Here is a 54,850-nt window from a genome sequence, read left to right as displayed (position 1 = left end):
CCGAGCCCCACGACGATGATGTCGTCTTCCGCGCCGGGGCGGGCCGCGTTGAGCACGGCGCCTCCTCCGGTCAGCACCGCGCAGCCTAGTACCGCTGCGATGTCAGCTGGGACGTCGGCATCGACGGGAACCACCGACCGCCGATCCACGACGGCACCGGTGGCGAATCCGGAAACCCCCAAATGGTGGTGGACCGGCTCGCCGTCTGCGGCCGTCCCGCGGCTCAGGCGGCGTCCGCCGCCGAGCAGCTCGCCGGCGTTGTTCGAGGCGGACCCGGCAGAACACGGCAGGCGGCCGTCGGTGGAGCATTCCCTGCATTCGCCGCACCGTGGCAGGAAGACCATGACCACCCGCTGGCCGATCGCGAGGTCATCGACGCCCTCACCGAGTTCCTCCACGATTCCTGCCGCCTCGTGCCCCAGGAGCATGGGCACCGGGCGGACCCGGTTGCCGTCGACCACCGAGAGGTCGGAGTGGCAGACTCCCGCCGCCTCGATCCTGATCCGCACTTCGCCGGGGCCGGGTGCCGAGAGGCGGAGTTCCTGGATACGGAGGGGAGCGGAAGCGGCAAAGGGCTGGTCCGCGCCGATCGTTTCCAGGACCGCGCCGCGAATGGTGGTGGATTCCTGTGCTGTGATGCCGGTCATGCCACTACCTTATGGTGTGTTTCAGAACAGTGTTGGCTGCGGTTCAAGTCCCTGTGCCGCGAGGGCGGGCGCTCCGGGGGCGGGCTGGCGGCTTCCTCCGGTGAGGCGCCGGCCAGCCGGCTCGTCCGGATCCGGGGTGGCATCGAGGCCATGGCGAGCCAGCACGCCGGCGACCCTCCGGGCCAACCAGGCCCGGTAGTCGGCCGGCGCATAGGAGGACCGTGCGTACATCGAGCGGTAGGCGCTACCCAGGTGCGGGTATTCGCGGTCGATCCAGGCCAGGAACCATTCGCGGGCGCCGGGGCGCAGATGCAGCGCCCCGTAGATGACACGGGTGGCCCCGGCGTCCTTCAGGGCGGCGACCGCCGTCTCCAGATGGTCGATGGAATCCGTGAGGTACGGCAGGATCGGCATGAGGAAGGCAGTGACCTTGAACCCACGGTCCGCCGCCGCGCGGACGGTGGCCAATCTGGCAGCTGTGGTGGGGGTGCCGGGTTCGACCCGCTGCTGCAGGTCATCGTCGAAGATCGCGATCGACATCGAGATGTCCACCGGAACTGCGGTGGCTGCGTCTTCGAGCAGGGGCAGGTCGCGGCGCAGGAGCGTGCCCTTGGTCAGGATCGACATGGGTGTGCCGTGCTCGGCCAGCGCGGAGATGATGCCGGGCATCAGCGAGTAGCGGCCTTCGGCACGCTGGTAGGGGTCGGTGTTGGTGCCCAAGGCGACGAGGTCGTGGCCCCAGCGGGGCTTGGCGACCTCGGCGCGCAGGACGTCGGCGATGTTGACCTTGACGATGACCTGGGAATCGAAATCGGCTCCGGTGTCCAGATCCAGGTAGCGGTGCGTGCTGCGGGCAAAGCAGTAGACGCAGGCGTGCGAGCAGCCACGGAACGGGTTGACGGTCCAGTTGAAGGGCATGTTGCTCGCGGCGGGGACCTTGTTCAAGGCCGACTTGGCCAGCACTTCATGGAAGGCCATGCCGGCGAATTCGGGGGTGCGCACGGTCCGGACCAGTCCGCGCACACCAAACAACTCCGGCGCCGACGCGTCGGTGGGCTGTGCCGTATCCACGGTCTGGGTGCTCCACCTCATGCATTTGATTAGAACATATGTTCTAATTCACGGCAAGCGGGAGGTGCCGCCGTCGTGCTGGTGTTACTTGACCAGCTCCGGATAGTGGAGCTGGGCGGTCTCCGGGTGGGCGCGCAGCCAGCCCTTCAGGACGTTCGCGCCGTAGGAGGAGAGCATCGGGTTGGACGGGTCGTCGGAGACCCCGCGGGCCTGGGCAGCCAGGTCGGCCGGCAGCGGGACCGTGTTGATGACCGAATCCAGCCGCGGGGACCAGAAGAAGGGCACCGAGTAGCGGTCGACGCCGGGAGCCGGGGCCGTGACGCGGTGGATGGTCGCCATGAGGTAGCCGTTGGTGGCGACCTCGAGCATCTCGCCCAGATTGACCACCAGGGCGCCGGAGATCGGGTCGACGGTGATCCATTCGTCCTGGCCGTAGGGCTTGACCTCCAGGCCGCCGACCAGGTCCTGCAGCAGCAGGGTCACGAAGCCGTAGTCCGCGTGCAGGCCCACTCCCTGGTTGCCCGCCTCGGGGACCTGGCCGCCGACATAGTGCACCAGCTTCCCCATCCAGGCCGGGGCCGCGTCGAAGGGCTCGTTGAAGTAGTCCTCGGGCAGGCCCAGCGAGACGGAGATGGCCGCCAGCAGTTCGGCGCCCACGCTGGACATCAGGTCGGCCCAGGCCATGGCGACGCGCTCGAGTTCGGGGAACGAAGCCGGCCACTGGTTGGGGCCCTGCAGGTTCAGGTAGGGGCGGTCCGCCGGGTAGGAGTCCAGCGCCTGCCGCTCGGGGCCGTAGTCGATCTGCTCGCGCGAATCCGCGCGGCCCTGCGTCATTTCCTTGCCCAGGCGGGTGTAGCCGCGGAACTGGGCCGAGGTGCGGTTGTCCAGCTTCAGACGCTCCTCCAGCGGCAGCTTGAAGAAGGCGTCCATCGTGTCCAGCAGTTCCTGGGCCTGCCCGGGGGCGGCGCCGAAATCGGTGAGCTGGAAGAAGCCGACGTTGTGCGTCGCGTCGCGCAGGACGTCGATGAAGTCGGGGTTGAAGCTGCCGTCTGCACTGCGTGCCGTGGAGAAGTCCAGGACCGGAACGGAGGTTCGCACAATAGTCATGGACGTAACGTTAGGACCGTTTCGCCCTGCTTGAACAGCGATCGTTACGCTTCGTTCCGTCATATTGCCCCACATTTCGGGTCCCTTGACTTATCTGCACACTGAGGGATCGGCAGGTCGCCGCTGCAACTGGCCCCGGTGTTCCCTAAGCTGGGGCGGTGATCTTCAAAGCAGTCGGCGAGTCCCGCCCCTACCCCGACCACAGCCTCGTGACGCCCCGCGACTGGGCCGACGTCGCCCCGCGCCAGGTGCGTCTCGATGAACTGGTGACGACCAAGACCACCCTGGACCTCGCCGCCCTGTTGGCGGAGGACTCCACGTTCTTCGGGGACCTCTTTCCCCATGTGGTGCAGTGGCGGGGCGCGCTGTACCTCGAGGACGGGTTGCACCGCGCGGTGCGGACGGCGTTGCACCAGCGTTCGGTGATGCACGCACGCGTCCTGGTGTTGGAGGGCTGAGACGTGGAACAGGACAAGGACCCCGAGGACTGGCACGGGCACCGCATCGTCACCGAGGACGACCTCTCCGAGGGGTTCGCCACCGATGACCCCGAGCGGGTGGACAACCCGCGCTATTACCGGCGGCGCCTGATGCACGGCATCGTGCTGGGCCTGCTGGCTGCGCTGCTCATCGTCGCACTGGTTTTCGCCTATCTGGTCAAGACGCACCAGGTGGTCATCCCGGCACTGGAACCCCAGCCCACCGAGGCCGCCGCGGCCCCGAGCCATGACCCGGTCGCCGCCGCCTGCCCGCAGGACGTGTTGAAGTACGCCCAGCCGAAGGACGTCACGCTGAATGTGCTCAATGGGACGAAGACCCCCGGGCTGGCCGGTGCCACCGCCCAGGTCCTCAAGCAGCGTGGCTTCCGGATCGGGGAGGTCGGGAACGCGAAGCTGAACAACTCCAAGATCGTCGCCGCCGTGGTCTCCGGGACGTCGGGGCGCTCCAAGGCGCTGACGGTGCAGCGCCAGGTGCCCGGCACCGAGTACGTGAAGGACGCCAAGCGCAGCGCCGACACGGTCGACTTCATCATCGGGGAGAAGTACCAGATCAAGAAGGTGCTGCCGCAGGGCAAGGCCAAGACCCAGGACGGCAAGCTCAGCTGCCCGCTCGCCGTGAAGGCGGCCCAGAAGAAGGCCCAGAAGGCCGCGGCCTCCTCGAAGGCCGCGGCGTCGGAGGCGGCCAAGCCCTAGCCGGAGGCCTAGTTGCAGCCCTGGGGGCCGCAGGCCGGGCCATCGGCACCCGCGGGGGCACCGGCGTCGTTCCCTGCATTGACCATGGTCAGCGGCGCCTTTTCCTGCCAGGCGGTGGTCAACGCCTCCGCGAAGAGCTCGGCGGGTTGGGCGCCGGAAATGCCGTACTTCATGTCCAGCACGAAGAACGGGACGCCGGTGATGCCCAGGGCGCGGGCCTGGTCGAAGTCGGCCTCGACCTCAGCACGGTATTGATCCGACTCCAGGACCTGCACGACGGCGTCCTCGGGTAGTCCGGCTTCCGCGCCGAGGGTGCGCAGCACCTCTGCCGAGCCGGTGTCCAGCCCCTTCTCGAAGTGCGCGGAGAGCAGCAGTTCCTTCAGTTCGCCGGCCCGGCCGTGTTCGGCGGCCAGGTGCAGCAGGCGGTGTGCGGTGAACGAGTTCGCCGGGCGCAGCGCATCGAAATCATAGGCCAGTCCCTCGCCGGCGGCCTCGCTGGTGACGTGGGAGAGCATCTGGGAGACCTGGGCCGGGTCCATGCCCTTCATCTGGGCCAGGTACTCGGCCTCGGTGCCGTCGTAGTGCCCGGGCAGCGAGGGGTCCAGCTGGTAGCTGTGCCAGGTGACATCGATCTGGTCGCGGAACCCGAGGGTGCCCAGGGCGGATTCGAAACGGCGTTTGCCGATGAAGCACCACGGGCAGGCGATGTCGGACCAGATGTCAACGGAAAGGCGGGGAGAAGTCATGTACGTTTCAACCTCTCCCCGCCGGTCGCTATTCCCGGATCAGTTCTGCCAGAACGGGTAGTCGATGTAGCCGACCGGGCCCTCGGTGTAGAAGGTGGAGGCGTCCGGATCGTTCAACGGCAGGCCCTCGCGCCAGCGGCGCACCAGGTCCGGGTTGGCAATGGCCGGGCGGCCGACAACCACGGCGTCGCCCCAACCATTCGCGGCTACCGCTGCGGCGTCGTCATAGGTGGTGACCGTCTGGAATCCGGTGTTGAGCAGGACCGGCCCGCCGAAGCGTGAGCGCAGGTCCTGCACCAGGGTGCCCGAAGGGTCGTCATGCAGGATGCTCAGGGCGGCCAGGCCCAGCGGGGCGATCCCGTCCACGAGGGCGCCATAGGTGGCGGCGACGTCGGCAGGATCGGTTTCCAGCGCGCCCTGGACGTTGTGCTCGGGGGAGATGCGCACTCCGGTGCGTCCGGCACCGATCGCCTCGGCGACTGCGGTGACGACCTCGATGACGAAGCGGGCACGGTTCTCGGGGGACCCGCCGTACCCGTCGGTGCGCACATTGGCGCTGGGCGCGAGGAATTCGTGCAGCAGGTAGCCGTTGGCTCCGTGCAGCTCCACGCCGTCGAATCCTGCCTCGATGGCGTTGCGGGAGCCCTGGACGAATTCCTCGACGATGCCCGGCAGCTCGTCGGCGGTCAGGGCGTGGGGGACCGGGTAGGCGTGCTTGCCGGTGTAGGTGCGGGAGACGCCGTCCACCGCGATGGCGCTGGGAGCCACGACGTGCTCCTGGCCGGTGGTCTCCTGATGGGTGACCCGGCCGGCGTGCATCACCTGGGCGACGATCAGCCCACCCTCGGCGTGGACGGCGTCGGTGACGCGCTTCCAGCCGGCAATCTGCTCCGCCGTCGCGAGCCCGGGCTGGCGGACGAAGCCCTGGCCGGTGGTGCTGGGGTAGACGCCCTCGCTGACGATCAGGCCCATGGAGGCGCGCTGGCGGTAGTACTCGACGACATCGTCCGTCGGCACCCCGTCCAGTGCAGAACGTGAACGGGTCAACGGTGCCATGACCAGCCGGTTGGCCAGCTCGAGGTCACCAAGGGTGAGGGGGTGGAACATGTCCATGGGTGTGGGCTCCTGTACGTCTAGGGGGTTGCCTGATGCAACAACCAGTGTTGTGCGGCGTATTCCCCCGGGGCCCAGAGGTGGGCGGCATCACGGGCCGCCAGGGAGATCAGTCCCGGCTGTGGACGCCACCGCGGATCCAGGGGCCCACCAGATCCAGGCCGACCTGGTGGCGGACGGGTCCGTAGACGCTGAATTCCCCATAGACGGGGTGGTTGACGTCGAGGCGTTCGAGTCCGTCCTGTGGCGCGGATTCCCCGCCGCCGGCCAACCCCAGGGCGCGCACCGCCTTGTCTGGCGCCTTCGAGGAACCGGCGACGGCCACGCCGCCGACCATCCAGGCCTCGCCCAGGGCGGAGAAGTGGGCCGGGCCGCGGACGACGAAGGTGCCGGCCTCGGGCGTTTTGACCAGGGCCTGGACAGCGAGGTCTTCGCGTAGTGCCGAGCAGGCCAGCTTCACGGCCGGCAGATCGCGCTTGGCGTTGCCCGGCAGATCCTCCAGGGAGGTGGGGGCGGTCAGCTCGGGGGCCTCGGCGGCGGTGGGAGCTGGCAGTGAGCCGTCGAGGAACGTGTCGACGAAATCGCGCTCGCCGATGACGGGAATGCCATAATCGCGGGCCTTGCGGGCCTTCGACGATTCCACGCTCGGGTCACCGGCCACCAGCAGGCTGGTCTTCTTGGACACCCCCGGACCGACGACAAAGCCGGCAGCGGTGACGGCCTGGGCCAAATCGTTCTTGTCGATCGTCTCCAGCGAGGTGAAGACGACCTGGTCGCCGGGTTCGAGGGTGATGTTCTCCATGGGTTCCAGCGTACTGTGCCTCCGGCGGTGGCCGTCAGCTGGCGGCCTGCACCTGCTGCAGCGCCCACGTATTGCCGTCAGGATCGGCGAAGTACACGAAGCGGCCCCACGGCTGGTCGTCCACCTCACTGGCTTCGACGCCCCGCGCACGCAACTCATCCCGGGCCGCGTCGGCATCGTCGATGACCAGCTGCAGGCCCCGCTGGGATCCGGGGGCCATGTCGGTGATGCCCGTGCCGATGACCACCGAGCAGGCGGATCCGGGTGGGGTGAGCTGGACGAAGCGCAGCTGCTCGGTGACCTGGAAGTCATGGTCGGCAACGAAACCGACCTGCCTGACGTAGAAGTCCTTGGCGCGGTCGACGTCGCTGACCGGCACGGGAACGAGTTCGAGTTTCATGTCCATGGGCTTCAGGGTAGGGCGGGGGAGGCCTGCTGGACAGGTTTGCCGGTGAGACCCCGGTTCACACCACGCGATGCAGGGGATCCTGCCCCGTGGCCAGACGCCGCACCTGCTCCACCGCGGTGGCGGTGGCGAGGCGGATGAACTCGCGAGTGTTTCCTGCCATGTGCGGGGTGACCAGGCACCCCGGGGCCGTCCACAACGGGTGGCCGGCGGGAAGCGGTTCCGGATCGGTGACATCCAGGGCTGCACGCAGCCGTCCGGCAGCCACCTCGGCGAGGAGGGCGTCGGTGTCGACCACCGCGCCGCGGCCGATGTTGACCAGGAGCGCGCCGTCGGGCAGGGCGGAGAGGAATTTCCCGTCCACGAGCCGCTCGGTCTCCGGCGTATGTGGGAGCGTCACGACGACGACGTCGGCACGCGGCAGCACTGCGGGGAGCTCCTCCAGTGCGTGGACGCGGAGTCCGGCGTCGGTGGTCCGTGCCCGGGACGCCACCGGAAGGATCGCGGCCGGCCGGAAGGGTTCCAACCGGGACACCACTTCGCGTCCGACGCCGCCATGTCCCAGGACCACGACGGTCGATCCGTGCAACGACGACGTCCACACAGGAGCCCACTCGCCCCGACGCTGCTGGTCCACGGCGGTCGGCAGGGCGCGCAGCGACGCCAGGATCAGGGCGAGTCCGTGTTCGGCCGTCGCGTCCTCGACGGCACCGCGCGAATTGCTCACCACAACCCCGGCGGGCAGATGGTCCAGTACCCACTCGTAGCCGAGGGAGAGCAGGTGCACCTGGCGCAGGCCGGTGATCTGGCCGATCCGGGGACGATGCTCGTGCCGACGGGGACGTTCGGTGATGAGGAGGTCGGCGTCGGGCGCCGGGAGTCCGTCATCATCGATGTGCCAGATGACGGCTTCCACTCCGGGTCCTCCCACGGCCTGCGCCAGGTCGGCCGACGGGACCAGGACACGCAATGCCACGGGGTTTCCTCTCATCCTGTTGTCCCGGTGGCGCCGAGTCCGGCGTCACCGATGTGGGACCAGCCTACAAACGAAGTGCTTCAGGACCACCACAGGCCGCCCAAGAACAGGGCGCTTCCGACGACTGCCCCGGCCAGCACCTGCGTCGGGGTGTGGTGGCGGACCTCGACGCGGGACCAGCCCACCAGCATCGTCAGGAGGAGTGCGGCCGCTGACCCCCAGGCGAACGGTGCACAGACGCTGAGCCCGATGAACGCAGCCACTGCCGTATGCACTGAGAGCTTCCACCACAGGTTGACGAGGGCACAGACCAGCAGGCCGGCCAGGATCAGCGCCATCGCCCGGAAAACCTCGGCCGGTGCGTGCAGCAGCACCTCGGCCCCACACCCGATGAGCAGCGAGGCCGCGGCACAGACGAAGACCGGCCAGCGTTGGGCCCGCTCCCTGACATGGAGGTCGGTGACCTGTCCGGCTCGCTTCATCCACAGCAGGAACAGCCAGGGGAGCCCGGTGGTGAACACGGCGGCGACGAGTCCCTGCAGCCAGCTGGCTTCCGGGGCGCGCAGCGGCAGCAGCAGGAGGTAGGCGCTGACCAGCACCGCAGGGGACAAGGCGTGGGTGACGGCCCAGGCGAACCGGGACCCAACGGCGCGGGATTGGAGGACGGGTTCCATCTGCCACACCCCCCTGGAATCCGCGCCCAGACGGTCCGGACGGCCCTTCCATCCTAGGGTGCGGGCCATCCATTGGACTCCCGGTGGAACTCTGGGACGATCGGATCATGACGAATCATCAGATGGTCCTGACCTCCGATCTGGCCCGTGCGGCCCGCGCGCTGACCCAGGTCTCGCCCCGGACCATCGCCCGGGAGGCCGGACTGGAGAAGAAACAGCTCCGGCAGTTCGAAAAGGGCAACCAGCCGATGGCCGCCGAACCGGCCGCCCGTCTGATCCGGGCCCTGGAGCACTACGGAGCCGTCTTCATTCCCGATGACGAACAGGGCGGATACGGGGTCCGCCGGAAATACAACGCCGCGAAGGTCCGCCGCCTCGAAGCCTGGGAGGACGAGGGCGGGCCGGCAGCGGACGACGACATCTAGCCAGGAACCACCACCGTTAACGAAACGACGGACCCCGGAAAGCAAGCTCTGCCGTGTGGGGTCCGTCGTTGGTTGGCCACCCACCCCGCCGGCCGAAGCCGGGTCCAATGGAGGGGACGCCGCGGGGTGGGTGGTGGCTGGTTAGGCGTCGATGGTGGCCTTCGCCTTTGACTGGCACAGGAACCGGGTGTAGGCCGGAACCGTGAGGAACGCGGGGTAGGCCTCGCGCAGGGCGCATTCGTCGAAGATCTCGCGGGCGTCGACGAACCGGTCGCCCTCGAAGCGCTCCATCTTGGCGAATTCGTCCTCCATGATGTCCTCGACGAACTCGGCGGTGATGAGCTCGCCCTCGTCGGTGACGGCACCCTGGTGGATCCACTGCCAGATCTGCGAGCGGGAGATCTCGGCGGTCGCCGCATCCTCCATCAGGTTCTGCAGCGCCACGGCGCCGTTGCCGCGCAGCCAGGACTCGATGTAGCGGATCCCGATCTCCACGTTCATGCGCACGCCGTTCTCGGTGATCAGGCCCTGGGTGCCGGCAATGTCCAGCAGGCCCTTGTCATCGGGGATGACGTCCTCGCGCTGGCGGTCCAGCTGGTTGGGCTTGCCGCCGAGGGTCTCGTCGAAGACCTCGCGGGCCACCGGCACCAGGTCCGGGTGCGCCACCCAGGAACCGTCGAATCCGTCGGCCGCCTCGCGGGTCTTGTCGGCGCGGACCTTCTCGAAGGCCACGGCGTTGACTGCCTCGTCGCGACGGTTCGGGATGAAGGCGCTCATGCCGCCGATCGCCATCGCCCCGCGGCGGTGGCAGGCCCGCACCAGCTGCTCGGTGTAGGAGCGCATGAAGGGTGCAGTCATGGTCACCATCGCCCGGTCCGGCAGCACGAACCGCGGCCCGCGGGTGCGGAAGTTCTTGATGACCGAGAAGATGTAGTCCCAGCGTCCGGCGTTCAGCCCGGCCGAGTGCTCGCGCAGTTCGTAGAGGATCTCCTCCAGCTCGAACGCCGCGGTGATGGTCTCGATGAGCACGGTGGCACGGATCGTGCCCTGCTCGATGCCCACGGCGTCCTGGGCGAAGACGAACACGTCATTCCAGAAGCGCGCCTCTTGGTGGTTCTCGATCTTCGGCAGGTAGAAGTACGGGCCGCGGCCGGCGGCGATGAGCCGCTGCGCATTGTGGAAGAAGTACAGCCCGAAGTCCACCAGCGAGCCGGAGGTCGACTTGCCGTTGATCGTCAGGTGCTTCTCCGGCAGGTGCAGCCCGCGGGGGCGGACCACAATGGTCGGCAGGTCGGTCAGCTTCTTGCCGGTGACCGTGTATTCCTTGCCCTCGGGCGAGGTGAAGTCGAGCTCGCCGTCGAGCACGGCGCGCAGGTTCAGCTGCCCGCCGATGACGTTCTGCCAGGTCGGGGTCGAGGCGTCCTCGAGGTCGGCCAGCCACACCTTGGCGCCGGAGTTCAGCGCGTTGACTGCCATCTTGCGGTCGGTCGGCCCGGTGATCTCCACCCGGCGGTCCTCCAGCCCGGGGGCCACCGGGGCCACGCGCCAGGAGTCGTCCTCGCGGATGTGGCGGGTCTCCTCCAGGAAGCGGGGGTCCTCGCCGGCGGCGATCTGGCGGCGGCGGGTTTCGCGTGCTGCCAGCAGTTCCTGGCGGCGCGGCTCGAACTCCGCGTGGAGCTTCGCCAGGAAGTCCATGGCCTGGGGGGTGAGGATCTGCTCCTGCCGGCGGACCGGGGAAGCGTTCAGCGTGATGCCGTTCAGGGTGATGGGGTCATTCATGGCGGTTCTCCTTCAAAAAAAGTGTGGGGTACGACGCCGGTGCCTCCCAGGGGGAGAGGAGGCACCGGCGTCGGGCTCTGGTTAGTGGAACTGGCCGGCTTCGGTGGAGCCTGCCAGGGCCAGGGTGGACGCGTTGGGGTTCAGCGTCGTGGCGATCTGGTCGAAGTAGCCGGTGCCGACCTCGCGCTGGTGCTTGGTGGCGGTGTAGCCGGCGGCCTCGGAAGCGAACTCGCGCTCCTGCAGCTCGACGTAGGCGCTCATGCCCTTCTCGGCGTAGCCGGAAGCCAGATCGAACATTGAGTGGTTCAGGGCGTGGAAGCCGGCGAGGGTGATGAACTGGAAGGTGAAGCCCATGGCGCCGAGTTCGCGCTGGAACTTGGCGATCGTGGCGTCGTCGAGGTGCTTCTTCCAGTTGAACGACGGCGAGCAGTTGTAGGCGAGCATCTGGTCCGGGTGCTCGGCCTTGACCGCTTCGGCGAACTTCTTGGCCAGCTCCAGGTCGGGGGTGCCGGTCTCCATCCAGATGAGGTCGGAGTACGGGGCGTAGGCCTTGGCGCGGGCAATGCAGGGCTCGATGCCGTTGCGGACCTTGTAGAAGCCCTCGGCGGTGCGCTCGCCGGTGATGAATTCGGCGTCGCGCTCGTCGACGTCCGAGGTGATCAGGGTGGCGGCCTCGGCGTCGGTGCGGGCGATGATGACGCTCGGGGTGTTCATGACGTCGGCTGCCAGGCGGGCGGCGTTCAGGGTGCGGATGTGCTGGCCGGTCGGGATGAGGACCTTGCCGCCGAGGTGGCCGCACTTCTTCTCCGAAGCGAGCTGATCTTCCCAGTGCACGCCCGAGGCGCCGGCGGTGATCATGGACTTCATCAGCTCGTAGGCGTTCAGCGGGCCACCGAAGCCGGCCTCGGCGTCGGCGACGATCGGGACCAGCCAGTCCTCGACCGACTGGACGCCCTCGGCGAACTCGATCTGGTCGGCACGCTGCAGCGCGTTGTTGATGCGGCGGACCACCTGCGGCACCGAGTTGGCCGGGTAGAGCGACTGGTCCGGGTAGGTCTGGCCGGAGAGGTTGGCGTCGGCGGCGACCTGCCAGCCGGAAAGGTAGATGGCGCGCAGCCCGGCCTTGACCTGCTGCACCGCCTGGTTGCCGGTGAGGGCACCGAGCGAGTTGGTGTACGCGCCGGTCTTCGCTTCCTCGGTCAGCTGGTTCCAGAGCTTCTCGGAACCGCGGCGGGCCAGCGTGTTCTCCTCGACGACGCGGCCCTGCAGGCGGACGACCTCGGCGGCCGTGTACTCACGGGTGAGGCCTTCCCAGCGGGGGTTGGCGCTCCACTCCAGCTCCAGGGCCTGCTCGCGTTCTGCGGCGGTCTGCTGGTTCTGCGTCATGTCGTTCTCCTCTGGTTCGCCCCGGGGTGACCCGGGTGGTCGACCGTCTCGGCACTGCTGCCGATCCGGCCGTTGTTTCGCTGTTCTTGTGCGTAGTGATCACTTTTCTCGATCCGCAAGGGGTTTTCTAGGGGTATTTGGTGGAAAGATTTGCGTTTCTTCCGCTATCCTCAAAAAGTGACTACTCCCACATGGAATCGACCGGCCGGCGGATCATCCCCGGACGGCCACGCGGCCGAACACGACGCAGAACTCGACTCGATAGCCCTGGGTCGGCGGGTGCGCCACCTGCGCAAGGCGAAGTCCCTCACCCTGGACGGGTTGGGGGAGCTTGTCGGTGTGGCTCCGTCGCAGTTGAGCCTGATCGAGAACGGCAAGCGCGAGCCCAAGGTCTCCCTGCTCAGGCTGCTGGCCGGGGCCCTGGATACGCGGGTCGATGACCTGCTCGGGGCGGAGCCGCCCAATCGCCGGGCCGCCCTGGAGATCGAGTTGGAGAAGGCGCAGCGCGGACCCCTGTATGGATCGCTGGGACTGCCGAAAGTCCGCGTCTCCTCGCGGTTGCCGATGGATGTCCTCGAGTCCCTCGTCGGTCTCCAGCACGAGCTGGAGCGTCGCCTCGAGCAGCAGTCGGCCACCCCGGAGGAGGCCCGCCGGGCGAACACCGAAATCCGTACCGAAATGCGCGAGCGCAACAACCACTACCCGGAGCTGGAGAAGCAGGCTCAGGGCCTGCTCGACGCCGTCGGACACACCTCGGGCCCGCTGTCCCACCACGTGGCAGCCGATCTGGCCGAACACCTCGGATTCGGCCTGCGGTTCGTGGGCAATCTGCCGCATTCGACCCGGTCGGTGACGGATCTGAAGAACCGCCAAATTTATCTGGTGCAGGGCTCACGCAGCGAGCATGACGCCCGCTCGGTGCTCCTGCAGGCCCTGGGGCACTATGTGCTGGGGCATGAAGCGCCGCGTGACTACAGCGAGTTCCTGCGCCAACGCGTCTACACCAACTACTTTGCGGCAGCTCTGCTGATGCCGGAGAAGACCACGGTGCGGTTCCTCGACGAGGCGAAGAAGAACAAGTCGCTGGCGATCGAGGACCTGCGCGATGCGTACGCGGTTTCCTACGAATCCGCGGCCCACCGGTTCACCAACCTGGCCACCGAGCACCTGGGCATCACCTGCCACTTCCAGAAGGTGCACGAGTCGGGGATCCTGCACAAGGCCTATGAGAACGACGGCGTCAACTTCCCCGCCGACCACACCGGGGCCATCGAGGGCCAGACCATCTGCCGCTACTGGACCAGCCGTGAGGTCTTCGAGGTCCCGGACAAGTTCCGCGCCTACGAGCAGTACACCGACACCGTGGTCGGCACCTACTGGTGCACGGCCCGCACGGAGCGGCACTCCTCGGGCACGTATTCGCTGAGCATCGGGGTGCCTTTCGAACACGTCAAGTGGTTCCGCGGCCGTGACACGACCGAACGCTCGAAGTCGCGATGCCCGGATGAGACCTGCTGCAAGCGTCCGCCCGAGGGACTGTCCCAGCTGTGGGCCGGACAGGCGTGGCCGGCCGCCCGCGCCAATTCACATCTGCTGGCGGCCATGCCCTCCGGGGCGTTCCCGGGCGTGGACGAGACGGAGGTCTACGAGTTCCTGCAGGCCCACGGCGGCTGAGTACGGGCGTGTCCGTTGGGTCAGCCGCGATCCAGCCAGGCCAGCACGGCCAACACCCGGCGGTGGTCGTCCGGTCCCGGTGACAGGTCGAGCTTGGTGAAGATGGCCGAGATGTTCTTCTCCACGGCCCCCGCGCTGAGGAACAACGTGGAGGCGATGGCGGCGTTGGTGCGCCCCTCGGACATCAGGCCCATGACCTCGCGTTCGCGGGGGGTCAGCGCGGCCAGCGGGGCGGCGGACCGTTGGCTGAACGCTGCGGAAACGACTTCGGGGTCCAGCACGACCCCGCCGGCGGCGATGCGCTCCAGGGCGCTGGTCATCTCCTCCAGCCGGGCGATCCGGTCCTTGAGCAGGTAACCGAGCCCGCCGGTCCCGGAGGTCGAGGCGCCGGCCAGCAGCTCGGTCGCGTACGTCAGCTCCACATACTGGGAGAGCACCAGGATCCCGATGCCGGGATGGTCGGCCCGGATGCGGGACGCCGCGGCCAGGCCCTCATGGCTGAACCCCGGGGGCATGCGGACGTCGGTGACGACGATGTCCGGCAGGTGCTCGGCCACCGCGGCCAGCAACGATTCCCCGTCGTCGACGGCGGCGACCACCTCGGCGCCGCCCTCGCGCAGCAACCGCACGAGGCCTTCACGGAGCAGGACCGAATCCTCGGCAAGCACGATGCGCATGCAGCCAGCGTACCGGCGCATTCGGGCGCATCGTGCCCGGCGGGCGGAGTGCTCAGGCTCCGAGCGGGATCACCGCGGTGATGGTGGTGCCGCCGTTGTCGGGGGAGTCGACCTCCAGGGTGCCGTCGACCCCGGCCAGGCGGTCGCGCAACCCGGCCAGCCCCGAACCCTTGCCCGGGTGCGCGCCTCCGACACCGTCGTCGTGCACTTGCAGGGTCAGGAAGCTGTCATGGGTGGAGAGGGTCAGCGTGCACTGGCCCGCGGAGGAGTGCTTGGCGGCATTCGTCAGCGCCTCGACGCCGGTGAAGTAGGCCGCCTGTTCGACGGATGCCGGGAATCGGCGCCCTGCACCGGGCCGGATGGCCAGTCCCACGGGCAGTGGCGAGGTGGCCGCGGCGGCCTCGAAGGCGGCGACGAGCCCACGGTCGGTGAGGATCGGCGGGGCGATGCCCCGCGAGAGGGCGCGCAGTTCGGACAGCGCGTCCTTCGAGTGGGACAGGGCGGCGTCGATGAGCTCGCGGGTGGACTGGTCGGCCGGATCGATCCGGCGTTTGGCGGCTTCCAGATCCATGGCCATGCGCACCAGCCGCTGCTGGGGCCCGTCGTGGATGTCGCGTTCGATCCGGCGCAACGTGCCTGCCTCGGCGGCGATGACCTGGCTGCGCGAACTGCTCAGCCGGGTGGCCTCCTCGCGCAGGGCCCGTCGCTCGTTGGTGAGCAGCCCGACGGCGAGTGCGCGCTGCAGCTGGGCCAGGTGCCGGGTGAGTGGGAACAGGGTCAGCAGGAAGAAGATGCCGAGCCCGATCTGGATCCACGGGTGCCAGACGGGGTCGATGCCGAGCAGGTCCCACACATCTTCCTTCGGTTCGGGGATGAAGCCGTACCAGAACCACTGGGTCAACCCACCCAGGGCCCCGGCGGCCCAGCTGACCGTCACGGAAAAGGCGAGGATCCGCACGGGGAACGCGACCACCGCATGGACCAGGTCCTTCCACCGTTGGGTGTCGCCCAGCGGGCTGAGCATGCGGCGCAAACCGGAGCCAGACGCCGGCTGCCGGTAGTACGTCGGCGGCAGCGGCCCGGAGTTCCAGCTCGCCAGGGCCCGCTCCCCGGAGGCGAAGAAGCTGGCAGTCAGGAGTGCGCCGACGAGTACGAAGACGCCGACGTAGACGATCGCGGTACTCACACCCGCGGAAAACAGGGCGATGGCCAGGGCGAACGCGATCACGCCGATGAACAGACCGGCCAGGTTGTAGCCGATGTCCCGACCGAGTTGGGAGAGGCGGGAGGGCGCTGCGGCAGGGGCCTCCCGGGTGCGGTGCTCCCCGGTGCCTTCGGGTGGGGGATCAGTGTGGTCCATCGGTCTGGAGTCTAGTGCCGACGGGAAATCTGGCAGGACGGTCATGGCTGCTCTTTCGCTGGAAGGGGATCGTTGTCTTCCATCCTTCCGGGCCCAGGTCCCGCGGTCTGCCGTGCTTGCCCCCGGTCCCGGCGGGGGTTAACCCCACCGCGGGCACCGTCATTTCCTGCCGTGCGACTATCCTGCCGGCCGTCGATCGGGTGTGCGCCCGGCGCCGCGCAGCGCCTGTCCCGGTTCGCCGGGAGCCGGCAGGGTGGTCCGCTTCCGGAACGTGGCACGCTGCCCGGTCCGCGGGTTCTTGGTCTCCGGCAGCGGGCGCGGCACGCGGGGCGGCGCCTTGCCGAATACCGAGGGCTCATCCGGGGTGCCGAACTTGATGTGGTTGAAGATGATGTTCATGAGGATCGCCATCACCGCGGCCGAGCTGATGCCGGAGTGGAAGATCGTGCTGAACCAGGTGGGGAACTGGTCGTAGAAGGTCGGGGCGGCGATCGGGATCATGCCGAAGCCGAGCGAGGTGGCGACGATGACCAGGTTCATGTTGTTCCGGTAGTCCACGGCGGCCAGGGTGCGGATGCCGCTGGCTGCCACGGTCCCGAACAGCACGACTCCGGCACCGCCCAGCACCGAGGTCGGGACTGCCGCGACGACGCGTCCCAGCACGGGAAGCAGACCCAGCACGATCAGGATCACGCCACCGGCACTGACCACGAACCGGCTCTTGATGCCGGTGATCGCCACCAGGCCGACGTTCTGGGCGAAGGCGCTTTGGGTGAAGGAGTTGAACAGCGGCGAGATGACGCTGGAGATCATGTCGGCGCGCAGCCCGTCACCGATCCTGCGGGAGTCGACCTTGGTCTCCACGATCTCTCCGACGGCCAGGATGTCGGCGGTCGTCTCCGTCAAGGTCACCAGGATGACGATCAGCATGGAGATGATGGCCGGAAGCTCGAACGTCGGCGGACCGAAGGCGAAGGGGGTCGGGAAGGCGAAGACCGGACCGTTGCCGACACCGGAGAAGTCGGCCATGCCGAACACCACCGCAATGCTGGTGCCGATGACGATGGCCAGCAGGATCGAGAGCCGCGAGATCGTGGCGCTTCCGAGCTTGCTCAACAACAGCACGACCAGCAACGTCACCCCCGCCAGCGAGATGTTGGCGACCGAGCCGTAGTCGTCGGCCTTCGCATTGCCGCCCATGGCCCAATTCGCTGCGACCGGCATCAGGGTCAAGCCGATGATGGTGATGACCGTCCCGGTCACCACGGGCGGGAAGAACCGGACGACCTTGGCAAAGATCGGCGTGATGAGCAGGCCCACGGCCGAGGCGACGATCACGGCACCGAAGACCGATTGGATCCCGCCGCCGCCGGCGATGATGGCCGTCATGGTGGCGACCCCGGAGAAGGAGACGCCCTGGACCAGGGGTAGTTGCGACCCGAAGAACGGGATGCCCACGGTCTGCAGGACCGTGGCCAGTCCGCCGACGAACAGGCAGGCGGCGATGAGCAGGCCGATGTCCGCCGAATCCATGCCGGCCGCCGCGCCGACGATCAGGGGCGGGGCAATGATTCCCCCGTACATGGTCAGGACGTGTTGGAATCCGTAGGCAAAGGTCCTGCCCCACGGCAGGCGTTCGTCTTCGGGGCGCACGGTGTTCGTGGCGCGGGATGTCTTGTGGTTCATGCTGGTCACCTCTTGGCCGATAAGTGGCTGGGAGCGGCGAGGACCCCGGACCCCGCTCTGCGGAACCCCCTTGTCCCACCGACCGTGCTAATTTCGCATGTCGGAAACAAGATCTCGTAATGAATGAAAGTGAACTGGATCACGCCGTGTCCTGTCAAGGGTTAGGCTGCGTGGATCAGCCGACGGGCCGCGGCGCTGTGCCGGGCGATGAGTGCCTCGATGTCCAGTCCGGGGATGGTTCCGTCAATGACCCGCCATTGCCCGCCGACCATCACCCGGTCGGCGTGGTCGGCGCCGCAGAGCAGTAGCGCCGCGATCGGGTCATGGATGCCCGAGAAGCGCAGGGCATCGAGGGTGAACAGCGCCAGGTCGGCCTGTTTGCCGGGCCGCAGCTCGCCGATGTCGCTGCGGCCCAGCGCCCGGGCCGAGCCCCGGGTGGCCCACCCCAGGGCCTGTTCGGGGGTGACCGCCGCCGCCCCGTAGTGCAGCCGCTGCAGATAGAGCGCCTGCCGCGCCTCGAGGATCATGTTGGAGGCGTCGTTCGATGCCGACCCGTCGACCCCGAGCCCCACCGGTGAACCGGCGGCCTCCAGTTCCAGGACCCGCGCGGTGCCCGAAGCCAGCCGCATGTTGGACGTCGGGCAATGCGCGACGGCGGTTCCCGCGGCACCGAGCCGGGCGATCTCCTCGTCGCTGAAGTGGATCCCGTGGGCCAGCCAGGTGCGCTCGTTCAGCCATCCGACCGACTCCAGGTAGTCCACGGGGCGTTGGCCGAACATGCGCAGGCAGAAGTCCTCTTCATCCAGGGTTTCGCCCAGATGGGTATGGAGCCGCACGTCGTGCTGCGCGGCCAGGGCCGCCGTGTCGGACATGAGCGTGCGGGTGACCGAGAACGGCGAGCAGGGGGCCAGGCCGATGTTGATGAAGGCCCCGGCCCCGCGCTCGTGGTACTGCCCGATGAGCCGTTCACTGTCGGCCAGGATCACCTCGGCATCCTGCACCGTCTGCTGGGGTGGCAATCCGCCGTCGTCCTCGCCCAGGGTCATGGACCCGCGGGTGAGCATGCCGCGCATGCCCAGTGAGCGCATGACCGATACCTCGATGTCGATGGCCTGCTCCAGGCCGTCGGGGAAGAGGTAGTGGTGGTCGGCCGCCGTGGTGCAGCCGCTGAGCAGCAGCTCGGCCAGCGCAACCGTGGTGGCCACTTCAAGATCGGCCGGGGAGAGGCGCGCCCAGACCGGATACAGGGTGGTCAGCCAGGGGAACAGTTCGGCGCTGGCCACCGGTGCCCAGGCGCGGGTGAGCGTTTGGTAGAAGTGGTGGTGCGTGTTGATTAACCCGGGAAGCAGCACGTGCCGGGAGGCGTCGAAGACGTCGGTGCACGGGGTGGTCGGCTGCTGTCCAGCGGCCAGGACCTCGACGATGATCCCGTCCTGGATGACCAGTCCGCCGGTGGCGTCGAGTTCGTTGGCGGTGAAGGCTGCGAGGGGGTTCTTGAACCAGGTTCGTTCGGGGGTGGTGTGCACGGTCTGCTCCTTGGCTCGAAGGTGGACTTCGGGCCGGACAGCGACCGCCGGCTCATCGAAGCCAGCTCAGTGGTGCCTGTCTGCTGATCCAGGATCTGCACACTGCAGATGGGAACCGAGCCTAGGGAGCCGACGGGGAGGGGTCAAGGGTCCACTGGGGGGCTGGTGGTGACCTGCTTCATGGGGCCGTGTGGCGTGGGTGCGGCGAAACCAGTGGCTCTACGGAGGATATGCCGAAGTTAAAGCGGCAGAATCGGGAATATCCATGTTTCCTGCAGCAGCCTCCGAGGGGACGAATGAATTCCCGTCGAAAGTGGCTGGGCGGTTGAGGTTCCCCGCGGGCTCGGGCAATCTGTCGGGAGATCGCGAATCAACTTCAGGGAGGGCCCCATGGGCATGCAGAAGCCGGAACACGTCGTCATCGTCGGGGCGGGCATCGTTGGCCTGTCGACCGCCTGGTACCTCCAGGAACAGGGCACGCGCGTGACCATCGTCGACCGGACCGGAGTCTCCGCCGGTTCCTCCTGGGGCAACGCCGGCTGGCTCACCCCGGCACTGACCCTGCCGCTGAGCGAGCCGTCCGTCCTGACCTATGGGCTCAAGGCCATGTTCAACCCCAACTCCCCGCTGTACATCCCGCCGACGACCGACCCGTCGCTGCTGCGCTTCCTGATCGGGTTCGCCCGGCATTGCACCCCCGGCAAGTGGCGCGAGGCCATGAAGGTCTTCAGCGAGATCGGAGCCACCGGGCTGGACGCCTTCGCGGAGATCACCGAGGGGACGAACTCCGTCGCCGAACCGACGAAACCTGCGGAACCCTTCCTGGCAGCATTCGCCAGCGACAAGGACCGCGAAGGACTCGTCCATGAGTTCGAAGGCATCCGGCAGGCCGGCGGCACCGTCGACTTCGACGTGATATCAGGGGACGAGATCCGCGGCCTGGAGCCGACGCTGGGCTCCGACGTCGTGGCCGGCGTGAAGATCCACGGCCAGCGCTTCATCAACCCGCCGAACTTCGTGGAATCACTGGCTGCATCCGTCCGCGAGCGCGGCGGGGAGATCATCGACGGCTTCAGCGTGACCAACGTGGAGGAACACGGCCAAAGCGTCACCGTCACCGGTTCCAGCGGACGGAACATCACGGCGGACTCCGTGGTGCTGGCCACCGGCGCCTGGCTCGGTAGCCTGGCCCGCCGTTTCGGCGTCCGCCAGGTGGTCCAGGCCGGCCGCGGCTACAGCTTCACCGTCAAGCCCGATGCCATGCCCACCCACCCGATCTACTTCCCGGCCCAACGCGTGGCCTGCACCCCGCTCGGGGACCGCTTCCGCGTTGCCGGCATGATGGAGTTCCGCAACGCCGACGCACCGCTGGACCCCCGCCGGATCCAGGCGATCATCAACGCCGCCTCGCCGATGTTCACCGGTATCGACTGGGAGGACCGGCAGGAGGAATGGGTGGGTGCCCGGCCGTGCACCGCCGACGGACTGCCGCTGATCGGGGCCACGAAGTCATCGCGGGTGCACGTCGCCGGCGGCCACGGCATGTGGGGCGTTGCCCTGGGTCCGCTCACCGGCAAGATGCTTGCCGCCGAGATGACCGGGCAGCCGGTATCGCCGCTGATGCGCCACTTCAACCCACTGCGCTAAGGCGCGGGTCCGCGTCGATCAGCACTCCAGATGGGCGCGGACCTGCAAGCCGTCGGTGGAGACCCAGCCCTGCGAGGCGGCGTAGCCGAGCATCTGGGCGAAGCCCTCCCCCCCAGCGGTGCCTTCTTCCGCCCCGGCAGATTTCAGGGCACCGATGGACAACCAGGCGTGGTCGCCATCCAACGTTCCCCAGCCAGCCGCCTCGAGCGCGGAAGCCACGTCGGCGCTGGCGAGGTCCGGTGCCACGACTTTCAGCTCACGGAGGTTGTCCAGCTCGTGAATGGTTGCCTGGTGGGCGCCGGTGATCTCTACGTACATGGGGACAGGCTACGCCGGCCCGGGCGAACAAATTGCCGTGCATCTGCCGTAGCTGCGGACGTAGGGTGGCGTCTACGGGCAACGAACAGGGAGAGACATCATGGCAGCCAAGAAACGGTTCAACGAACTCGGCGCCGGCGGCAAGATCGGCGTCATGGTCTTGGGGGCGGCCCAGGTGGCGCTGCAGGGTGCCGCGCTGAAGGACCTCAAGGATCGACCCGCGGCACAGGTGAAGGGGCCCAAACTCCTGTGGTTCGCCGTCAGCTTCCTGAACTTCGGCGGTCCGATCGCCTATTTCCTCATCGGGCGCAAGAAGTAGGCCCCGTCAGGCGGTGACCCGGTCGACCGGGACCACCGTGACATCGCGCAGCACTCCGGCATCGGCCACGGCGCTCATGTAGGTGCACACCGGCTGGCGGCGCCGGTCCGTCGGCGAACCGGGGTTCAGCAGGCGCAGCCCGGTGTCGGCGGTGGTGTCCCACGGGATGTGGCTGTGCCCGAAGACCAGCACGTCAGTGTCCGGGAACGCTTCGGCGCAGCGTTTTTCCCGGCCCGTGGCCGCGCCGGTCTCATGGGTCATCGCGAACCGGATGCCCTCGATCTCGACCCGTGCGGTTTCCGGAAGCCGCGAGCGCAGCTCGTCGCCGTCATTGTTCCCCCACACCCCGACCAGCCGCCGGCAGCGCCGCTCCAACTCGTCCAGCAGGGCCGGTTCGACCCAGTCGCCGGCATGGAAGACGACGTCGGCCGCCTCCAGCTCCCGCCACAGATCAGGATGCAGTCCGCGGGCGCGCTTCGGGAGGTGGGTGTCGGCAATCAGGACCAGGCGGGTGCTCATGCCCGCATCCTCCCACGAACCCCGGCACCGGCGCGGGCGCGATGCACCGCGTAGGCCGCCAGCCAGGCCACTGCCAGTTCCACCCCGATGACCAGCAGCATCAGCTGGCCATGTTCGGCACCTGCTGCCCCGGCCCCCCTCAGGTGGGATCCGCCGTCGTGCACGGCATGGATGCCCATTCCGCCCGGGACTCCGAGGGCTATGACCGCGTGGGCCAACGCCATGGTGATCGACATGCCCACCAGGGCCAACGAACCCCGGCAGCCCGGCCGGAGCACCGAGTGGACGGCGCATCCCGCGCAGGACACGGCCATGACCGCCAACACGATGCCGAGGGCGGCGCCATGGCCGCCGTCCACCACCATCAGTACGTGCAGCACCACGGACGCCGCGGTCAGGCCCGCCGCGGCGAACCCCGGCCAGGCCGACATGGCTACTGGTGGCAGGAGCTGCCGGCCCCCGGCGCGGGGACGTCGAGCACGGGGGAGCGGTCGAAGAAGCCCTCGGGCCGCAGCTTGAAGCCCACGGTATCCACGGGCATGATCGGCCAGTCCTCGGTGCGCGGGAAATGCGTGAGCCCGAAGGTGTGCCATACGACGACGTCCTGGCCGTCGAGGTCCCGGTCGGCCTCGATCCATGCGGGGATGCCGGCGCCACCGGGGTGCTGGTTGACGAAGTCCCCGGTGGGGTAGCGCTGGGAGTCGTCGTGCCGGGTCACCCACAGCGCCTTGGAGGCAAACGTCGCCCGGCGGTGGATCGAGGAGCCCTCATCCGCCAACAGGGTCGGCTGTCCCTGCGGGTGGAGCTTGTAGCCGACCGGTTCGCCGAGGCGGTTGACGGCCTGCGGATTCTGCACCACCCAGGTGCGGGCGGCCTCCGGCTTGGCGTCGCGGGCTGCCTGGGATTCGGTGGCGAGCACGGTGCGGCTGCGGGTGAAGGCGTTGCCGCGCGGGTTACCGGGGCCCATGGGCACGCGCACCGCATCCTCCTCCAGCACCCGGCTGGCACCGCCGTCCAGGGCGAAGTCCAGCCGTGCCCCGAAGAGGTGCTGGTGGAACGGAGCGCCGAGGCCCGGAGCCATCTCGGAGGCGTACGGGTAGTCGCCGCCCGGGTGCGCGCTGGTGAAGACGACGCCGGTGGCCTTGGCCTCGAACTCGATGGTGCCATCGAGGTAGAGGTACCAGTAGAAGCCGTAGTCGTAGTTGCCGACGGTGGTGAAGAAGGAGATGACCAGACGGCGGTTGCGGCGCGTGTAGTTGATCCCGCTCCACAAATCGGAGTGCTTGGCCAGGATGGAGGCGTCCTCCTCGTGCAGGCAGATGCCGTTGGTGATGGTGCGCGGGTTGCCCAGCGCATCGGCCACGGTGGGGGAGAGGTAGTGGATCTCGCCCAGGCAGTCGCAGCCCAGTTCCAGCGAGTTCGCGAATTGGCCGACCAGGTATTCGCCGGTGTCGAAGTAGTTCTGCCAGCTGCGTACCGGGGACGGATCGCCATAGGGCACGACCATTTCGGCGATCGAGGCGCGGTTCAGGATGCGCCGCGTGCGGCCCTGGTCCTCGAAGCCGATGTTGTGCAGGACCAGGCCCTCGCGGACATCGAACCCGATGTCCAGGGACCACTTCTCCCAGTCGACGTGGTTGCCGTTCGTGACCGTGAAGCTCGGTCCCTCGGGTTGGGTGATCTCGATGGGCTTCTGCGTGGTGCGCACCGGAGAGGTCAGCTCCGGGTCCGTGTAGTTGCCGTGTTCGGCAGGGACGGGGACGACGGCGATGTCCAGGACCTGGTCGACGGTCTTGTTGGTGACATCCACGTAGGCGACGAGCCCGTCGACGGGGTGGGCCCACGCGGAATCCCCGGGGTGCTCCTGGACAAAAGCGAGACCGCGCAGGATGCGCCGGCCCTTCTCCTCCGGGTATTCGAAGACCCCTGCCGACAACGGGGCGACACGGACCTTCTCCACGTCGAGCCCGCGCTGGTCCAGGGCGGCCAGCCATTCCGGGTGGGTGGACAGAATCTGCTCGACCACCTCGAATTCCTCCTCCAGCACCGGCAGTTCGCCGGTTTCGGCGGTATCCAGTTCGGTGGCGTCGAGGACCGCATGCGCGGTGGCGCTGACGCTCAGGTCCCGGGCCGGACCGCCGGCGGTGTCCAGGGTGAAGACGCGGAAGATGCGCTCGACCGCGGCGTCATCCGCCCGGTTCCGGGGCGGGTCCGCCAGGCCGAGGTAGGCGATGCGGGAGGAGTCGGGGAAGTACCCGCCCTCGCGGAGGACGCCGACCACGGCGGTGATCTCCGCGGGCGTGGGCAGGATGTGGGCTCCCGCCGTGACAGTGCCGGGGGTGGTGTCGGTGTCGTGGCAGGAGGGGCTCATGGCGTGCCTTTCGCTGGGAAGCGCCCCACCGGAACGTGGTGTGGATCACTTCTTTTTTCTATGACTGTAGAGAATACGGGTCGCATAGGCTGGTGGCAAGACCCCCGGCCTGACGGGGCCGAACGGAAGGTGGACCCGGGTGCCCAAGATCGTCGATCATGACCGACGGCGGATCGAACTGGTCGAGGCGACGTGGCGGATCATTGCACGGCTGGGACTCGAGCGGGCGACCATGCGCGAGATCGCCGAGGAGGCGGGGTTCGCCAACGGCGCGCTGAAGCCCTATTTCCCGACCAAGAACGAGCTGGTCCAGGCGACCTTCGAATACGTCTTTGCGCGGACCAATGAACGGATCCGCGTCGCCGCCGAGGGGCTGGAAGGGCTGTCCGCATTGCGGGCCTTCTGCCGCGAGGTCCTGCCGCTGGATGCCACCCGGCTGGACGAGGCCCGCATCGTGGTCCCGTTTTGGCATGTGGCCATCCATGATCCCGCGAAGGCCCAGCTGAACGACGGTTCGATGGCCGTATGGCGGGAGTGGATGACCGGCTGGTTCGAGCAGGCCCGGCATGCCGGGGAGGTGCGGGCCTCCGTGGTGGTCGACCCGGCGGTCGAAGTGCTGCTCACCTATCTGCTCGGCGCGCAGGTGACGGCGACGCTGGACCCGGACCATGCCGCTCCGGCGCGACTGCGGCGCCAGCTGGACGCCCATTTGGACCTGTTCGCCCCCTGATCTGTTTTTCGACAAACGGAGAAAATAGTGACTTTCCGGCGGGAACGGCGTACCTTGACTCCCATGTGACACCCATCACCGAGCGACAGGAGCACCATGACGGTGACGGACTCCCACCCCCTGGCCCACCGGGCGGAAGACTTCGCCCGCTGGCGTGAAATCGTCTCGGCCTCCTTCGTCCCGCTGGAGGCCGACCCCGTCGGGCCGGGCCCATTCGCCGGCCAGGTCTCCGGCCGGGAACTCCACGATCTGGCGGTCGTCGAGGTCGACGCCATGGCCCACCGGGTCCGGCGCACTCCCGCGCTCATCAACGACGGCGGCACCGGCTACTACAAGGTCAGCCTGCAACTCAGTGGCCAGGGCTTCCTGGTCCAGGACGGGCGGGAAGCGGTCCTCGCCCCGGGCGATCTGGCCATCTACGACACCGAGCGCCCCTACACGCTGAGCTTCCACGAGGAGTTCTCCACGCTGGTGCTCATGTTCCCCAAACGCCTCATCGGGCTGGACGACGTGGACCTCTCGGTGCTGACCGCCCAGCGGCTGGGTGCCGACGACCCGGTCGCCGGTGCGCTGGTGTCCTGCATCGCCCGGATCGGTGACGTGCTGCCCGCGGTGGACGAGACCATCGGGTACCGGCTGGCCCGCAATGCCGTGGACCTGCTCGGCACCATCCTGGCCACCGAGGTGCACAGCGGGCCCCGCCTTGCCGGATTCGAACGGACGCTGCAGCTCCAGCGGATCAAGGACCACATCGAACAGCACCTTGCCGATCCCACACTGGGGCCGGGAGGCATTGCCGCGGCGCACTTCATCTCCGCACGGACCCTGCACAAGCTGTTCGAACCCACCGGGACCACCGTCGCCGCATGGATCCGCCGGCGGCGTCTGGAGAACGCCCACCGGGAATTGCTGGACCCGCTCTTGTCAGGCCTTCCCGTGGGCATCATCGGTGCCCGCAGCGGGCTTCCCGATGCCGCGCATTTCAGCCGGGCGTTCCGTGCCGAATACGGCTACGCGCCGAGTTCTCTGCGCACCACCGCCTGAACGTTGCGGCGGCCGGCTGCTACTTCTTCCACTTCCGTTCCGGCGGGGTCCAGACGGACAGGCGTGCCAGGAGTTCGTCCACATCACTGCTGACGATCAGTGCGTCACGGTACGTGGAGGCCAGGAAACCCCGGTCGACCATCGCATCGATCATCGCCAGCAGCGGGTCCCAGAAACCATCGACGTTGAAGAGGGCCACCGGTTTGGCATGGATGCCCAGGTGCTGCCACGTCCACGCCTCGAAGAACTCCTCCAGGGTCCCCGCGCCCCCGGGAAGGGCGACGAAGGCGTCCCCGAGTGATGCCATCCGGTCCTTGCGTTCGTGCATGGTGCCCACGATCTCCAGCGTGGTCAGTCCGGTATGCGCGGTCTCCCCGTCGACGAGGGCCTGGGTGATGACCCCGTGGACCGGGCCGCCGGCGTCGAGGGCGGCATCGGCGACCTGGCCCATGAGCCCCACGTGTCCGCCGCCGTAGACGATGCCGACGCCCCGGCGGGCCAACCCCGCGCCGAGCCGGCCGGCGGCCAGCCGATAGGCCTCCCCCTCACCGGTCTTGGAGCCGGTGAAGACGACGAGGTTTCCCGGCAGGGGCCGCGCCCGACCGGTGATGGCCGGCAGCACCTGTTCGGTCAGCAGCGGGGCCAGATCGGCCGGCCATGCGGCCGTCGGGTCGAGCCAGCGCAGTTCCGCGATCTCCGCCGTCGCGGTCGGCTCGGCCTGCGAGGGGTGTTCGAAGACCGTGGCCACCAGCTCGAATCCGGGCTCGTTGGCGGCGGCGCAGCGGAAGACCCCGATCTCCCGCAAACCCTCTGGCTCCAGCCGGACGCCGATCTCCTCGGCGCATTCGCGCAGAGCCGTCTCGGCCGCCGATTCCCCGGCTTCGGGTTTGCCCCCGGGGAACATGAACCGTTCAGTTCCCCTCTTGCGCACGGTGAGGACCTCGCCGGCTGCATTGCGCACGACGACGGCGCTGACATGGATGATCTGTTCGGCTTCGCTGTTCACCCTCCCACGCTATCGGCAGAGGCCCCTGCGCCGGGGGACAAGAGGGCGACACGCAAAGCCAAAGCCGCCGGACGTGACCCGGGGCACAGTGGAATCGAGACCGGTTCCGTCACGATCCGGAGAGCAGCCACCAGGAGGAACCGTGTCCACCAGCAACGCCCCACACCAGGTCCGACGGGCCCCGGCGGCCGACGCCGGATTGGGCCGACGCCGGCTCGGGATCCCGGCGCTGGTCTTCATGATCATCGCCGCCTCCGCCCCGCTGACCGTCGTCGCCGGCGGAGTGACCAGCAACTACGCGGTCACCGGCTTGCTGGGCATCCCGTTGTCCTTCGTGGTGCTGGGGGTGGTGCTCATCCTCTTTGCCGTCGGCTACCTGGCCATGAGCCGCCACGTCCACAACGCCGGCGCCTTCTATGCCTACATCTCGCGCGGGCTGGGCAAGCCGGCCGGCGTCGGCTCCGCCTGGGTCGCGCTGATCGCCTACAACGCCATGCAGATCGGCATCAACGGGCTGTTCGGCTTCGCACTCTCCTCCTTCGTGGCCCACCTGACCGGCGCCCAGATCCCCTGGTGGCTTTGCTCGCTCGCCGGCTGGCTGGTGGTGGGGATCCTCGGGGTGAACAAGGTCGACCTCTCGGCCAAGGTGCTGGGCATCCTGGTCGCCCTGGAATTCCTCGTCGTCATCATCTATGACGTGTTCGCGTTCGGCAACGCCCCGGAGGGCATCAGTGGCGCATCGCTGGAGCCGTCCTCGCTGTTCACCACCGGCGTCGGGGCGGCGCTGGCCTTCAGCATCGCCGCCTTCATGGGGTTCGAATCCGGTGCCATCTACAACGAGGAGACCAAGGACCCGCGGACCACCGCGCGGCGGGCCACGTATATTGCCGTCATCGTCATCGCCGTGTTCTACGCGTTCTCCGCCTGGGCCATGGCCGTGGCCGAGGGCGACAGCCAGGTCGTGGGCAGGTCCCAGGAGTTCGGGCCCGACCTGATGTTCGTGTTCCTGGCCGACCACGCCGCTACCTGGTTCGTGGACCTGGCGAACCTGCTGTTCATCACCAGCTTGCTCGCCGCGCTGGTGGCCTTCCACAACGTCGTGGCACGCTACGTCTTCGCCCTGGGCCGCGAGAGCGTGCTGCCGGCGGCCCTGGCGCGCGTCTCTCGACGCACGGGTGCCCCGGTGGCCGGTTCCCTCGTGCAGTCGGTGATTGCCCTGATCGTCATCATCGTCTTCGCGATCGCCGGTACCGGACACGAATACGGGGCACTGTTCCCGGTCCTGACGCTGTTCACTTGGTTGACCAACATGGGGGCGTTCGGCCTGGTCCTGCTCATGGCGCTGACGTCCTTCGCCGTCGTCGGGTTCTTCCGCCGCACCCCCTCGGGCCACGGAATCTGGACGACGACGGTGGCACCGCTGGCAGCCGGTGTCGCCCTGACCGTGTTGTTCGGCATGATCGTGGCCAACTTCGACGTGCTCATCGGACTCGAGCAGACCGGGGTGCTCAGCTGGCTGCTGCCGGCGATCGTCGTGCTCCCCGGAGTCGCCGGCGTGATCGGCGCCTACTGGCTGCGCTCGGCACGCCCGGGCGTCTATGCGGGGATCGGCCGCGGCGGCGTGGATCCGGATGAACTCGACTAGCTGACGGGCAGGCTGATGTCGACGCGTTCGGAACGGGCCCGCAGGATGGCCTTGACCGAGGCGGTGGCCGCCCCGCCCGGGGCGACCCCGGTGACGATGTAGGTCCCGGTCGGGGGCAGGTCCAGCACGTAGTGGCCGTCCGCGTCGGTGCGGGTCGCCGCCACGAAGTCCCCGACCCCGGCGTTCAACGTCACCAGGGCGTCGCCGACCGGGTGCCCGGAGCGCTCGACGAGCCCCTCGAGGGAGAGCTGGTCGAGCAGCTCGAGGTCGTGCTCGGTGTCGCCGCCGGAGAAGTCGACGCATTGGGACCGTGGCGCCCAGCCGCCGGCATTGGCCACCACCACGTAGCGGCCCGGCCCGGGCAGTGCCGCGGTGAAGTGGCCGTCGCGGTCGGTGCGGGCCCAGTCCCCGGGGACCCCGTCCTCACGGACGAACGTCACCACTGCGGGGCTGGGCAGGCCGGTGCGTCCCTGCATCGACAGGCGTCCGTGCACCAGGGTTTCCTCGACGTCATCTGCCGCCTTCACGGTGTGGCTGCCGCCGGGAATGAACAGGGCGATGCCGATGCCGATCGTCGCTGCCACCGCGGCCAGCCAGAAGGACAGGTGCAGCGCATCGAGCGAGGGGACGGGGACGCCGTCGTACTTGATGACCATGGCGGAGAGGATGAGCCCGGTCAGGGCGCTGGCCACCGAGGTGCCCATGGAGCGGACCAGGGCATTGACGCCGTTGGCCGACGCGGTCTCGGTGATGGGCACCGCTGCCATGATCAGGGTGGGCATCGCGGCGTAGGAGAAGGCGACGCCGACGTTGACCAGGGTGGCGCCGACGATGATCTCCCAGACGCTGTTGTCGAAGAAGACGCGGCCCACATAGGTGGCGGCCATGATCGCGCTGCCGAACACGATGGCTGTCTTGCCGCCCCAGCGGTTGATCATCGCGCCGGCCACGGGGGCGAGCACCACCATGGCCAGCCCGGAGGGCACCATGGCCAGGCCGGCCATCAGCACCGAGAGGCCGAAGGCATACCCCGTGCCGCTGGGGACCTGGAGCTGCTGGGTGGTGACGAGCATGTTCACGAACATCGCCACGCACATGAAGAACGAGGCGATGTTGGTCAGCAGGACGGGGCGTTTGACGGTGGTGCGCAGGTCGACCATGGGCTGGTTGATCCGCAGCTGCAGGGGGATCCATCCGGCCAGCAGGGCCAGGGAGAGCGCGAACAGTCCCAGGACCAGGGGGCTGGACCAGCCCCAGCTCGCACCCTTGGAGATCGCCAGCAACGCCGCGGTCAGGATGAGGGACAGCACCAACGCCCCCAGCACGTCGAAGCGTCCCGGCGTGGTGATCTTCGATTCCTCCACCAGCAACAGGACACCGACGATGAACACCGCGCCCAGGGCTGCCGAGACCCAGAACAGCGACTCCCAGCCGAAGGCGTTGAACAACAAGCCGGAGAGCGGCATGCCCAGGGCGGCACCGATGCCCAACGTGGCACTCATCAAGGCGACGGCCGAGGCCACCTTCTCCTTGGGGAGTTCGTCGCGCAGCACCGAGATGCCCACCGGGATCAGCGAGGAGGCGAAGCCCTGCATCGCGCGTCCGGCGATGAGTGCGGGGAACGTGCCGCCGACGGCTGCCACGAGCGAGCCGATCGTCATGACGACCAGTGCCAGCAGCAGCATCTTGCGTTTGCCGTACATATCGGCCATGCGGGAGATGATCGGGGTGAAGATCGCCGCGCTGAGCAGGGTCGCGGTGACCAGCCAGGAGGAATCATCTGCCGAGACGCCCAGGATGTGGGGGAACTCCGGCAGCAACGGGACCACCAGGGTCTGTTGGAGGGAGACGACCATGCCGCACAGGGCCAGGACTGAGGTGGTGGCCCACGCGGGGACGGAGCGAAGCGGCACGGGACGTGGCCTTCCGGGGGAAAACGGAGGGGCGAACGGCCGTTGACCCCCCAGTCAGGCAACACCGTTGCCTAGGTCAACGTCAAGGCGGTGGCTGCCGCGGGCGACACACTGCGTCGCGGGTTGCCGCCGGTGGGATTCGCAGCACCTGGGCGCGGACGAGGACGCCCCCGCCACCTGTCCTGCAGGTAGCGGGGGCGTCCGGTGGTGATCGTGCGGGCTACGCGGCCAGTGGTGCGCTGGCCGCGGTGCCGGTGACCTGCAGCTGGTCCCCGTGGGCCGCCACGGTGACCGAGCCGCCGTCGTGCACCTGTCCGCTGACCAACAGGTCGGCGATCGCGTCATCGACCTCGCGCTGGATGACCCGGCGCAGCGGGCGCGCCCCGTATTCGGGCTCGTAGCCGTGCTCGGCGATCCAATCCACCGCGCTGTCGTCGATGGTGAAGGAGATGTCCTGGGCCGTCAGCCGTGCCTCGGTGTCGCGCAGCTGCAGTGACACGATCCGGCGCAGCTCGGCCTTCTCCAGCTTGCGGAAGAGCACGATCTCGTCGATCCGGTTCAGGAACTCCGGCCGCATCGTCTCGCGCAGCCGGCCCATGACCCGGTCACGCAGTGCCTTCTCGGAGCCGAAGCCGGTGGTGTCGCCGGATTGCGGGTTGAAGCCCATGGCCCCGGTCTTGCTGGCCAGGAACTCCGATCCGAGGTTGGACGTCATGATGACCACCGTGTTGCGGAAGTCGACCGTGCGGCCCTGCCCATCGGTGAGGCGTCCGTCGTCCAGGACCTGCAGCAACAGGTTGAACACGTCGGGGTGCGCCTTCTCCACCTCATCGAGCAGGATGACGGAGTAGGGATTGCGGCGGACCTTCTCGGTCAGCTGCCCGGCCTCGCCGTATCCGACGTAGCCCGGAGGCGCCCCGACCAGGCGGGAGACCGTGTGGCGCTCGCCGAATTCGCTCATGTCGAAGCGCAGCAGGGCGTCTTCCTTCCCGAAGAGGGACACGGCCAACGACTTGGCCAGCTCCGTCTTGCCCACGCCCGTCGGGCCCAGGAACAGGAAGCTGCCGACGGGCCGGGACGCGTCGCCCATGCCCGTGCGGTTGCGCCGCACCGACTTGGCGATGACGGAGACCGCATCGTCCTGGCCGATGACCCGTGAGTGCAGCTCGTCTTCCAGCTTCGCCAGCCGGGCGCGATCGCCCTCGGTGAGGCGGGATGCCGGGATGCCGGTGGCGCGGGAGATGATCTGGGCGATCTGTCCCTCGTCGACCACCTCGGCGGTCGCCGCCCGCGGGGCGGTGCCGGTGGCTGCCACCTGCTCCAGGTGTTCGGTCAGCCCGGCGATCTCATCGCGCAGCTGACCGGCCTCCTCGAAGCGTTCGCCGGCCACCGCATTGCTCTTGCGCGACTCCAGGTCCGCCAGCTCGGCGCGCAGCGCCTCGACATCGACCGCCGGGCCGCGGCGCAGGCTCAGCCGGGCGCCTGCCTGGTCGATCAGGTCAATCGCCTTGTCCGGCAGGAACCGGTCGGTGAGGTACCGGGCCGAGAGCTCGACCGCGGCGCGCAGGGCACCTTCGGTGTAGGTTACGTGGTGGTGCTCGGCATACCGGTCCTGCAGGCCGGTCAGGATCTTGATGGCGTCCTCCTGGGTGGGTTCCCCCACGGTGACCGGCTGGAAACGGCGCTCCAGCGCCGGGTCCTTTTCGATGGTGCGGTATTCGCCGAGCGTGGTGGCACCGATCAGGCGCAGTTCGCCCCGGGCCAGGCGTGGCTTGAGGATGTTGCCCGCGTCCATGCCGCCGCCCTCGCCGGAGCCGCCGGCCCCGACGACGGTGTGCAGCTCGTCGATGAAGACGATGTATTCGCCGGCGTTCGAGGCGATCTCGTCCATGGTCTTGGTCAGGCGTTCCTCGAAGTCGCCCCGGTAGCGGGTGCCGGCGAGCATGCCGGGCAGGTCCAGGGAGATGACCCGCTTGCCGTGCAGTTGGGCGGGGACGTCGTCGGCCGCAACGGCCTGGGCCAGGCCTTCGGCGACGGCTGTCTTGCCGACGCCTGCCTCGCCGATGAGCACGGGGTTGTTCTTGGTGCGGCGGGCCAGGATCTCGATGGTCTGCTCGATCTCCTGTTCACGGCCGATCACCGGGTCCAGCTTGCCCTCGCTGGCCAGGGCGGTGAGGTCGGTGCCGTAGGTATCGAGCATCGGGGTCTCGGAGGCGGAAGCAGTTCCCGCGGCGTCGGGGGCCGCACCGGGCTGCCCGGCAGCTGCGGCCTGCTGCGCGGCGGCGGCACCGATGTGCTGCAGCGATTCCGGGGTGACTCCCGAGGCGGCCAGCACCTGGCCGGCGGGGGAGTCCTGGTTCAGGACGAAGGCGACGAACAGGTGTTCGGGGTCGATGTAGGTGGAGCCGAAGGCGCGGGCGACCTGCCGGGCATCCAAGAGGGCCCGCTGGGCCGAGGCCGTCAGTGACGGGGCGCCGCCATCGTGCCGGGCGGAGGTCTGCGGAAGACGCTGTTCGGCGTCGCGGACGATGGCCGCCACGTCAATGCCGGCTGCGTTCAACTGCGCTACGGGACCTTCCTGTTCGAGCATGACGCGCAGCAGGTGCAGGGCATCGATCTCGGCGTGGCCGTGCTCGGCGGCAAATCCGGCCGCCTGCGCGAGCAGCTCGTGGGTCCGGCGGCTGAGCAACCGGGTGATGTCGATGGGACGGCCTGCCTGTGGGGCGCGCTGGCCTTGCAGGTAGCGGGCCAGGAAGTCATCAAATGAGCCGTTGCCCGACCCGGTTGGTCCGAAGAACGTTGGCATTGATCCTCCAAAGGTAACTTGAGCGTCTTGCGCTCAAGTGTAGAGAGTTGAGTGTGTGTTACTCAAGTTAACGCAGGCGTGCCGGGATTATTCCTGCGCCAGGTCTTTGGCGGACTCCGATCCGGGCCGAACCTATCCCGGAGCGGGGGCCCCGAGTAGTCTGCTGGCAAGGGTTGGGTCCGACGGCCAGCCGGTCGTCGGACCCGTGCCGCAGTTTCGAGATCCCGGAGTGTGCTGACATGAAAAAGCTGATCAACGACCCCCAAGCCGTCGTCCAGGAGTCGATGGACGGATTCGGGCTGGCACATGCCGATCTGGTGTCCATCCACCGGGATCCACTCTTCGTCACCCGCAAGACGGGGCAGCAGGGCAAGGTGGGGCTGATCTCCGGTGGTGGCAGCGGCCACGATCCGCTGCATGCCGGGTACGTGGGGTACGGGATGCTGGACGCCGCCGTTCCCGGACCGGTGTTCACCTCGCCCACCCCCGACGCGATCATTCCGGCGACACGTGCCGCCGACACCGGCGCCGGCGTCGTGCACATCGTGAAGAACTACACCGGCGACGTCCTGAATTTCGAGACGGCCGCCGAGATGTGCCAGGCGGAGGGGATCGAGGTGCGCACGGTGCTGGTCAACGACGACGTCGCCGTGGAGGACTCGCTGTTCACCGCCGGGCGTCGCGGCGTGGGCGGCACGGTCCTGGTGGAGAAGATCGCCGGGGCCGCGGCCGAACGGGGGGATGGGCTCGACGACGTCGCCGCCATCGGCAACCGCGTCAACGACAACGTGCGCAGCATGGGGGTGGCGCTCGGTGCCTGCACCGTCCCGCACGCGGGGGTCCCGAGCTTCGAGCTGGCCGATGACGAAATCGAGATCGGCATCGGCATCCACGGCGAACCCGGCCGGCACCGGATTCCCCTGGAACCGGCGGACGGCATCACCGATCGCCTGCTGGAACCCATCCTGGCGGACCTGAAGCCCGTGGCGGGGGAGAAGGTCCTGCTGTTCGTCAACGGCATGGGCGCGACCCCGACCAGTGAGTTGTACATCGTCTTCCGGCGGGCGGTCCAGGTCCTGCAGGATGCCGGGCTGTCGGTGTCCCGGTCCCTGGTCGGGAACTACATCACCGCCCTGGATATGCAGGGCTGCTCCATCTCGGTCCTGCGGCTCGACGACGAGCTGACCGGGCTATGGGATGCACCCGTTGCCACCCCGGCACTGCGGTGGGGCAAGTAGATGGCCGACACCCTGGGAGCCGACTGGGCCATCGACTGGCTGCGACGCAGCGCTGCCACGGTGGCAGAACACCGCGTGGAGCTCGGCGAACTGGACCGGGCCATCGGAGACGGGGACCACGGGGAGAACCTGGACCGCGGCTTCAAGGCCCTGGTGGCGAAGCTGGACGCGGAGGCCCCACCCACCCCGGGCAGCGCCTTCAAGCTGGCGGCCATGACCCTGATGTCCACCGTTGGTGGCGCCGCGGGCCCGTTGTACGGCACTGCCTATCTGCGTGCGGCCGGCGCGGTGGGCGAAGCCGAGACCCTCGATGCCGGTGCCCTCGTGGCGGCACTGACCGCTGCGCGCGACGGTGTCGTCGCCCGGGGCAAGGCAGCGCCGGGGGACAAGACGATGATCGATGCCTGGACCCCTGCTGTGGATGCCGCCTCCGCCGCGCAGGGGCAGGGGGCGCTGGCCGTCTTGGAGGCGGCGGCCACCGCTGCCGAGGCAGGGGCCGTGGACACCGATCCGTTGATCGCGCACAAGGGGCGCGCCAGCTACCTGGGCGAACGCGCCGTGGGGCATCGCGACCCCGGGGCTGCTTCGTCGGCGCTCATCCTGCGCGCCGCTGCGGACGCGGCCGCAGGGATTGCCTCATGACCGTCGGCCTGGTGGTGGTCTCCCATAGCGCCCAGCTGGCCGCGGGCGTGGTGGAGTTGGCATCCCAGATGGCGCACGACGTGGTCCTGGTCGCGGCCGGGGGCATGGACGACGGGAGCGTGGGCACCTCGTTGGACCGGATCATGGCGGCACTGGGCGAGGCGGAGAGCGGTGACGGGGTAGTGGTCCTGGCTGATCTCGGATCGGCGGTCATGACGGCCGAGGCCGCCATCGAGTTCCTGGACCGGCCCGCCGCGGCCTGCCTGGCGGATGCGCCCCTGGTGGAGGGCGCGGTGGCGGCGGCTGTTGCGGCCCAAGGAGGGGCCGACCAGGACGCCGTGCTTCGTGCAGCGGAATCGGCGTGGAGTCCCGCCGGGTCGGCCCGACCGGGCCCGTCCGGGCCGGAGGTGGACGCTGGGGCCCCGGCGCCGCTGACGTCAGTGTTCACACTCGTCAATCCGCTGGGCCTGCATGCCCGTCCGGCGGCGGCGTTGGCGTCGGAGCTGGGTGCCCTGGACGTCGAGATCGAGATCAACGGGGTCGATGCGCAGTCGGTCATGATGCTGATGACCCTGGGCGCCGGTCAAGGCGCGGAACTGCACGTCAGCGCATCGGGTCCAGAGGCGCAGCAGGCGCTCGACGTGGTCCGGCACGCCGTCGAGACGGGCTTCGGCGAATCCTAGCGGCGCGGAACGGACGGAGAATGCCCGGCCACCCTGCCCGGCAGTACTGGTGCGGCTGAGTCGCGCATGCTGGCCGGTAGGATAACCAGCGACACCGGGCGCGAAAGCGCGCCCACCCGGGAAGGACGATGGTGGCCGAACCAGGCAACGAGCAGGAGCCGGCGCAGCGCGGATGGCTGGCGGGCAAGGTCCTGCCCGGTGGAGATGAACCGGATCCTCGGTTCACGCTGGCCAACGAACGCACCTTCCTGGCCTGGATCCGCACCTCGCTGGCGTTCCTGGCTGGCGGGATCGCCTTGGAGGCGTTTGCCTTCGACTCCTTCCCGCATGATCTGCGCCAGGCCATCTCGATCATGGTGATCTGCATTGGCCTCCTGATCAGCGCCGGGGCCGTGTTCCGCTGGCTCCGGGTCGAGACGAGCATGCGCCACCACCGTCCACTGCCGTTCCCGGCGATCATTCCCGTTCTGGGCCTGGGCGGTGCCCTGGCTGCGGCGGTCATCGTCATCGTCCTGGCAGTGTCGGGCTAGGCAGAGGATGTCCACGCCCATCACCCGCGCCCACAACGATCCCGGTCTGCAGCCGGAACGCACGGTGATGTCGTGGGGGCGGACCACGCTCTCGCTCTTCGTCGTCAGTGCCGTCTTCCTGCGCTGGATGCCGCACTACGGTTGGCCGATCCTGCTGCTGGTGGCCGTCGCCGCCGGCGGGGCGCTGGCCATCTATTTCACGCAGCGACGGCGCTACGACGTTCGTGCGCACGGGATAGCCCGCGGTCGCATAGCCGCCGATGCGGTTGCGGTGTTCTCCACTGCAGGAGCAGTGATCGTCCTGGGTGTGCTGGCGGTGGCTGTGGTGGCAACTACCTGATCGTCAGCCAGATCGTCTTCAGTTGCGTGTACTGCTCGAAGGCCTCCAAGCCATTGTCCCGGCCGCCAAAACCGGAGGTCCGGTAGCCGCCGAAGGGCGTGGTGATGTTTCCTTCGCTGTAGCCATTGATGGCCACGGTCCCGGCGCGGACGCCGCGGGCCAACCGAAGGGCCCGGTCGATGTCGCGCGACCAGATCGTCGCGGCCAGCCCGTACTCGGTATCGTTCGCCAGACGCAGCGCCTCGGACTCGTCGTTGAACCCGATGACCGCGACCACCGGTCCGAAGACCTCCTCGCGGGCGACCTGCATGTCGGGTTCGACGTCGTCGATGACGGTGGGGGCGATGTACCAACCGCCGGTCTCGGCGAGCAGTGCCTCGCCGCCGGTGACGATCCGGGCGCCGGCGGACCGGGCTCCGTCGATGTAGCCGAGGACCCGTTCCAGCGCAGATGCCTCGATGAGCGGGCCGGTGACGGTCTCCGGCGACGAGGGATCCCCGACGGTACGGACCCGCGCCTGCCGGGCGAGCTCGTCGACGAACTCGGAACGGATCGATTCGTGGACCAGGATCCGTGAGCCGGCCGAACAGTTCTGCCCGGACGCCCAGAAAGCGGCCTCCGCCAGGTCCTCGGCGACCTCGGGGAGCCGGTCGGCGTTGTCGGCCAACACGATCTGCGGGGACTTGCCCCCGCACTCCAGCGCAATGTTCTTCAGGTTGCTGTCCGCCGAGTAACGCAGGAACTCGCGGCCGACTTCGGTCGAGCCCGTGAAAGTGATCATGTCGACGTCCGGGTGCAGACCCAGCGCCCGGCCCGCGATGTGCCCCAGGCCCGGGACCACATTGAAGACGCCGTCGGGCGCCCCGGCCTCGGTGGCCAGTTCGGCGATCCGCAGCGTGGACAGCGAGGCCAGCTCCGGAGGCTTGACCACCAGCGAGTTGCCGGCCGCCAGGGCCGGGGCCATTTTCCATGCCAGCATCGCTGCGGGGAAGTTCCAGGGCAGGACGGCGCCGACCACACCGATCGGTTCGCGGACGATCAGGCCCAGTTCTCCGGAACCCGTGGGGGAGACCTTGCCGAAGACCTTGTCCACTGCCTCGGCATACCAGCGGATGGTGCCGATGGTGTCCGGCAGGTCGAACTCGTGGCAGTTGGCGATCGGCCGACCGGCGTCGATGGATTCGAGCCACGCCAACTCGTCGGTGGCGGCCTCGATGAGGTCGGCGAGGCGCAGCAGCACCGCCTTGCGCTCGGCGGGGTCCGCCTGGCTCCACGTCCCGGCTTCGAAGGCGGTACGTGCGCTGGCAACGGCGGCATCCACATCCTCCGGTCCGCAGGCGGCGATGTCGGCGATCTTCGCCCCCGTGGCGGGGGCGAGGGATTCGAACGTCTCCCCGGCGACCGCTGGACGGAACTGCCCGTCAATGTAGGCGCCGGTGCGCAGGGACGTTGTGGGGATCTCGGCCATGGGGTGACTCCGTCCGGGCTGGGGTGCTGCATTGTCCCCGATGCTAGTGGCGACGCTGCCCGGAAGCCATGGTTAGCGGGTAGGGCCCATGCCTTAGCCGGGAAGCACGACGGCGGTGCCCGGCACCAGGGTGCCACCGGTGCGCACGTGCGCGTAAATGCCCATGTTGGTGTGCCCGAAGGCCTCCTGGAGCGTCTTCAATACCGGTACGTCCCGCCGCGCCGACTCGAGGTTGACCTCGGTGGCCGTGCACCGGCCGATCTCCTTGAAGACCTCCAGCTGGATGCCTCCTGCTTCCAGCGTGCTGCCGAGCAGGTCCCGCTCGGCGAACGGCTCGAGCCCGTCGATGTAGATGTTCGCGCGGAAGCGCAGCGGGTCGACTTCGGTCCCGGCGGCGCGGGCCAGCTCGCGGATGGAGGCCAGGTTGATGATCGAGACCGCCTGCATGTCCGCGGGGTCATCGCTGCGCAACAGGTCCGGGAAGCGACGTCCGGGCTCCTCGGCGAAGACGGGCTGCCGGTCGGCGGGCAGGCCCAGCAGGGTGGCGATGCACGCGGTCAGCTCTCCCCGGCCCGCGGCGGTGGACAGGTCCGCACGCAGGAGGGCGCCGCCGTCGTGCCCCGTGGCCGGGAGCGCAGTGTCGACGCCCGGGATGGAGCGTAATTCCACGGTGTCGGTGTCCGGGAAGTACTCGCTGCGCACCCCCGCCAAGGCCGGTTCGCGCATCAGGACGTGGAATTCGCGTTTGCCCAGTGCCTGCCGGTCGCCGGGGACGTACCGGCCGTCGGCGCGGGCCAGCGCGTAGGTGCGGTCGTGGGCGAAGCCGTGGCCGGCCGCCAGGGACGCCGCGTCGAGCCGCTGCGGGCTCAGTCCCTTGATCGGGTAGTAGTACAGGGAGTCGATGGTGGGGCCGTGGCCCGGGGTCTGCTGCACGAGACCCAGTCTAGATGCGGCGGTTGCGTAGGGTGGGTTCGTGACCTCACTCATGGTGGCGGCCCTGCTCGGGGCCCTGTATGTCTGGCTGCGGCGACGGGACCGCAGGATGCTGCGCAACGGGGTGGTGCTGGTCGCCGCCGTCTGGTTTGCCATCGGTGGGGCGACCGGGCTGATCGCCCGCGTCTTCCCGCCGTTCGACTATGTCTGGCTCGCGATCCTGGCGTTGGCACCGTTGGCAGTGCTGGTGCTCGCCGGCTTCCTCATCGCCAACGGCATCACGATGCTGCGCAGTGAGGGCCGCCGGCTGGGTAACCTGCTGACCCTGCTGCTGGGGGTGGCCATCCTGGGGCTGCCGGTGCTGGCCCTGCTGCTGGTGTTCTCCGCCAACCCGCTGGCCATCGGGCTCGCGTTCCTGCTCTTCTTCCTGTGCAGCTACCTCGGCGTGGTGTTCGTGGTCTTCCTGGCCTACGCGATTGCCTATGGGCGGATGGAGCATGACGTCTCCCCGGCGGCCATCACCATCCTGGGGTCCCGCCTCATCGGGGGAAAGGTCCCGCCGCTGCTGGCCAGCCGGCTGGACAAGGCGGTGGAGCTCTACCGGGCGGCGCCGGAGCCGAAACCGGTCCTCATCCCCTCCGGCGGGCAGGGCGCCGACGAGTCGCGGCCGGAAGGGGAGGGCATGGCCGAGTACCTGATCGACGCGGGGGTCCCCGCCGCCGACGTCGCCCCGGAGAACCGGGCCCGCACCACCCGGGAAAATCTGCGCTTCTCCCGGCAGGTCCAGAAGGATGCGGGCCGTGCCGGATCCCAGCTGGTGGTCACGAACAACTACCACGTGCTGCGCGCCGCCCTGCTGGCCCGCAAGTACGACGTCGATGCCCAGGTGGTCGGATCGCCCACCGCCCGCTATTACGTGCCCAGCGCGTTCCTGCGCGAGTTCGTCGCGATCCTCAGCGAACATCGGGTCCTCAATGCGCTGCTGTGCCTGCCGTTCCTGGGCGTCACGGTTGTGCTGGTGCTGGCGGTGCTGGGGAACTCCTAGCGTTGGCCGGTTTCCACGGCTTCAGCCAGGGGGTTTCGGCCATCCCGTCCGCGGCCGCCATCAGCTCGAACCACGTGGCCCGGTCCAGGGTCTCGCGGATGATGTCGGCATGGCCGGCATGGCGGGCCGCCTCTTCGATCACATGGCAGAGCACCCAGCGCACCGACCAGGCCTCGACGTCCTGGGGGAACCAGGGAGCGCTGCGCGGGACGGGGACCGGGGCGTCCAGTTCCGCCGCGGCGACGATCCGTTGAGTGGCGGCCTCCTGGGCGTCCAGGTCCGCGAGCAACCCGGCCAATGAGTCCTCGGCCGTCATCGTGTACTGGTCGGCGTAGGTCGCCACCGCCTGCTCAAAGGGGATCTGGTCGGCGGCGGGATGCCCCGGCGCGGCGGCGATGCGGTCCACCCAGCTGGCCTCGCAGGCGGTGACGTGCTTGATCAGTGCGCCCACGGAGAGCGCGGAGACCGTCGGGGTGGAGCGGGCCTGGTCATCCGTCAGGCCGAAGGCGATGGTGCGCAGGTTCTGGCGTTGTTGGGACAGGAAGGCAAGCAGTGCCGATTTCTCGTCGGCGACGGGGCCGGGCATGGCAGGCATGGTGGATCCTTTCGTGGGGATGGGCGGGTGCGGTTAGCGGGTGCGGTGCGTGTAGAGGTCGCGCAGCAGGGAGATCTCGGCGCCGTGGTGGATGACCTCGCGGTGGATGTGCAGCACCAGGGTGGCCATCGGCAGCTCGCCGAAGGGCCCTTCCGCCGGGCCGCAGGGCTCCGCCAAGGCCTCCTCGTCGAGGCTGGCGATTCCTGTCATCCAGCGGGAGTGGGCCGCATCGAGCTGGGCCAGCGCCCCCGCTGCGGTGCCGGCGTAGTCGTGGGACCTGTAGGTGTCCTCCGGGCCGCCGAAATGGCTGGCGTTGCGCTCGCCGAAAACCCCCACGATGAGATGTCCCAGACGCCAGGCGATGGTCGTGAACGGTGGTGGCGTGGGTTCGGGGAATGCGAAGTCGATGACGTGTTCCCCACTGCCGGCGGCCACCAGGCCGGGTGCATCCGGTCCGGCCTGGCCGCGGGGCCTGACGGTCCAACATCCCGGGACGGGTTCCCAGCGGTATTCGTCATCGGTCAGGCCCTCGAGCCGGGGACGCAGCTGGTGCTCCCAATGCCAGGCGAGTTGTTCGGTCAGTTCGTGGGTCCAATCGATGCGGTTCGCGGTCGTGGACTGCTCTGCTGGTGTGCTCATGGAACCAGTCTCCGGCCAATGTAGGACAGCTTCTGTCCGCTACCTGTGGGAGGCTGTGGCCATGGACGAAACGCTTCGACGGGTTCTGGGTCTGCTCAACCTGTTGCAGTCACGGCCGGTGTGGACCGGGACCGAACTGGCAGCCGAACTCGGGGTCACCACCCGCTCCATCCGCCGTGACGTCGAACGCCTGCGCCGCCTCGGCTACCCGATCCGTGCCACCCAGGGAGTCGGCGGCGGGTACCAGCTCGGTGCCGGCAAGGCCCTGCCGCCGCTGCTGCTCGACGACGGTGAAGCCGTGGCGGTGGCCGTCAGCCTGCGGCTGGCCGCCGGCGGGTCCGTGTCCGGTGTCGGGGAGGCCGCCCTGCGCGCCCTGTCCAAACTCGACCAGATGCTGCCCGCCCGGTTGCGGGCCCCGGTGGAGGCGGTGGCCAGCTCCACGCTCTCCCTCGAGGGGGTGCGCGGCGGTGAACTGGTGCCGTCGTCCCGGTTGCTGGAGTTGGCGCATGCCATCCGCACCCCCGCGGTGGTCACCTTTGCCTACACGGCTGCGGGTCCCGACGCGGTATCCGCCGAACGCCGGGCGGAGCCGTACCGGTTGGTTTCCGCCGGGCGGCGCTGGTACCTGATGGCCTTCGACCTGGAGCGTGACGCGTGGCGCACCTTCCGGCTGGACCGGATCGGCACGGTCCACGCCACCGGTTTCCGGTTCACCCGGCGCGAGGCTCCCGACCCCGCCGAATTCGTCCAGGCCGCGATCTCGCAGAATCCCTATGCCCACATCGCCCGGGTGCGGATCGAGGCTCCGGCGGAGACGGTCCGTGCGCAGCTCCCAGCCACCGTCGCCAGTGTCGAGGCCGAGGGGGAGGACGCGTGCATCCTCACCGCCGGCGGCAATTCGCTGGAGTTCGTGGCGCTCCACGTCGCCCTGCTCGGCCATGAGGCCACCGTGCTCGAACCCCCGGAACTGCGACCGGTCCTGCGCGACCTGGGAGCCCGGCTGGGGCGCATGGGTCGGCGGGAGCCGGGGCGCACCTAGACTGGAAACCGCCACGCCAGCACGCCACCGAACCCGAAGGGGCACGATGAGAACACGCTTGAGGACCGCGGCCACGGCCGTCCTGATCTGCGCGGCCCTGCCGCTGGCCGCCTGCACGACGCCGGAATCCGGCTCCTCCGCCTCGGGCACCCCGGCTGCCTCCAGCGGTGCTGGCGGCTCGAGTCCGGCCACCGCGTCGGCGAACACCACCACCGCCTCGGCCAGCGGGAGCACTGACCCGGCACCGTCGTCGTCCTCCGCGGGCAGCGAACAGGCCTCGTCGACCCCGGCGGATTCCGCGGCGCAGCAGCGCCTGGAGAAGCTCACCCTGCAGCAGCGGGTGGGACAGGTCCTCATGATGGGCGTCCCCGCGACCGGTGCCGGCGCATCCGGGCTGGCGATCATGAAGCAGCAGCACATCGGCAACACGTTCCTCAAGGGACGCAGCACCGCCGGAGTGGACGCGACCGCCGCGGCGGTGAAGAAGATCGAGGCGACCGCCACGCAGCAGGTCACCGGGGGTGTCGGGCAATTCATCTCCACCGACCAGGAGGGCGGCAAGGTTCAGGTCCTGAAGGGCACGGGCTTCTCCACCATCCCCGCCGGCATCACGCAGGGATCCTGGGATCCGCAGACCCTTCAACAGCGCGCGACCGGGTGGGGCAAGGAACTCGCAGGCGCGGGCATCAACGTCAACCTGGCACCGGTGGCGGACACGGTCCCGGAGTCGATCGGCACCGGCAACGCGCCGATCGGGGCGTTCGGGCGCGAATACGGCCACACCCCGCAGGCCGTCACCGCCGGTTCCTCGGCCTTCGCCGCCGGCATGGAAGCCGCAGGCGTGGCCCCGGTGATGAAGCACTACCCGGGGCTGGGCAAGGTCAGCCAGAACACCGACGTCTCCCATGGGGTGACCGACACGGTGACCACGCGTGATGACTCGTCGTTGGAACCGTTCCAGGCAGGCATCGATGCCGGCGCTGACTTCATCATGCTCTCCAGCGCCTACTACTCGAAGATCGACCCGAAGAACCCGGCGGCCTTCTCCGATACGGTCATCAACTCCATGCTGCGCGGGGACCAGGGCTTCGAGGGCATCGTCATCTCCGACGACATGTGCGACGCCACCCAGTTCCGCGACTGGAAGTATGCCACCCGCGCGAAGAAGTTCTTCGACGCCGGGGGCACCATGATGCTCTGCGTCAACCAGGACGCCATCCCGGCCATTGCCGAAGGCCTGGTGGCCCAGGCCAAGGCCGATCCTGAGTTCCGGAAGACCATCGACGCCGCGGCGTTGAAGGTGCTCACCGTCAAGGACGGGCTGTAAGGGCCCCCGCAGTTCCCCGGCCCTCCAGCTGCAGATGCTGTGGCCCGAGCTCGGCGATGCTGGAGACCCCCAGCAGGGTGGTGGCCACGCGCATCTGCTCGGCCAGGATGTCCAGCACGCGCTGCACTCCTTGTTGTCCGCCGGCCATCAGGCCGTACATGTAGGCCCGTCCGATGAGGGTGAAGTCGGCGCCCGCGCAGAGTGCCGCGACGATGTCCCCGCCGGACATGATGCCCGAATCGAGGATGAGTTCGACGTCGGGGCCCACCTCCGCCCGTATGGCCGCCACCTGGTGCAGGCTGGCCGGGACCTGGTCCAGTTGCCGGCCTCCATGGTTGGAGACCACCAGGCCATCGGCTCCGGCGTCGAGTGACTTGCGGGCGTCCTGTGCCGTGAGCACCCCCTTGACGAAGAGCCGGCCCGGCCAGACCGAGCGCAGCCAGCGCAGGTCATCGAGCGAGAGCGTGGGGTCGAACATGGAATTGATCAGGTCCGGCAGCGAGTGCGAGGTCCCGCTGAGCGAGGCGAACTTCAGCGAATCGGTGGTCAGGAAGTTGAACCACCACCCGGGCCGATAGGAGGCGTCGAGCACCGTCTTGAGGTTCAGCTGCGGCGGAATGGTCATCCCGTTGCGTACGTCGCGGAGCCGCTGGCCGGCGATGGCCGTGTCCACGGTGACCATGAGGGTGTCGTAACCGGCCGCCGCAGCACGATTGACCAGCTCCAGCGAGGCCTCGTGGTCGTTCCACAGGTAGAGCTGGAACCAACGCCGGGCGTTCGGCTGGAAGGCGGCGACCTCCTCGATGGACCGGGTGCCCATGGTCGAGAGCGTGTAGGGGATGCCGGTGGCTGCCGCCGCACCGACCCCGGCCTCCTCGCCCTCGGCATGCATGAAGCGGGTGAATCCGGTGGGGGCGATGCCCACCGGCAAGGCCGAAGGGGCGCCGGCGATGGTCGTGGACAAGTCCACCGCGGCATGGCCGCCGAGAATTCCCGGGAGCAGTTCGACGTCAGCGAAAGCCCGTCGGTTGCGCTCCAACGTCACCTCGCGGCCCGCACCGCCATCCACGTAGTCAAAGGCCGGCTTCGGCGTGCGACGCTGGGCGATCCGGCGCAGGTCCCAGACATCCGCCGCCCGGGCCAAGCGGTTGGCCCGGAAATCCAGGCCGGGACGTCCGAACTTCAGCAGCGGGCGTAGTTCGGAAAGCTGGGGGAAGTTGCGTTGCATGCGGGCTCCTTCGGACGGTGGCACCGGGCGGTCATCGGCAGGTCTGCCCCCACGCTATCGGCTGGCGGCCCGCCCCTGCCGCTCCGTGACTAGGAGGCCGCGATGTCGATGACGACCTTGACGTCGCCGTCGCGGTGCTCGAACGCCGCAGCATAGTCGTCCAGCCGGTGGCGGCGGCTGATCAATCGAGCCAACCACCCCGCATCGGCTTTCGCCAGCGCGTCGGCACCCTGTTCGTAGTGGCGCCGGTTGGCGTTGACGGTGCCGAAGACGACATCGTTTTCCAGGACCGCCGTCCGGTTCATGGCCCCGACATCCAGGGGTGTCTGCTTGCCGCTGCTGGACACGCCGGTCAGGCAGGTGATCGCGTTTTTGCCGTTGTTGGCGATCGCGTCCACGATCACCGCAGGAACCCCGGTGCACTCGATGATGATGTCCGGTTCCAGATCGGAGTCCGGGAGCGAGTCGGTGTGGAACGTTGCCCCCAGGTCCTTGACCAGCCCCGGCTTCGGACCGTCGGTGACGAGGTCGAAGACATGGACTTCGTATCCGCGCTGCACACCGAGTAGCGCCGCCAGCAGGCCGACCGGACCCGCACCGGTGACGGCGACGATCTGTGGGTCGAAGAAGGCGCGGGAGCCGATGCGTTCGATCTGCTCCCAGGCCTTGGCCACGATGGTCGTCGGTTCCAGCAGGACCCCGACCTCAGCCAGAGCTGGGTCGAGCTTGACCATGTCCTCGGGGTTGCCCCTCCACTGTTCGCGGCCGAAGCCGTCCAGCGAGGCGATGCCGTGTTCGGTGTATTTTCCGTTCAGGCACATGTCCCATTCCCCGGCGGCGCAGGCGGCGCAGGGAACCGGGTCGGGACGGCGCACGATGCCCACGACGAGATCCCCCGGGGAAAACCCGGACCCGTCCGCGGCCTCGCTGACCCGGCCGAGGTTCTCGTGGCCGAGCACCAGCAGATCCTGCCCCTCCGGGGCCGTGCCATATTCGGCATTGATGATTTCCCGGTCCGTTCCGCACAGGCCGATGGACAAGGCATCGACCAGGATGCTGCCATCGGCCTTCGCGGGGGAGTCCATGTCATTCAGGGCCAGCGAATCCTTGGTTCCGGGCGTGACGGTCAGGGCTTTCATGGACGCTCCTTCGGGGGATGGCGGGTTTCCTCCAGTATTGCCCTCCGCGGCGCCTACGTCATGGGTACGCGCGGTGGGCGCGTTGCCGGGAGACGATCTGGGTGCCCACGAGGCGGAGGGCTAGATTGGGGAAAAAGGCCGGTGGAAGTGAAAGGCGGGTGCGGACATGCCCCTGTGGCTGCAGGCCCAGATGTGGGGCACGATTGCCGGTGGTGCGCTGGTCGTGGGATCCGGGTTGTCCTGGGTGTGGACGATTCCCCCGAAGGTCGTCTCCTCCATCATGTCCTTTGGTGCGGGGGTCCTGATCTCCGCGCTGTCCTTCGACCTCGTGGCGGAGGCGGCAGACGGTGGCGGCCTCTGGCCGACCGTGGCCGGTTTTCTCGCCGGGGCCCTGGCCTATGTTGCGGCCAATGCCCTGCTGGAACGTCGCGGTGCCAAGCACCGCAAGCGTTCCAACGGCAAGCAACCCTCGGAGGATCAGCACCCGGGAAGCGGAACTGCCATCGCCATCGGTGCGCTGCTCGACGGGATCCCCGAATCGGTCGTCCTGGGGCTGGGGCTGGTCAGCGGCGGGGCCGTCAGCCCGGCCATGTTGGCGGCGGTCTTCATCTCCAATGTCCCGGAGGGGCTTTCCAGTACAGCGGGCATGAAGAAGGGCGGGCGCAGCGCCGGCTATGTGTTCGGTGTGTGGGGAGGAATCGCGTTGATCTCGGGGATTTCCGCGCTGGTTGGATACGCGGCGCTGCAGAACGCGCCGGCGGAAGTGGTCGCATTCATCACCGCAGTGGCCGCCGGAGCCATCCTGGCCATGCTCGCGGACACGATGATCCCGGAGGCGTTCGAGGAACACCATCTGCTGACCGGGCTCATCGCCTCCCTGGGATTCCTGGCGGCCTTCACCATCAGCACCCTGGGTGGGTGACGGCCCGGCAGCCGTAGCAGCGGGCTAACCGCTGAAGGGCATCCGCGGGATTTTGGGCCGGCCGTCAGCGCCCAGACCGTAGGCCCGGGTGGCGATCTTGTTGGCCAGGTCCTCGTTGATCCGGTATTTGTAGACCGGGCCCGCAGTTTTCCCGCCTGCCGCGGATTGGGCGGCGTGGGCCGCTGGGGCGATGATCTTCTCGTGCACACGGCGCCGCTTGAACAGGCTCATGATGACCTCCTCGTCACTGCCACAAGATGTCCTGGCTCTTTCAGGATACGCCGGAAACCGCTGGAAACCAGAGGCCCATGGACCCTTGCCACAGCTCCGGCTGAAGACTTTCACATCGTGTTCATCCCTCGTTGATTCCACCGTCGTCGCGGCTGGACAGCATGGGTGGAGTCCACGCATTCGTTGCCTCGAAGGGAACCACACCCATGGCTTTGTCCATCACGCCGCTCCGCACGCTGGCTGCACCCGCACTGGTTGTCGCCACCCTGGCGGCCTCGGTCGCCGCCGTTCCCGCTGCCGCAGCCCCGGCCGCCCCCTCGACGACGCGGTCCACCGCCGTCGTGCCCCCAGCCGCCAAGGCCCCGGTGGGTGACCCGGTCCTGATCGGGCATCGCGGTGCTGCCGGCACCGCCCCGGAAAACACCATCGCCGCGTTCAAGGCAGGCCGTGCCTCCGGCGCCGATTTCATCGAAACCGATGTGCAGCTGAGCAAGGACGGCGTCCCCTTCCTCTTCCACGACGACACCCCGGCCCGCACCACCAACGTGGCGCAGGTCTTCCCCGGTCGTGAGGACGACCCGATCACCTCCTTCACCTGGCGGGAGTTGCGCGCCCTCGACGCCGGCTCCTACTTCGGCAAGAAGTTCACCGGCGAACGCATCCCGCATCTGGATGACATCGCCAAGATCGCCAACCGCAAGACCGGGGTGTACCTGGAGATCAAGTCGCCGAAGAACTCGCCAGCCGTGGAACAAGTGGTGGCCCGGAAGCTGGCCCACCACCCGGCCTGGAAGAAGCTCGTGGCCGCCGGGAAGGTCAACGTCCTGGGCTTCGACCCGTCGTCGAACCGCGAGTTCGCCGCCCTGGCACCGAAGATCCCGCTCCAACAGCTCTCAGGCGTCATCCCCAGCGCCGCCACGCTGAAGGACTGGTCCACGTTCGTGGACTCGGTGGGCACCAGCTACCGCGCGCTGACCCCCGCCCAGGTCGACAGCGTGCGGGCGGCCGGCCTGGACATCGGCGTCTACACGGTCAGCTCACCGGAATCCGTGACCGCCGCTGTGGGTCTCGGCGTGGACATGGTCACCGGGGACTTCCCCGCGCAGGCAGTGCGGCTGCAGGCGGGCCAGGCGGCGTTCCCGCAGGCCAAGGGCCTGGCGATCGTCGACTCGGTGAACAACCCCGCGGGTGATGACGTGCAGCCGGAGAAGGGCGAGCATGTGGTGGTGCGCAACACCACGGACAAGGCCATTGATGCCTCGGGGATCATCCTGCGCGATGCTGCCAACAACATCCTGACCGTCGGCGCCGGGTACACGATCGCGCCCCACGGCGATCTGCGCCTCTACACCGGTCCCGGCACCAACTCGGCCACGAAGTACTACAACGGGCGCACCGCCTCCATCCTGAACAACGGCGGCGACTCGGTGGCACTGTGGGATGCCCGCGGCAAGCTGCAGGACGTGTTCGCCAACTAGCCACACCGCAGGCGGGGAGGCCCTACCCGAACCAGGGCTTCTCCGCCTTCGCCGTGGTGCCATCGTGGTCGGCGATGTTCAGCCACGCATCGACGTACTCCTTGAACGCGATGTCCCCGCGCGGCAGCAGGTACGCCTTCTGCGAGTAGTTGAACGGCTTGTCGGGGTGCACCGCACAGAGCTCGGGGTGCTCGTTGGCCACCCAGCGGGTCTCCGAGGCGTCGGTGGTCATCACGTCGGCCTTGCCGTCGATGATCTGGTCGAAGATCGTGTTGTTGTCCGTGAACTCGATGATCTTCCCGCGCGGGTAGTGCTCTTCGGCGAACTTCTGGTTGGTGCCGCCGATCGGGGTGATGGAGCGGACCCCGGGCTGGTTGATCTCCGCGATCGTGTCGTACTTCTTGACGTTCTCGCAGCGGGTGATCGGCGTCTTGCCCTCGTCCAGGGTGGCCGTGGAGAAGGCAGCCTGCCCGGCGCGCTCCAGCGAGATGGACACCCCGCCGACCGCGATGTCGCAGGAGGCCAGGAAGTCGGGCATCAGGTCCTTCCACGTGGTGTCCACGAACTCCGCCTTCACGCCCAGGCGCTTCGCCAGGTCGCGGGCCATGTCCACGTCCAGTCCCGAATACTTCCCGGTCTTCGGGTCCTTGTAGGTGAACGGGCGGTAGTCCCCGGTGGTGCAGACCTTCAGCACCCCGGCGTCACCGATGGCGTCCAACCGCGAGGCGGGAACACCGCCGTCGTTCCCTGCCTGGCTGGCCGCAGGCGACCCGGAGGACGACGCCGGAGCCTGGGCCGGTGCCCCGCCTCCGGTGCAGGCGGTGGTGGCCACGGCCAGGAGGACCGCAGCGGCGGCCAGTGGTGTGCGTTTCATCAGGATGCTCCCCGGTAGATGGTGTGATGCAAGGCACCACCCTAGGGGCGATCGCGGCGCTCGCGCTCCTTGACGACGACGGCGCCAGCGCAGATGATCGAGCAGGAACGGCCACACCCGACATTTGTTAACGGAGGCAGCATGCGCGAGGTCAAGACGGGACTTTTCCAATCGGTCGACGGGGTGGTCGAATCACCGAACCTGTGGCAGTTCGACAGCTTCGACGACGAACTCGGTGCCGGGATGGGCACCATGATGACCCAGACCGACACGGTCCTGCTGGGCCGGCGCAGCTACGAGGAGTGGGCCGGGTACTGGCCGAACGCCGGCCAGGACGACCCGTTCGCCTCCTTCATCAACCCCGTCGAGAAGTTCGTCGCCTCCCGCACGCTGACCGGCGAGCTGGCCTGGGAGAACGCCTCGCTCATCCAGGCGCCGCTGGAGGACTTCGTACGGGATCTGCGCCAGTCCGACGGCGGGGACATTTCCGTCTGCGGCAGCATCTCGGTGGTGCGCCAACTGCTGTTCGCCGGGTTGCTGGATTCGTTGCTGTTGATGGTGCACCCGGTGATCGCCGGGGCCGGCAAGCACCTGTTCGAAACCGGCGACCCGACCACGCGGCTGGTCCTGCAGGATTCCCAGCAGACGTCCAAGGGCAACATGCTGCTGAGCTATGGACGCCACAGCGATTGAGCCGGACCATTCCCGTCGTTGACGCGGGCCCCGGGGGATGGCTCGAGTCCCTCCCGTGGCTGGGCATGCTCGGTGGCATCATCGGGGGTCTGGTGCTCGTCTACGTGTTGGCCCTGTTGATGCTGTGGATCTACGCCCGGCGCAACCCCGGGGTGGTGGGCCTACGTGACGCCCTGCAGTTCGTGCCCGATCTGCTGGTGCTCCTGAAGCGGATCCTCGCGGATCGGACAGCGGGCCGGGCGCCGCGGTTCCTGGTCGCCGGACTGTTGCTGTACCTGCTGTGTCCCATCGACCTGGTCCCCGACTTCATCCCGGTGCTGGGCTATGCCGACGACGTGCTGGTGGTTGCCTGGGTCCTGCGACTGGTTGTTCGTTCCGCCGGCCCGGAACCCGTGCGCACACACTGGCCGGGGACCCCCGCGGGGCTCCAGGCCATGGAGCGGCTGGCCGGGATTCGCGGGCGACCGTCCAACCCGCTGGGCACCCCGGAGGAGCCAACGTGAGATCGTTCGTCGCGGTGGGCGGCCGGGGCCGCTTTGCGCGGGTCAGCCGCCCGTCGGCGGCTCGATGAGCTTGAACGATGACCCGGTGGGATCGGACAGGGAGGCGACTGTGCCGAAGGGCGAATCCTGCGGCGGGTCGATGACGCTGGCACCGAGCCCCAGGGCCTGGGTGATCGCCAGCTCGGTGTCGTCGACCTGGAAGTAGACCTGCCAGGCGGCAGGATACCCGGAGTGCAGGAACGCGGCGGCGTCCAGGATGCCGGCGCTCGCCTCCTCGCCGGTCCCGAGGGTGGCGTAGCGGAACTCGTCGGTGTCCGACATCAGCGAGGCGTCCCAACCCAAGACGTCGCGGTAGAACGCGAGGGTCTCGGCGAAGTGGCGCGCGTGCAGTTCATGCCAAGCAGGAGCCCCGGGCTCGCCGTGGAGTCGGAACCCGGTGTGGCCTCCGAACTGCCAGAGCCCCACGGAAGCCCCCGCCGGATCCAGCAGCATGGCCATGCGCCCCTGCTCCGGGATGTCGAGGGGGCCCATGAGCACCTTGCCTCCGTGGCCGGGGACGGAGGCCGCGGTCGCCTCGAGGTCCTCGACCCGCAGGTAGGTGGTCCAGCCGTCCGGGTAGCCGCCCTCGCCGTCGTTCTTCATGATCCCGGCCACCGGCTGGCCGTTCTTGGAGGCCACGATGTACCCGCCATGGGTTTCCTGGTCGCCGGCTTCGAAGGTCCAGCCGAAGAGCGTCGCGTAGAAGGCCTGGGCGCGCTCCGGGTTCGAGGTCATCAGGTCGATCCAGCACGGGGCACCGGGACGGAGGTCGGGTACGGGCATGGTGTCCTCCTGGGCGAAAAGTGGTGTGCCTCTGCCGTGAAGTCTAGGCCCGCAGGGTCGTTGACGCACGGACGACCAGTCCGGGCTTCAGGATCAGCTGACGGTGTTCGAACCCGGGGCCCGCCGAGGCTTCTTCCAGCAACAGGCCCATTGCTGCGTTGCCCAACTCGGTCGCATGCTGCTGGATGGAGGTCAGCGGGACGGCTGCCGAGGCGGCGAAGTCGATGTCGTCGTACCCCACGACGGCGATGTCCTCGGGCACGCGGATGCCTCCGGCGGCGGTCAGGCCCTGGATGATGCCCAGGGCGAGGAGGTCGTTGGCGGCAAACACGCCGTCGGGGCGGTCTGCGGACGGCAGCTGGGCGAACGACTGGCCCATCTGGCGTCCTGCAAGCAACGTCATGGCTGTGACCTGGTGGACCACGGGCTCGGCGAGCCCCGCCGAACGCGCGGCGTTCCGGGCGCCCTCGAGGCGGTCGCGCACCTGGGGCAGGCCGGCGGGGCCACCGACGAATGCCAGACGGCGGCGTCCCGTGGCAGCAAGATGCCCGACGGCGAGCCGGCCTCCTTCGACATCGTCCACCGCAACGGAGGAGAAGGACGAGTGGTGGGTCTGCCGGTCCACCAGCACTGTGGGGATCCCGTGCTGGCGGAGTTGTTCCAGGCGGTGCGAGACGTTGCCCACGGGGGTGATCAGCACTCCCCGGACCCGCTGTTCTTCAAACAATCCGAGATAGCGCGCCTCACGCTGGGCGTCCTCTCCGCTGTTCCCCACCAGCACGCTGACGCCTTCCTGCGCGGCATGGTCTTCGGCACCGCGGGCCATGTCGGAGAAGAACGGGTTAGCGGCGTTCAGGACCACCAGGCCGACGCTGCGACTCAGGCCCGCGCGAAGCTGGCTGGCGGCACCGTTGCGCACAAACCCCAGCTTGGCGATGGATTCGTTGACCCGTTCAAGAGTCGCGGGGGAGACGCGGTCGGGTCGGTTGAGCACGTTGGATACCGTCCCGACGGAAACGCCGGCCAAAGCGGCAACGTCCTTGACGCTGATGGTGGCCACGGTTGTCTCCTGTCCTGAACTGGTCTCGATCAACTGTAACCGTGCATTGAAACGAATCAAATTTTCTTGCCAATATCCGTTTCATTTCATTGACCGGCGACGATACCCGTGCTTATGATCTAGCACACACTTGAATTGAAACGATTCAGATCACGGATCCACGATGAGCAAAGGTGCCCCCATGGAAGACCAACCCCCCAGTGGACAGCGTCCCGTCCTGTCGCTGCACGGGGCACTGAAGACCTTCGGCCCCGTGGTCGCACTGGCAGACGGGACCATCGAACTCATTCCGGGCGAAATCCATGCCCTCTGCGGCGAGAACGGGGCCGGAAAATCCACGCTGGTGAAGATCCTCGCCGGTGTCCACGCCCCGGATCGGGGGACTTTCCAGGTCGCCGACGAGGCGGTCTCCTTCAAGACGGTTGCCGATAGCAAGGCAGCAGGCATCTCCGTGATCTACCAGGAACCCACGCTCTTTCCGGACCTGAGCGTTGCCGAGAACATCTACATCGGACGCCAGCCGAAGAACCGCTTCGGATTCGTGGACCACGGACGCATGCGACGCGATGCTGCGGAGGTTTTCGCCCACCTCGGCGTCAAACTCGATCCCTCCAGGACGGCCGAGGGCCTCTCCATTGCCGACCAGCAACTCATCGAGATCGCCAAGGCGATTTCCCTGAACGCCCGCGTTCTGGTTATGGATGAGCCCACGGCAGCACTGAGCGGACATGAGGTGCAGCGGCTGTTCACGGTGGCTCGTGGGCTCCGGGACCAGGGAGCCGCAGTACTGTTCATCTCCCACCGCTTCGACGAGGTGTTCGCCCTCTCGGACCGCATCACCGTCATGCGCGATGGCCGCTACATCACCACCCGTTCCACCGATGGGACCACGACCGATGAAATCGTGCGGGACATGGTCGGACGCGATGTCGACGCCCTGTACCCGAAGACGGAAGCGGCCGTGGGCGCGCCTGTTCTGCAGGTCGCGGGAATGACACGCCGTGGCGTTTTTGCCGACATCGGTTTCCAGGTCAGGGCCGGCGAAATCGTGGCTCTCGCCGGACTCGTGGGTGCCGGGCGCACCGAGGTGGCACGCGCCGTCTTCGGGATCGACACATACGACGCCGGAACGGTCTCCATCGGCGGACGGCGTATCCGAGCCGCGGACCCCCAGGCAGCGATCGCCGCTGGAATCGGCTTTGTGCCCGAGGACCGCCGGAAGCAAGGGCTGGTCATGGGGCTGTCCGTGGGGCGGAACTCCACGCTGACCCTACGCAAGAACTTCCGCACCTTCGGCTTGATCAACTCCCGCGCCGAGGCGCAGGCGGCCCGCGAATGGACCAGGAAACTCCAAGTCAAGGTCGCCAGTCTCCGCCAGCCCGTATCCACGCTCTCTGGCGGCAACCAGCAAAAGGTGGTGCTTGCCAAATGGCTGGCCACGAATCCCAAGCTGCTGATCGTCGACGAACCCACCCGGGGCATCGATGTGGGTACCAAGTCGGAGGTGCACCGCCTTCTTTCGGAGCTCGCCGGCCAGGGAATGGCCATCCTCATGATCTCCTCCGAACTTCCGGAGGTCCTCGGCATGGCGGATCGGGTACTGGTCATGCACGAAGGCCGCATCACCGCCTCGCTGGATGGCACCGAAGCCACCCCCGAAGCAGTGATGCTTGCCGCCACCGGAACCCAGGAGAGGGCCGCATGAACACCACCAAAGCCCCGCGCGCCGCCGCGACAACGGACACGACGTCACCTGCCCGGACCGCGAAGAGCGGATGGGTTGCCAAGACGGTACGCCAACGCGAGATCCCCGTGATCGCCGCACTGATCCTCCTGGTGGTCATCACGTCGATCA

Annotated in this window: 55 protein-coding genes (2 of these 55 cut by a window edge); 23 read left to right on the top strand and 32 right to left on the bottom strand. The window is 68.4% G+C overall.

Annotated features, from left to right (window positions below):
* The 3 genes from ABD088_RS01510 to ABD088_RS01500 all read right to left on the bottom strand — a co-directional run.
* On the bottom strand, nt 1–647 hold the 5' portion of the coding sequence (locus ABD088_RS01510; RefSeq protein WP_343899613.1) for an alcohol dehydrogenase catalytic domain-containing protein. The gene continues 496 nt to the left of window position 1, outside the view; the window shows 647 of its 1,143 coding nt (coding positions 1–647); the start codon lies at nt 645–647; the stop codon falls past the left edge of the window.
* A gap of 21 nt (nt 648–668) precedes the next feature.
* A complete protein-coding gene (locus ABD088_RS01505; protein WP_343899612.1) occupies nt 669–1,739 on the bottom strand; it encodes an Rv2578c family radical SAM protein in 1,071 nt (356 codons plus the stop codon).
* Between the two features lie 63 nt (nt 1,740–1,802).
* The gene (locus ABD088_RS01500; protein WP_343899611.1) at nt 1,803–2,825 is read right to left on the bottom strand and encodes an isopenicillin N synthase family dioxygenase; all 1,023 of its coding nucleotides are present in this window, start codon (nt 2,823–2,825) and stop codon (nt 1,803–1,805) included.
* 158 nt (nt 2,826–2,983) lie between these two features.
* Here ABD088_RS01500 and ABD088_RS01495 point away from each other — a divergent pair, with 158 nt between their 5' ends.
* Both ABD088_RS01495 and ABD088_RS01490 read left to right on the top strand, forming a co-directional pair.
* Complete coding sequence (locus ABD088_RS01495) at nt 2,984–3,283, top strand: type II toxin-antitoxin system VapB family antitoxin (protein ID WP_343899609.1); 300 nt, start codon at nt 2,984–2,986, stop codon at nt 3,281–3,283.
* Between the two features lie 3 nt (nt 3,284–3,286).
* Nucleotides 3,287–4,018 (top strand): LytR C-terminal domain-containing protein, encoded by a 732-nt coding sequence (locus ABD088_RS01490; protein ID WP_343899608.1) that lies wholly within the window; start codon nt 3,287–3,289, stop codon nt 4,016–4,018.
* Between the two features lie 8 nt (nt 4,019–4,026).
* On the opposite strand, the gene ABD088_RS01485 is transcribed toward ABD088_RS01490, so the two are convergent.
* From ABD088_RS01485 to ABD088_RS01460, 6 genes are all read right to left on the bottom strand, one after another.
* Nucleotides 4,027–4,764, bottom strand: a complete 738-nt coding sequence (locus ABD088_RS01485; protein ID WP_343899607.1) for a DsbA family oxidoreductase — start codon at nt 4,762–4,764, stop codon at nt 4,027–4,029.
* Between the two features lie 39 nt (nt 4,765–4,803).
* Complete coding sequence (locus ABD088_RS01480) at nt 4,804–5,877, bottom strand: alkene reductase (protein ID WP_343899605.1); 1,074 nt, start codon at nt 5,875–5,877, stop codon at nt 4,804–4,806.
* 109 nt (nt 5,878–5,986) lie between these two features.
* On the bottom strand, nt 5,987–6,679 hold the full coding sequence (locus ABD088_RS01475) for a BRCT domain-containing protein (protein WP_343899604.1): 693 nt from the start codon (nt 6,677–6,679) through the stop codon (nt 5,987–5,989).
* A 34-nt stretch (nt 6,680–6,713) separates the two neighbouring features.
* The gene (locus tag ABD088_RS01470; RefSeq protein WP_343899603.1) at nt 6,714–7,085 is read right to left on the bottom strand and encodes a VOC family protein; all 372 of its coding nucleotides are present in this window, start codon (nt 7,083–7,085) and stop codon (nt 6,714–6,716) included.
* 58 nt (nt 7,086–7,143) lie between these two features.
* Nucleotides 7,144–8,061, bottom strand: coding sequence for an NAD(P)-dependent oxidoreductase (locus ABD088_RS01465; RefSeq protein WP_343899602.1), 918 nt, complete (start codon nt 8,059–8,061; stop codon nt 7,144–7,146).
* An 80-nt stretch (nt 8,062–8,141) separates the two neighbouring features.
* Nucleotides 8,142–8,735, bottom strand: coding sequence for a phosphatase PAP2 family protein (locus ABD088_RS01460; protein WP_343899601.1), 594 nt, complete (start codon nt 8,733–8,735; stop codon nt 8,142–8,144).
* Nucleotides 8,736–8,842: 107 nt separating this feature from the next.
* Between ABD088_RS01460 and ABD088_RS01455 the strand changes: the two genes are divergently transcribed.
* Nucleotides 8,843–9,160 carry an XRE family transcriptional regulator gene (locus ABD088_RS01455; RefSeq protein ID WP_343899600.1) on the top strand — a complete coding sequence of 106 codons (318 nt, stop codon included), beginning with the start codon at nt 8,843–8,845 and terminating at the stop codon, nt 9,158–9,160.
* A 141-nt stretch (nt 9,161–9,301) separates the two neighbouring features.
* On the opposite strand, the gene aceB is transcribed toward ABD088_RS01455, so the two are convergent.
* Nucleotides 9,302–10,939, bottom strand: coding sequence for a malate synthase A (aceB, locus tag ABD088_RS01450; protein ID WP_343899598.1), 1,638 nt, complete (start codon nt 10,937–10,939; stop codon nt 9,302–9,304).
* Nucleotides 10,940–11,020: 81 nt separating this feature from the next.
* Nucleotides 11,021–12,325, bottom strand: coding sequence for an isocitrate lyase (aceA, locus tag ABD088_RS01445; RefSeq protein WP_343899596.1), 1,305 nt, complete (start codon nt 12,323–12,325; stop codon nt 11,021–11,023).
* Between the two features lie 177 nt (nt 12,326–12,502).
* Between aceA and ABD088_RS01440 the strand changes: the two genes are divergently transcribed.
* Complete coding sequence (locus ABD088_RS01440) at nt 12,503–13,999, top strand: helix-turn-helix domain-containing protein (RefSeq protein WP_372710755.1); 1,497 nt, start codon at nt 12,503–12,505, stop codon at nt 13,997–13,999.
* A gap of 20 nt (nt 14,000–14,019) precedes the next feature.
* Here ABD088_RS01440 and ABD088_RS01435 read toward each other — a convergent pair whose 3' ends face one another.
* From ABD088_RS01435 to ABD088_RS01420, 4 genes are all read right to left on the bottom strand, one after another.
* Nucleotides 14,020–14,676 carry a response regulator transcription factor gene (locus ABD088_RS01435; protein WP_343899593.1) on the bottom strand — a complete coding sequence of 219 codons (657 nt, stop codon included), beginning with the start codon at nt 14,674–14,676 and terminating at the stop codon, nt 14,020–14,022.
* A gap of 52 nt (nt 14,677–14,728) precedes the next feature.
* The gene (locus ABD088_RS01430; RefSeq protein ID WP_343899591.1) at nt 14,729–16,036 is read right to left on the bottom strand and encodes a sensor histidine kinase; all 1,308 of its coding nucleotides are present in this window, start codon (nt 16,034–16,036) and stop codon (nt 14,729–14,731) included.
* Nucleotides 16,037–16,213: 177 nt separating this feature from the next.
* The gene (locus tag ABD088_RS01425) at nt 16,214–17,722 is read right to left on the bottom strand and encodes a nucleobase:cation symporter-2 family protein (RefSeq protein WP_343899590.1); all 1,509 of its coding nucleotides are present in this window, start codon (nt 17,720–17,722) and stop codon (nt 16,214–16,216) included.
* Between the two features lie 161 nt (nt 17,723–17,883).
* The gene (locus tag ABD088_RS01420) at nt 17,884–19,248 is read right to left on the bottom strand and encodes an 8-oxoguanine deaminase (RefSeq protein ID WP_343899588.1); all 1,365 of its coding nucleotides are present in this window, start codon (nt 19,246–19,248) and stop codon (nt 17,884–17,886) included.
* Between the two features lie 390 nt (nt 19,249–19,638).
* Between ABD088_RS01420 and ABD088_RS01415 the strand changes: the two genes are divergently transcribed.
* Nucleotides 19,639–20,895, top strand: coding sequence for an NAD(P)/FAD-dependent oxidoreductase (locus tag ABD088_RS01415; RefSeq protein ID WP_372710758.1), 1,257 nt, complete (start codon nt 19,639–19,641; stop codon nt 20,893–20,895).
* Nucleotides 20,896–20,913: 18 nt separating this feature from the next.
* On the opposite strand, the gene ABD088_RS01410 is transcribed toward ABD088_RS01415, so the two are convergent.
* Nucleotides 20,914–21,213: a hypothetical protein gene (locus ABD088_RS01410; protein ID WP_343899587.1), complete on the bottom strand. Its 300-nt coding sequence runs from the start codon at nt 21,211–21,213 to the stop codon at nt 20,914–20,916.
* A 100-nt stretch (nt 21,214–21,313) separates the two neighbouring features.
* Here ABD088_RS01410 and ABD088_RS01405 point away from each other — a divergent pair, with 100 nt between their 5' ends.
* Entirely contained in the window at nt 21,314–21,532 is a 219-nt protein-coding gene (locus ABD088_RS01405) for a PLDc N-terminal domain-containing protein (protein ID WP_343899586.1), read from the top strand.
* 6 nt (nt 21,533–21,538) lie between these two features.
* Here ABD088_RS01405 and ABD088_RS01400 read toward each other — a convergent pair whose 3' ends face one another.
* The 3 genes from ABD088_RS01400 to ABD088_RS01390 are packed head-to-tail and all read right to left on the bottom strand — an operon-like array spanning nt 21,539 to nt 24,422.
* Nucleotides 21,539–22,051 carry a metallophosphoesterase family protein gene (locus ABD088_RS01400; protein WP_343899584.1) on the bottom strand — a complete coding sequence of 171 codons (513 nt, stop codon included), beginning with the start codon at nt 22,049–22,051 and terminating at the stop codon, nt 21,539–21,541.
* Entirely contained in the window at nt 22,048–22,482 is a 435-nt protein-coding gene (locus ABD088_RS01395) for a hypothetical protein (RefSeq protein ID WP_343899583.1), read from the bottom strand. The genes ABD088_RS01400 and ABD088_RS01395 overlap by 4 nt, the downstream gene beginning before the upstream one ends.
* A gap of 2 nt (nt 22,483–22,484) precedes the next feature.
* Complete coding sequence (locus ABD088_RS01390) at nt 22,485–24,422, bottom strand: primary-amine oxidase (protein ID WP_343899582.1); 1,938 nt, start codon at nt 24,420–24,422, stop codon at nt 22,485–22,487.
* A gap of 139 nt (nt 24,423–24,561) precedes the next feature.
* Here ABD088_RS01390 and ABD088_RS01385 point away from each other — a divergent pair, with 139 nt between their 5' ends.
* Both ABD088_RS01385 and ABD088_RS01380 read left to right on the top strand, forming a co-directional pair.
* Nucleotides 24,562–25,152: a TetR/AcrR family transcriptional regulator gene (locus tag ABD088_RS01385; RefSeq protein ID WP_343899581.1), complete on the top strand. Its 591-nt coding sequence runs from the start codon at nt 24,562–24,564 to the stop codon at nt 25,150–25,152.
* A gap of 96 nt (nt 25,153–25,248) precedes the next feature.
* The gene (locus ABD088_RS01380; RefSeq protein ID WP_343899580.1) at nt 25,249–26,196 is read left to right on the top strand and encodes an AraC-like ligand-binding domain-containing protein; all 948 of its coding nucleotides are present in this window, start codon (nt 25,249–25,251) and stop codon (nt 26,194–26,196) included.
* 19 nt (nt 26,197–26,215) lie between these two features.
* Here ABD088_RS01380 and ABD088_RS01375 read toward each other — a convergent pair whose 3' ends face one another.
* On the bottom strand, nt 26,216–27,202 hold the full coding sequence (locus tag ABD088_RS01375; RefSeq protein WP_343899578.1) for a TIGR00730 family Rossman fold protein: 987 nt from the start codon (nt 27,200–27,202) through the stop codon (nt 26,216–26,218).
* Nucleotides 27,203–27,344: 142 nt separating this feature from the next.
* Here ABD088_RS01375 and ABD088_RS01370 point away from each other — a divergent pair, with 142 nt between their 5' ends.
* A complete protein-coding gene (locus ABD088_RS01370; protein ID WP_343899577.1) occupies nt 27,345–28,847 on the top strand; it encodes an APC family permease in 1,503 nt (500 codons plus the stop codon).
* On the opposite strand, the gene ABD088_RS01365 is transcribed toward ABD088_RS01370, so the two are convergent.
* Nucleotides 28,844–30,760, bottom strand: coding sequence for an MFS transporter (locus tag ABD088_RS01365; protein WP_343899576.1), 1,917 nt, complete (start codon nt 30,758–30,760; stop codon nt 28,844–28,846). The two genes, ABD088_RS01370 and ABD088_RS01365, sit on opposite strands and share 4 nt — an antisense overlap.
* Nucleotides 30,761–30,980: 220 nt before the next feature.
* The gene (locus ABD088_RS01360) at nt 30,981–33,566 is read right to left on the bottom strand and encodes an ATP-dependent Clp protease ATP-binding subunit (RefSeq protein ID WP_343899575.1); all 2,586 of its coding nucleotides are present in this window, start codon (nt 33,564–33,566) and stop codon (nt 30,981–30,983) included.
* 239 nt (nt 33,567–33,805) lie between these two features.
* On the opposite strand from ABD088_RS01360, the gene dhaK reads away from it, so the two are divergent.
* The 5 genes from dhaK to ABD088_RS01335 all read left to right on the top strand — a co-directional run bounded on the left by dhaK (nt 33,806) and on the right by ABD088_RS01335 (nt 36,999).
* Complete coding sequence (gene dhaK, locus ABD088_RS01355; protein WP_343899573.1) at nt 33,806–34,804, top strand: dihydroxyacetone kinase subunit DhaK; 999 nt, start codon at nt 33,806–33,808, stop codon at nt 34,802–34,804.
* Entirely contained in the window at nt 34,805–35,446 is a 642-nt protein-coding gene (gene dhaL / locus ABD088_RS01350; RefSeq protein ID WP_343899571.1) for a dihydroxyacetone kinase subunit DhaL, read from the top strand.
* A complete protein-coding gene (gene dhaM, locus ABD088_RS01345) occupies nt 35,443–36,129 on the top strand; it encodes a dihydroxyacetone kinase phosphoryl donor subunit DhaM (protein WP_343899569.1) in 687 nt (228 codons plus the stop codon). Before dhaL ends, dhaM begins: the two co-directional genes overlap by 4 nt.
* A gap of 128 nt (nt 36,130–36,257) precedes the next feature.
* Nucleotides 36,258–36,659, top strand: a complete 402-nt coding sequence (locus ABD088_RS01340; RefSeq protein WP_343899568.1) for a YidH family protein — start codon at nt 36,258–36,260, stop codon at nt 36,657–36,659.
* A 7-nt stretch (nt 36,660–36,666) separates the two neighbouring features.
* Nucleotides 36,667–36,999, top strand: coding sequence for a DUF202 domain-containing protein (locus ABD088_RS01335; RefSeq protein ID WP_343899566.1), 333 nt, complete (start codon nt 36,667–36,669; stop codon nt 36,997–36,999).
* Here the strand turns inward: ABD088_RS01335 and ABD088_RS01330 are convergent.
* Together ABD088_RS01330 and ABD088_RS01325 are read right to left on the bottom strand one after the other, a co-directional pair.
* On the bottom strand, nt 36,992–38,467 hold the full coding sequence (locus ABD088_RS01330; protein WP_343899565.1) for an aldehyde dehydrogenase: 1,476 nt from the start codon (nt 38,465–38,467) through the stop codon (nt 36,992–36,994). The two genes, ABD088_RS01335 and ABD088_RS01330, sit on opposite strands and share 8 nt — an antisense overlap.
* A 93-nt stretch (nt 38,468–38,560) precedes the next feature.
* Complete coding sequence (locus ABD088_RS01325) at nt 38,561–39,400, bottom strand: MOSC domain-containing protein (protein WP_343899564.1); 840 nt, start codon at nt 39,398–39,400, stop codon at nt 38,561–38,563.
* Nucleotides 39,401–39,440: 40 nt separating this feature from the next.
* Between ABD088_RS01325 and ABD088_RS01320 the strand changes: the two genes are divergently transcribed.
* The gene (locus ABD088_RS01320) at nt 39,441–40,445 is read left to right on the top strand and encodes a YdcF family protein (protein WP_343899563.1); all 1,005 of its coding nucleotides are present in this window, start codon (nt 39,441–39,443) and stop codon (nt 40,443–40,445) included.
* Here the strand turns inward: ABD088_RS01320 and ABD088_RS01315 are convergent.
* Together ABD088_RS01315 and ABD088_RS01310 are read right to left on the bottom strand one after the other, a co-directional pair.
* The gene (locus ABD088_RS01315) at nt 40,405–41,040 is read right to left on the bottom strand and encodes a DinB family protein (protein ID WP_343899562.1); all 636 of its coding nucleotides are present in this window, start codon (nt 41,038–41,040) and stop codon (nt 40,405–40,407) included. The two genes, ABD088_RS01320 and ABD088_RS01315, sit on opposite strands and share 41 nt — an antisense overlap.
* Before the next feature lie 33 nt (nt 41,041–41,073).
* Nucleotides 41,074–41,679, bottom strand: a complete 606-nt coding sequence (locus ABD088_RS01310; RefSeq protein ID WP_343899561.1) for a DinB family protein — start codon at nt 41,677–41,679, stop codon at nt 41,074–41,076.
* 61 nt (nt 41,680–41,740) lie between these two features.
* Here ABD088_RS01310 and ABD088_RS01305 point away from each other — a divergent pair, with 61 nt between their 5' ends.
* Together ABD088_RS01305 and ABD088_RS01300 are read left to right on the top strand one after the other, a co-directional pair.
* On the top strand, nt 41,741–42,718 hold the full coding sequence (locus tag ABD088_RS01305; protein ID WP_343899560.1) for a helix-turn-helix transcriptional regulator: 978 nt from the start codon (nt 41,741–41,743) through the stop codon (nt 42,716–42,718).
* A 46-nt stretch (nt 42,719–42,764) separates the two neighbouring features.
* Nucleotides 42,765–44,045: a glycoside hydrolase family 3 N-terminal domain-containing protein gene (locus ABD088_RS01300; RefSeq protein WP_343899559.1), complete on the top strand. Its 1,281-nt coding sequence runs from the start codon at nt 42,765–42,767 to the stop codon at nt 44,043–44,045.
* On the opposite strand, the gene ABD088_RS01295 is transcribed toward ABD088_RS01300, so the two are convergent.
* A complete protein-coding gene (locus ABD088_RS01295) occupies nt 44,029–45,273 on the bottom strand; it encodes an alpha-hydroxy acid oxidase (protein WP_343899558.1) in 1,245 nt (414 codons plus the stop codon). The genes ABD088_RS01300 and ABD088_RS01295 overlap by 17 nt on opposite strands.
* Before the next feature lie 89 nt (nt 45,274–45,362).
* Nucleotides 45,363–46,412, bottom strand: a complete 1,050-nt coding sequence (locus ABD088_RS01290; RefSeq protein WP_343899557.1) for a glucose 1-dehydrogenase — start codon at nt 46,410–46,412, stop codon at nt 45,363–45,365.
* A 166-nt stretch (nt 46,413–46,578) separates the two neighbouring features.
* Between ABD088_RS01290 and ABD088_RS01285 the strand changes: the two genes are divergently transcribed.
* Nucleotides 46,579–47,334: a ZIP family metal transporter gene (locus tag ABD088_RS01285; RefSeq protein ID WP_343899555.1), complete on the top strand. Its 756-nt coding sequence runs from the start codon at nt 46,579–46,581 to the stop codon at nt 47,332–47,334.
* Between the two features lie 24 nt (nt 47,335–47,358).
* On the opposite strand, the gene ABD088_RS01280 is transcribed toward ABD088_RS01285, so the two are convergent.
* Entirely contained in the window at nt 47,359–47,565 is a 207-nt protein-coding gene (locus tag ABD088_RS01280; RefSeq protein ID WP_343899554.1) for a hypothetical protein, read from the bottom strand.
* A 206-nt stretch (nt 47,566–47,771) separates the two neighbouring features.
* Between ABD088_RS01280 and ABD088_RS01275 the strand changes: the two genes are divergently transcribed.
* On the top strand, nt 47,772–49,043 hold the full coding sequence (locus tag ABD088_RS01275; RefSeq protein WP_343899553.1) for a glycerophosphodiester phosphodiesterase family protein: 1,272 nt from the start codon (nt 47,772–47,774) through the stop codon (nt 49,041–49,043).
* A 22-nt stretch (nt 49,044–49,065) separates the two neighbouring features.
* On the opposite strand, the gene ABD088_RS01270 is transcribed toward ABD088_RS01275, so the two are convergent.
* Nucleotides 49,066–49,917 (bottom strand): transporter substrate-binding domain-containing protein, encoded by an 852-nt coding sequence (locus ABD088_RS01270; protein WP_343899552.1) that lies wholly within the window; start codon nt 49,915–49,917, stop codon nt 49,066–49,068.
* Nucleotides 49,918–50,058: 141 nt separating this feature from the next.
* Between ABD088_RS01270 and ABD088_RS01265 the strand changes: the two genes are divergently transcribed.
* Together ABD088_RS01265 and ABD088_RS01260 are read left to right on the top strand one after the other, a co-directional pair.
* Nucleotides 50,059–50,610 (top strand): dihydrofolate reductase family protein, encoded by a 552-nt coding sequence (locus ABD088_RS01265; RefSeq protein WP_343899551.1) that lies wholly within the window; start codon nt 50,059–50,061, stop codon nt 50,608–50,610.
* On the top strand, nt 50,607–51,113 hold the full coding sequence (locus tag ABD088_RS01260) for a YkvA family protein (RefSeq protein WP_343899550.1): 507 nt from the start codon (nt 50,607–50,609) through the stop codon (nt 51,111–51,113). Before ABD088_RS01265 ends, ABD088_RS01260 begins: the two co-directional genes overlap by 4 nt.
* Before the next feature lie 42 nt (nt 51,114–51,155).
* Here the strand turns inward: ABD088_RS01260 and ABD088_RS01255 are convergent, their stop codons facing one another.
* Nucleotides 51,156–51,935 (bottom strand): VOC family protein, encoded by a 780-nt coding sequence (locus ABD088_RS01255; protein ID WP_343899548.1) that lies wholly within the window; start codon nt 51,933–51,935, stop codon nt 51,156–51,158.
* Nucleotides 51,936–51,978: 43 nt separating this feature from the next.
* The gene (locus ABD088_RS01250) at nt 51,979–52,995 is read right to left on the bottom strand and encodes a LacI family DNA-binding transcriptional regulator (RefSeq protein WP_343899546.1); all 1,017 of its coding nucleotides are present in this window, start codon (nt 52,993–52,995) and stop codon (nt 51,979–51,981) included.
* A gap of 181 nt (nt 52,996–53,176) precedes the next feature.
* On the opposite strand from ABD088_RS01250, the gene ABD088_RS01245 reads away from it, so the two are divergent.
* Together ABD088_RS01245 and ABD088_RS01240 are read left to right on the top strand one after the other, a co-directional pair.
* Nucleotides 53,177–54,700 carry a sugar ABC transporter ATP-binding protein gene (locus tag ABD088_RS01245; protein WP_343899545.1) on the top strand — a complete coding sequence of 508 codons (1,524 nt, stop codon included), beginning with the start codon at nt 53,177–53,179 and terminating at the stop codon, nt 54,698–54,700.
* A protein-coding gene (locus ABD088_RS01240) for an ABC transporter permease (protein ID WP_343899544.1) crosses the window boundary here: on the top strand, nt 54,697–54,850 show its 5' end (the start). 905 nt of this gene lie beyond the right edge of the window; only the first 154 of its 1,059 coding nucleotides appear in the window; it begins with the start codon at nt 54,697–54,699; its stop codon lies off the right edge, out of view. The genes ABD088_RS01245 and ABD088_RS01240 overlap by 4 nt, the downstream gene beginning before the upstream one ends.

This window comes from Arthrobacter rhombi, assembly GCF_039526245.1.
GTDB lineage: Bacteria > Actinomycetota > Actinomycetes > Actinomycetales > Micrococcaceae > Arthrobacter_H > Arthrobacter_H rhombi.
This window is presented reverse-complemented; position numbering and strand designations above follow the sequence as displayed.

Excerpts from the sequence above, each read along its gene's own strand:
- ABD088_RS01415 (WP_372710758.1), top strand. The coding sequence starts at position 19,639 with ATGGGCATGCAGAAGCCGGAACACGTCGTCATCGTCGGGGCGGGCATC.
- ABD088_RS01390 (WP_343899582.1), bottom strand. The coding sequence starts at position 24,422 with ATGAGCCCCTCCTGCCACGACACCGACACCACCCCCGGCACTGTCACG.
- ABD088_RS01500 (WP_343899611.1), bottom strand. The coding sequence starts at position 2,825 with ATGACTATTGTGCGAACCTCCGTTCCGGTCCTGGACTTCTCCACGGCA.
- ABD088_RS01300 (WP_343899559.1), top strand. The coding sequence starts at position 42,765 with ATGAGAACACGCTTGAGGACCGCGGCCACGGCCGTCCTGATCTGCGCG.
- ABD088_RS01400 (WP_343899584.1), bottom strand. The coding sequence starts at position 22,051 with ATGAGCACCCGCCTGGTCCTGATTGCCGACACCCACCTCCCGAAGCGC.
- aceB (WP_343899598.1), bottom strand. The coding sequence starts at position 10,939 with ATGAATGACCCCATCACCCTGAACGGCATCACGCTGAACGCTTCCCCG.
- ABD088_RS01475 (WP_343899604.1), bottom strand. The coding sequence starts at position 6,679 with ATGGAGAACATCACCCTCGAACCCGGCGACCAGGTCGTCTTCACCTCG.
- ABD088_RS01305 (WP_343899560.1), top strand. The coding sequence starts at position 41,741 with ATGGACGAAACGCTTCGACGGGTTCTGGGTCTGCTCAACCTGTTGCAG.
- ABD088_RS01435 (WP_343899593.1), bottom strand. The coding sequence starts at position 14,676 with ATGCGCATCGTGCTTGCCGAGGATTCGGTCCTGCTCCGTGAAGGCCTC.
- ABD088_RS01470 (WP_343899603.1), bottom strand. The coding sequence starts at position 7,085 with ATGGACATGAAACTCGAACTCGTTCCCGTGCCGGTCAGCGACGTCGAC.
- ABD088_RS01455 (WP_343899600.1), top strand. The coding sequence starts at position 8,843 with ATGACGAATCATCAGATGGTCCTGACCTCCGATCTGGCCCGTGCGGCC.
- ABD088_RS01340 (WP_343899568.1), top strand. The coding sequence starts at position 36,258 with ATGGTGGCCGAACCAGGCAACGAGCAGGAGCCGGCGCAGCGCGGATGG.
- dhaK (WP_343899573.1), top strand. The coding sequence starts at position 33,806 with ATGAAAAAGCTGATCAACGACCCCCAAGCCGTCGTCCAGGAGTCGATG.
- dhaM (WP_343899569.1), top strand. The coding sequence starts at position 35,443 with ATGACCGTCGGCCTGGTGGTGGTCTCCCATAGCGCCCAGCTGGCCGCG.
- ABD088_RS01330 (WP_343899565.1), bottom strand. The coding sequence starts at position 38,467 with ATGGCCGAGATCCCCACAACGTCCCTGCGCACCGGCGCCTACATTGAC.
- ABD088_RS01505 (WP_343899612.1), bottom strand. The coding sequence starts at position 1,739 with ATGAGGTGGAGCACCCAGACCGTGGATACGGCACAGCCCACCGACGCG.
- ABD088_RS01395 (WP_343899583.1), bottom strand. The coding sequence starts at position 22,482 with ATGTCGGCCTGGCCGGGGTTCGCCGCGGCGGGCCTGACCGCGGCGTCC.
- dhaL (WP_343899571.1), top strand. The coding sequence starts at position 34,805 with ATGGCCGACACCCTGGGAGCCGACTGGGCCATCGACTGGCTGCGACGC.
- ABD088_RS01430 (WP_343899591.1), bottom strand. The coding sequence starts at position 16,036 with ATGGACCACACTGATCCCCCACCCGAAGGCACCGGGGAGCACCGCACC.
- ABD088_RS01380 (WP_343899580.1), top strand. The coding sequence starts at position 25,249 with ATGACGGTGACGGACTCCCACCCCCTGGCCCACCGGGCGGAAGACTTC.
- ABD088_RS01315 (WP_343899562.1), bottom strand. The coding sequence starts at position 41,040 with ATGCCTGCCATGCCCGGCCCCGTCGCCGACGAGAAATCGGCACTGCTT.
- ABD088_RS01280 (WP_343899554.1), bottom strand. The coding sequence starts at position 47,565 with ATGAGCCTGTTCAAGCGGCGCCGTGTGCACGAGAAGATCATCGCCCCA.
- ABD088_RS01425 (WP_343899590.1), bottom strand. The coding sequence starts at position 17,722 with ATGAACCACAAGACATCCCGCGCCACGAACACCGTGCGCCCCGAAGAC.
- ABD088_RS01285 (WP_343899555.1), top strand. The coding sequence starts at position 46,579 with ATGCCCCTGTGGCTGCAGGCCCAGATGTGGGGCACGATTGCCGGTGGT.
- ABD088_RS01265 (WP_343899551.1), top strand. The coding sequence starts at position 50,059 with ATGCGCGAGGTCAAGACGGGACTTTTCCAATCGGTCGACGGGGTGGTC.
- ABD088_RS01295 (WP_343899558.1), bottom strand. The coding sequence starts at position 45,273 with ATGCAACGCAACTTCCCCCAGCTTTCCGAACTACGCCCGCTGCTGAAG.
- ABD088_RS01485 (WP_343899607.1), bottom strand. The coding sequence starts at position 4,764 with ATGACTTCTCCCCGCCTTTCCGTTGACATCTGGTCCGACATCGCCTGC.
- ABD088_RS01360 (WP_343899575.1), bottom strand. The coding sequence starts at position 33,566 with ATGCCAACGTTCTTCGGACCAACCGGGTCGGGCAACGGCTCATTTGAT.
- ABD088_RS01245 (WP_343899545.1), top strand. The coding sequence starts at position 53,177 with ATGGAAGACCAACCCCCCAGTGGACAGCGTCCCGTCCTGTCGCTGCAC.
- ABD088_RS01480 (WP_343899605.1), bottom strand. The coding sequence starts at position 5,877 with ATGGACATGTTCCACCCCCTCACCCTTGGTGACCTCGAGCTGGCCAAC.
- ABD088_RS01405 (WP_343899586.1), top strand. The coding sequence starts at position 21,314 with ATGGCAGCCAAGAAACGGTTCAACGAACTCGGCGCCGGCGGCAAGATC.
- aceA (WP_343899596.1), bottom strand. The coding sequence starts at position 12,325 with ATGACGCAGAACCAGCAGACCGCCGCAGAACGCGAGCAGGCCCTGGAG.
- ABD088_RS01410 (WP_343899587.1), bottom strand. The coding sequence starts at position 21,213 with ATGTACGTAGAGATCACCGGCGCCCACCAGGCAACCATTCACGAGCTG.
- ABD088_RS01275 (WP_343899553.1), top strand. The coding sequence starts at position 47,772 with ATGGCTTTGTCCATCACGCCGCTCCGCACGCTGGCTGCACCCGCACTG.
- ABD088_RS01460 (WP_343899601.1), bottom strand. The coding sequence starts at position 8,735 with ATGGAACCCGTCCTCCAATCCCGCGCCGTTGGGTCCCGGTTCGCCTGG.
- ABD088_RS01270 (WP_343899552.1), bottom strand. The coding sequence starts at position 49,917 with ATGAAACGCACACCACTGGCCGCCGCTGCGGTCCTCCTGGCCGTGGCC.
- ABD088_RS01310 (WP_343899561.1), bottom strand. The coding sequence starts at position 41,679 with ATGAGCACACCAGCAGAGCAGTCCACGACCGCGAACCGCATCGATTGG.
- ABD088_RS01255 (WP_343899548.1), bottom strand. The coding sequence starts at position 51,935 with ATGCCCGTACCCGACCTCCGTCCCGGTGCCCCGTGCTGGATCGACCTG.
- ABD088_RS01335 (WP_343899566.1), top strand. The coding sequence starts at position 36,667 with ATGTCCACGCCCATCACCCGCGCCCACAACGATCCCGGTCTGCAGCCG.
- ABD088_RS01290 (WP_343899557.1), bottom strand. The coding sequence starts at position 46,412 with ATGAAAGCCCTGACCGTCACGCCCGGAACCAAGGATTCGCTGGCCCTG.